This window comes from Micromonospora sp. NPDC004704 (assembly GCF_053601675.1).
The window spans coordinates 1-57,671 of the sequence record NZ_JBSGCD010000029.1 but is presented as its reverse complement, the minus strand read 5'-3'; the positions used below and the strand labels follow the sequence as shown (position 1 = coordinate 57,671).

Genomic DNA, 57,671 nt, shown 5'->3' with positions numbered 1-57,671 from the left:
CGCGGGGTCGACGGCGGCTACCTGCTGGCCCGTCCGGCCGCCCAGATCAGCGTCGGTGACGTCCTGCGTGCGCTGAGCGGCTCGCTCACCACCGTACGCGGACTGCCGACCGAAGCCGCCGCCTACCACGGGGTGGCGACCGAACTCGGCAACGTCTGGCTCGCCGTACACAGCGCGATCGAGGACGTGGTGGACCGGACCAGCCTGGCCGACCTGCTCGCACCCCACCTGCACGCGCCCGAACCCGGTGCCGTCCACTGACCGGGTGGGAGGTGAGCGGTTGGGAACTGGCCCTCGCCGTTGTCCTCGGTACGCTCGCCGCCGCCATCGGTACGCCGACCGGAGTCTCCGGCGGCCTGCTCCTGCTACCGCTGCTGCTGACCGTCTTCGGGTTGGGCGGCACGGTCGCCAGCGCCACCAACCTGCTGTTCAACATCGTGTCCACACCGGTCGGGATCGCCCGCCAGCGGCGGTTCGACGCCCAGCTCACCCTGCTGCTGGTCGGATCGGCCGCCCCGGCCGCGGTCGTCGGTGCGCTGGTGAACGTCTTCCTGCTCGGTGACTCGGCGGCCTTCCGGGCGCTGGTGGCGGCCCTGCTCGGCGTGGTCGGGGTCAGCATCCTGGTGCCCCGCCCACGGTCGTCCGGCACGGCTCCGCTGACCGGGCGGGGTCGCTCGGTGATGCTGGTCGTGGGCGCCGCCAGCGGGCTGCTCGGCGGGTTCTACGGCCTGGGCGGAGCGGTCCTCGCCGCCCCCGCGACGCTGCTGCTCACCGGCTGGCCGGTGGTCCGGATCTCGGGTGCCGCACTGGTCGCCACGTTTGTCGTCTCGGTCACCGGACTGGCCACGTACGCCGGCCTGAGCCTCGCCGGACACACGGCGGTACAGACTCCACACTGGCCGCTCGGTCTCGCCCTCGGGGCCGGCGGTGTCATCGGCGGCTACTGGGCGTCCAGGTACGCCACCCGGGTGCCCGACCGGCTGCTCCGGACCGTACTCGCCGCCATGGTCGGGTTGGGTGCGCTCCGCCTCGTTCTGAGCTGAGGTTCCCGTACCGGTGACGTCCGGGACGGGCGTCCGGCGGTACCGGCGACGGTCGATGGGACGAGGATCGGGCGGATGGTGAATTGGGGCTTGCTATTCCTATCGATCAGATAGGAATATGGGCGCGTGCTCATCGAGGTTCATCTCACCTCCCGCCGGGTGGTCGACCTGATGCGGGTCGCCTCCGGGCTCTGTCGCCGCCGCGACCCGGTCACCTCCTGACCGACGTCCGGTCCCGACCGCGACGTCGCCCCGAGACCGTCGCAGGTGGTGCATCGCACCACTGATCCGACCAGCCGGCGTCCGATCGAGGTACGCCGGGTCGCGATCCCGCCCGGCAACAGCGCCGGCCAGGCGCGCACTGCCACTCGAACCAACCATTGCGGCTCCGTGGTGGAGCCGCCGTACCCCGAGGAAGACGATGAGCGACGAATCGCCACCCCGTCCGGCCCCGTCAACGTCCCCACCGACCGCACCCGAGAGCAGGCTCGCCCTGAACGAGGACTGGGCCGCGACCATCCTGGGGCTGGTGCTGCTGGTCCTGGTCCTGGTCGGCGTGATCCCCACCGGGCTGGTGCCCTGATGACCGCCGACGCGACCCGGGCCCCGAGCGGGGCCCCCGACACCGACGCCGTGACGGCGACGGAAACCACGAGCACGCCACCCCCCACCTCGGCGGCGCCTGCGCAGCCGAGCGAGCCGACCGACGGTGGCACCACGTCGGTCCGGTCCGGCACGTTCTGGGCGTGGACCGCACTGGGATTGCTCGTGGTCCTCGGGCTGGCCGCGCTGACCCGGTATCTCGAGCAGAACGTGCCGGTCTTCTTCGAGGACACCGCGCTGGAGGACATCGCCGGTGCGATCGAGTACCCGGTGTACGCGATCCTGCTCGGCCTGCTCGGCAACGTACTGCTCACGCTGCTCGGGTTGCGGGACCGGATCGCCGCCGCGTTCCGTACCGAGTTCTTCATCAAGACCGGGCTGGTGCTGCTCGGCGCCTCGATCAACCTCTCCGTCATCGCCAGCGCAGCCGGCCCCGCGATCGCGCAGGCGATCCTGCTGATCAGCGGCGTCTTCCTGTTCACCTGGTGGTTGGCAGGCAGGTTCGGGCTGGACGACAAGCTGCGTGCGCTGCTCGCCGCTGCGGTGTCGATCTGCGGGGTCAGCGCGGCCATCGCCGCCGCCGGCGCGGTCCGGGCCCGGCGGGAGCAACTGGCGTACACCGCGAGCCTGGTCATCCTCTTCGCACTGCCGTCGATCTTCATCCTGCCGTGGCTCGCCGACGTGCTCGGACTCGAGGACGCGGTTGCCGGAGCCTGGATCGGTGGCAACATCGACACCACCGCGGCGGTCACCGCCGCCGGCGCGCTCGCGGGTGAGGAGGCGTTGCAGATCGCCTCCATCGTCAAGGTCACCCAGAACGCGCTGATGGGCGTCGTCGCCGTGGCACTCACCGCCTACTTCACCCTCCGGGTCGAGCGTCAGCCGGGGGCGTCCCGCCCCGGGCTCGGTGAGCTCTGGCGGCGGTTCCCCAAGTTCGTACTCGGGTTCGTCGCCGCGTCGGTCATCGCCACCTGGTACCTCGACGGTGCCGGCGCGGACGGCAAGGCGGTCATCGGTGTCGTCAACGACCTGCGGGTCTGGTTCCTGATCCTGGCATTCGTCAGCATCGGCCTGGAGTTCCGGGTCGCGACGCTGCGGGAGGCCGGTTGGCGGCCGATCGCCGTGTTCGCCAGCGCCACCGTGTTCAACCTGCTGCTGGCGCTGGGACTGGCGTCCCTGCTGTTTCGGGGCTTCAACGGCTGAGTGGGCACGGGGCCCGTCGGCCCACCTACGGGCCCGGCGATCGGAGTGGGCCGATCGCCGGGCCGCGCCGTACCCGATGGGACGGGTGACCGACGACGGCGGCCTCAGTCGGCGGCGCGGTCCAGGGCGAGTTGCTGGTCACGGTCGGGGATGCCGGCGTCCGGGTCGTCGCCGGGTTGCTCTGGCTGGGCGGCCGGATCCGGGACCAGGTCGAGCGGGTGGGCCAGTTCGTCGCGGGGCATCCTCGCCAGGACGATCGCCAGTACGGCGATCACTGCGGGCAGCAGGCCGGCGATGGCGAAGGTGCTGCGCAGGCCGAGAGCGGCGCTCACCGGCCCGGCGATCGCCATGGAGAGTGGCATGAAGATCAGCGAGACGAAGAAGTCCAGGCTGGAGACCCGACCGAGCATGTGCGGTGGCACCCGACGCTGCAGCAGGGTGCCCCAGATGACCATCGGTGCGGAGAAGCAGATGCCCACCACGAACAGGGCCACCGCGATCAGCCACGCGTCGGTGGCGAAGCCGACCAGGGCCAGGGGCAGGCAGCCCAGCCCCCAGAACAGGTTCATGATGGTCAGGTAGCGCCGGGGCATCCGCAACGCGGCCATCCCCAGCGCCCCGATCGCTCCACCGACCCCGAACGCACCCAGGACCAGGGCGTGCGCGCCGGGGCCGCCACCGGCCCGGTCCTTGATGGCGAACGGGACCAGGACCTCGATCGGACCCATGATCAGCAGGATCAGCACCGACGCGTACAGCAGGGTGGCGAGCAGCCACGGTGTCCGTGCCATGTAGACCAAGCCGTCGCGCAGGTCGACCAGGGTGCCCCGGACCGGATGCTCGGTGCCGGTCCCGCGATCGCCGCGCAGCGGCACCGGTCGCAGGGCCAGGAGGAACGCGACACCGACCGCCTCCAGCAGGGTCACCACCAGCAGTGCGGCGCCGGGGGACCAGGCGGCGATCAACGTGCTGGCCACCGCCGGTCCGGCCGCCTGCATGATCGTCGGCCGGAGCATGCCCTCGACGCCGTTGGCCGCCATCAGGTCGCCGGTCGGCAGGATCGAGGGAAGCAGCGCGGAGTACGCCGGATAGGTGAAGCCGTTTCCGGCGCCGATCAGCAGCGACACGGCAGCCAGGTGCCACAGGTCCAGAAGTTCGGTGAGGGCCAGCGCGGTGACCAGCGCGACGGCCAGCGTACGGGTGGCGGCCACGGCGAGCAGGATCCGGCGCTGCGGGATCCGGTCGGCCAGTACGCCGCCCAGCAGCGCGGTGACCAGCATGCCACCGGCCATCGCGGCGGAGACGAAGGACAGCTCCGAGGGGCCGCCACCCATCGCGATCACCTGCCACACGATGGCGATGATCCAGACCCCGGAGGCGAAGAGCGACATCGTCAGTGAGCCGGCCAGCAAACGGTACTGGCTGCTGCGGAACGGGCGCAGGGGGCCGCGTAGTAAGCCAGGTCCGGTCGTCCCGGTGCTAACGGTCACCACTCTTCCCTCCGTACGCGCGGTCGTCTGTCGCCATCGTGCCGGAAGGGGCCGACCAAACCGTGCTCATTGCGCATGCGGAGAGCGTGCAACCTCAATCGTCGTTGAGGTCAAGGGCGGTCAGCTGTCATGCCGGCGCGGCCCCCGCCCAGACAGGCAGAGGCCGCGCATTCGACAATATGGGGGACTATCAGCCCCTTTGGGGCAGGTTGTACGGATTGCGTCGCTCGGGGTGCTGTGGTCCTCGGGGGCGCCGCCGAACTAGGCCTGGCGGCTCTTCCACCGCGGGTTGGCCCGATTGAGCACGATGACCCGGCCACGACGGCGAACCACCACCGAGCCCGGCCGCTGCTTCAGGGACCGTAGCGAACTGCGAACCTTCATGACTGCCTCCATCCGGTTCCGGAACCGACCGGTTCGGCCGGTCCGCCTTCAACAACGCCCCCGGCACTGTCAGGATTCCCTGGTGAGCAAGGGTGGACCGGGCGTGGGAGCGATGGGGCGGGTGGGTGATTTGTCGGATTCTGGCGCACCGGTGCCGGGCACGGCGGGACGGGACGACCGATGACCGACACCCCGTCGTCACGGATGCGTGGGCGGACCGTACGCACCCGTGAGATCACCGCGCCGCTGCGGATCTTCATCCGTACCGAGGCGGGCAGCGCCGGTGTGCTCGTCGCGGCCATCATCGCGGCACTGGTCTGGGCGAACGTGGGTCCGCACTCGTACGAGGCGGTCTGGGGCACCCAGTTCGAGATCCGGCTCGGCGAATTCGGCACCGTCCACGAGCTGCGTACCTGGGTGAACAGCGGACTGATGACGCTGTTCTTCCTGGTCGTGGGGCTGGAGGCACGCCGGGAGTTCGACCTCGGCGACCTGCGCGACCGGCGGCGGTTCGTCCTGCCGTTCACCGCCGGTGTGGCGGGCATGCTGCTCCCGGTGCTGATCTTCCTGCTCGTCAACCGGGGCGGCTCCGGCGCGCACGGCTGGGGAGTGGCGATGTCGACCGACACCGCGCTCGCCCTCGGACTGCTCGCGCTGCTCGGACGGGGCGTACCGGACCAGGCGCGGGTCTTCCTGCTCACCGTCCTGGTGGTGGACGACCTGGTCGCGCTGGTGGTGATCGCGGTCGTGTACAGCGACGACATCAAGCTGATGCCGATCATCATCGCGATCGCGATCTTCGGCGTACTGCTCGGTCTGCGTGCGCTGGGCCTGCGGCGCGGTGTCGTCTACGCGCCCTTCTGCATCGCCCTGTGGGCCGCGCTGCTGGCCAGCGGCGTGGATCCGGTGGTGGCCGGGCTCGCCATCGGCCTGACCGCGACCGCGTACGTGCCGCCACGCGGCGCCCTGGAACGGGCCACCGGGCTGTTCAAGCTCTTCCGGGAACAGCCGACCGCGGAACTCGCCCGCTCCGCCACCCTCGGGCTGACCCAGACGCTCTCCCCGAACGACCGGCTGCAACGCATGTACCACCCGTGGACGAGCTACCTCATCGTCCCGCTGTTCGGGCTGGTGAACGCGGGCATCGCCATCGACGGCGACTTTCTCGCCCGCGCCTTCACCTCCCCGGTGACGCTCGGCATCCTGCTCGGGTACGTCATCGGCAAGCCGGTCGCCATCCTCGGCGTCTCCTGGCTGCTGACCCGGCTGACCGGCGGCCGGGTCCGTCCCACGGTCGGCTGGGCGGCGGTCCTCGGCACCGGCACCATCGCCGGCATCGGCTTCACCGTCTCGCTGCTGATCGCCACCCTGGCCTTCGAAGAACCGCAACTCGCCGAGGCGAAGATCGGCGTACTGGCCACAGCGGTCGTCGGGTCGGTCCTCACCTGGGCCGTGTACCGGGTCACCAACTCGCTGCCGAAGCCCCGCCGGGCCCGTGCGCTGCTCGGCGACACCGAACAACTCGTCGACCTCATCCCGCCCGTCGACCCGGAGCGGGACCACGTACGCGGGCCGGCGGACGCCTCGGTCACCGTGGTCGAGTACGGCGACTTCCAGTGCCCGTACTGCGGGCAGGCCGAACCGGTGGTACGCGAACTGCTCACCGACGCCGATCTCCGCTACGTCTGGCGCCACCTGCCGCTGACCGACGTACACCCGCAGGCGCAACTGGCGGCGGAGGCAGCCGAGGCGGCGGCGGCCCAGGGCGCCTTCTGGCAGATGCACGACCTGCTCCTCGACCACCAGGACAAGCTTCAGATGAACGACCTGCTCGGGTACGCCGACCAACTCGGCCTCGACCGGGAGCGGTTCCGCAGCGACCTGGTGGAGCACGAGCACGCCGGCCGGGTGGCCCGGCACCTCGAGTCGGCCGACCTCAGCGACGTCTCGGGCACGCCCACCTTCTTCATCAACGAACAGCGCCACTACGGGGCGTACGACATCTCGACCCTGACCACGGCGATCAGGACCGCCCGTGCCCGCGCCCGGATCGGTGCCCGCCCGAACTGAGCCCGCGGGGTGTCCGGGTCTTCTCCCGCGATGGTTGTCCTCGTGGAGCGGCCCGGGTCACGGCCCGGTGTGGATCAACGGTGCCCACAGTTCGGGCCGGTCGGGCTGCTCCTCCCGGACCCGTGCCACCGCCCGGTCGAGCGCGTACGCGGCGCCGCTCGCGTCCGGTTCACCCCCGGCCGTGAGGTGGCCGTACACCGCCTCGGCGACCTGGGCCGCCACCCGGTCCGAGACCGCCCACTGGCTGCCGATCACATGCCGGTACCCGGCGAGTTGCAGCGCGGCCGTCAGGTGGATCGCCTCGTCGGGCAGGTCCCGGCCGCCGGCGGCGGTCCGGCAGGCCGACAGGTAGGCCAGGTCCGCGCCGGTCGTCGCCCCCGCACCGGAACGCCCGGCCAGGGCGGGGCTGGACGACAGGTCCAACACGCTGAGCCGACCGTCGCTCAGGTGCAGCGCGCTGGCACTGGGATGGTCGAAGTCCTGCCGGGCATGACAGGCGAAGTGTGCCCAACTGTGCTGGCCGAGCGCGGCGAGGACCGCCGAGGTGGTCGCCCCCGGCCCACTGAGCAGCCGTACGCCGGGCAGGTTTGCGCCGACTGCGCGGAGTTCGTCGGCGACCGCCGGCAGCGGCGCCTGACCCGGCGTCTGGGCCAGGCCGACCGCGAACACCCGGGGTGGTCGGGCCGGTGCAGGCCCGGACCGGGCCCGCAGCAACGCACCCAGACCCGACGTGTACGAGGAGACCACCCGCCCCGTCACCGTCGGCCGGCGCCGATCGCGCAGTGCCCTGCCCGCGCCGTACCGCCCTGCGGCGTGCAGGGGCAGCATGGTCAACGGTCCGGTCGGGCACCACCACACCCGGCGCCGACCGGTGGACCCGTCCACCCGGGCCGGGCCGATCCCGGTGGACCCCGTCGGCACCGGGCCGAGGATCTCGTCCAGCGCCGCGCAGATCGGCTCGGCCATCGTGTCCCACAGCCACCGCTGGATCGAGATCAGGGTCTGCCGCAGGTGCGTGCGCGCCAACGCCCCGCCGCCGGACTCGGCCTCCCGCTGCGCCGCCAGGAGCGCGCCGGCCCGGCTCTGGGCGGTGTCGTGGTCCAGCCACGGCAACGGGACCGGGTACACCTCGGTGGGCGTGACCACCAGCGCGTCGCTGCGCCACCGGCTGGTGCTGACCATGATCACGGGCCCGTGGTCGGCGGCCCGCCGCAGCGAGTCGAACCTCGGCGCGGCAAGGAACTCCTCGAAGCCCGGCTGGCCGCGGGCCTCGGCGAGCAACCGCTCCCAGCGTTCGGCCAACCGGCGCACACGGTCGGCCTCGGCGACAGCCGGTGCACCGGCACCGCCACCGGCCGCCATCGTCAGAAACTCGAACCTGGTCGCCGGATCGCCGGCCCCCGGCATGCCGGTCGACCAGTCCGCGCCCTCGCCGTCCAGTGCCCGGCGGGTCTCGTCGAGCCGCGCGGCGAGTTCCGGCGCCGCCGCCGCCAGCGCGGACAGGTCGCTGCGGGTCTGTACCGCCTGGGACCAGAGCACCTGACGCCCGTGCTCCAGCAACTCCACCGCCCGGCGCGGCTGACCGGCGGTGAGCGCCCACGCCGCCGCGTCCGCACCCAGCCCGGCCGTCTTCGCGAGCCGCTGCTCCTGCACGGAGCGGTCCAGCCCGCGCCAGGCGAGCACCGGCAGCAGTCCCACCGCGACCGAGTACGCCTCCAGTGCCAGCTCGGCGTTACCGACCTCGGTGGCGGCGGCTGCCCAGGCGGTCGCGGCGCCCATCTTCACCTCGATCGGCCCGATTCTCGACCCGACCGCCGCCCGCCACAGACCGACCGCGGAGTCCAGGTCCTCCGCCGCCCCGGTGAACATGCTCCGGACCCGGTACGCCGTGGCCAGTACGCCCAGCGCCCGGGCCCGGTCCGGGTTGCCCGGAGACAGTCCGGACAGTGCGACCCGTCCGATCCGGACCGCCTCCTCCACACCGGCCGGGTCCCGGCTGAGCCGGGCCTGGACCAGCACCATGTTCGCCAGGTTGGAACGGTGGATGGCGAGCCTCGGGTCGTCGTGGGAGGACCCCTCGACCGCCTGCCGGGCGGCCTGCACCGCCGCATCGGCATGGGCTCCGGAGTCACCCTGGAGGAGGTGCCCGAACAGCACCACCGCGTGGTTGGCCAGGAACTGCGACCTCAGCTGCGGGTACGTCGGCAGCATCGTGATCACCTCACGGCTGGTCCGGGTGGCCTCCTCCAGATCGGCCAACGGACCACCCCGCATGTGCCGCTGCCAGAGGGCGTACGAGAGGTTGGCCTTGACGAGCATCCGCTCGACGTGGTCGGCGGGCATCCCGGACAGGACGAGCCGGCACAGGTCGACCGCCTCGTCGACGTCCGCCATCCGCCCCAGTGCGACGAACCTGGCGATCAGGCAGAGCGTCAGCATGCTCTGGCTGACGAACAGACCGATCGGCTCGTCGACCGTGGAAACCGCCTCCCTGATCAGCCGTACCGCCGTGTCCAGGTCGGCGAGCTGGCCGAACCGGCCGTACCGCAGGCGATGCGCGTACCCGAGGTTCCGCAGTGCTCCAGCCCGGTCCGGGTGGTCCGGCCCGGTGTTGGTGAGGGCCGTCGTCGCGGCAACGATCGCCTCCTCCAGGTCCGTGCGCTGTCCGGTCGCCTCGTACCGCTGGCACAGCGTCCAGCAGAGCTGGGACAGGGTCAGCGGGGCGAGCGGGCTGTCCGGCGACACCAGGTCGACGGCAGCCCGTGCCAGTTCGACGGCCTGGTCCAGGGAGGCCCCGGGGGCGGACTCCCGGACTTGCAGCACGATCACCTCGCAGAGCGTCACCAGCGCGTACGGACGCTCGGGGGCGTTGCCGGGCACCTGCCGCAGCAGTTCCTCGGCCCGTGCGATGGCGGTGAGGTCCCGCTGCTCCCGGTAGCGGTCGAGCAACTCGATCGCCCGGGTGACGGGATCGTCGCGTTCCTCGGACACGGGCACCCGACCAGTAGATTGAACGGTGCGTGTTACCGTCAAGACCCTTCGTCGAGGGAGTCTCTACAGTGGATCGTTCGCTCGCGTCTTCCGAGCGGCTGGCCCTGGCCTACCTCTGCACCCAGCTTCCGGCCATCCGGGACCTCGCCGAGGCGGGCTCGTGGTCCGAAGATCTCGAGTGGTCGATCGACAAGGTGCGCGACGGCGGATCCGCGCTCGCCGCCTGCCGCGAACTCCGTCTGCCCCACGGTGGACCGGACCCTACCGAGGAAACCCGCCGTTCGGGGGCGGCCGGACCGCCCGGCAGTACGGGTGCCCGGCTCGTCGGGCTCCCCGACGTGGTCCTGACCGGGCAGTACCGCTGCCCCTCCGGCCGCTGCGCCCGCCGCGGCCAACGCGACGACCGGGGCCGCACACCGGTCTGTGAACTGTCCGGCGTCACCATGCTGTTCCACGCCGACCCGTGATCGAGATCCTGCTGGGCGAGGTCGGCCGCCGCCTGTCCGACCGGTGGCTGATCCGGGCGGTCGGCCCGGGGCTGCTCTGGTGTGCGGTGGCGGCACTCGGCCTGTTCCTCGGCCACCGCCACCCGTTCGGGTTCGACGACGCGCTCTACCGGGCCGAGTCCGGCATCGACGAGCTGCTCGATCGCCCGACCCTGGCCGTGCTGAGCGCGGTGCTGGCCGTACTCGTCGCGACCGTGGTCGGTCTGGTCGCGCGGGCCGTCGGCGCGCTGGTCCGGGCCGGCTGGCTCGGGCAGTGGCGCGGGCCCCTGCGCGGCGCTGCGGCCAGGCTGGCCGCGCGCCGCCGGCAACGCGTCCTGACCCGGCTCGGCGCGGACCGGACCACCCTGCCGGCCGCGTACCTGCCGGAGCGGCCCACCTGGATCGGGGACCGGGTACGGCTGGCCGACGTCCGGGTGGGTGCGCAGTACGGCTTGCGTCTGGGACTGATCTGGCCCCGGCTGTGGGTGCTGCTCGACACCGAGGCCCGTGCCCTGGTCCACGACGCGCGGGACCGGTTCGAGCAGGCCGGCACGCTCGTCGGCTGGGCGGTGCTGTACGCCGCGCTGGCGACCGTGTGGTGGCCCGCGCTCCCGGTCGCCGTCGTCGTCGCCACCTACGGCTGGTGGCGGGGTAGGCAGGGCGCCGGGCTGTTCGCGGACACCGTGGAGTCGATGGTGGATCTGCACCACCGGCGGCTGGCCGAGGCGCTGGGGCACCCCACCGAGCCCGGCCGGCCGCTCGCGTTCGCCACCGCCGATGTCATCAACGACCAGTTGCACAAGGGCGCCAGCCCCTACCCGCAGCGCCAGGACTCCGGTGCGGTGAGCGAGACCACGCCCAACTCGGATTCGACCGGGGCGAGCGTGAGCCGGGAACGCCAGCACGTCGCCCGACCGCCGCTGTCCGGGACGGTGTGAAACACGACGTTCGCCTCCGGCCTGCCGCCCGCGCCCGTCCGGAGCCCGATGAGGGTCGCCCTGGGATAGGGACCGCGTCGCACCAGCTCGACGAACCTGTTCCGCTGCGTCGCGTCGGGCGCAGCCCCGGCCCGCCCGGCGAAGGCCTGCTCCTGGTCGTCGGCGCTGATCGCGCAGAGAAGATCGGACACGGCGAGGGCGGCCGCACCCACCCGTGGGCTGTCCTTGGACAGGCCGGGTCCGATCTCCGTCTCGAATATGCAGATCAGCGGCAGCGGCAACCTGAAGGGCGTCGGTCCCAGTCTCGACAGATCCGGTATCCCCGGCAGGCCCGGTGCGGTCGGCAGCCAGCGGGGGAGTCCGGTCCCCTCCGGCACCCCGGCCGGGTTCTGCAGCAACGACCGGTACGGTGCCCCGGTCGGCAGCCGGCTCACCGAGGTGCCGCCGTCACCGCCGTCACCGCTGTTCACCACTCCGGCGATCACCGCGACGAGGATCGCGAAGAGCGGGACGATCCACTCCCAGGCGGGTCGTCCGATGGCGAGGGTGGACGCCCGCCTGGCGGTTGTCGCGCCGGCCCCCTGACCCGGTCGGTAGCCGGTGGCCCCCGGTGCCCGGCCCGCCGGCCCGGCGCCCGCCCGGCCTGCGGCTCGGGCCGTTCCCGCTCGGGCCGCACCCGGCCGGTCTCCGGCCGGGTTCCGCCGCAGTCCCGTCAGCCGGATCCGGCGCCGCAACGGCGGTCGCCGAGGTCCGTCGGGGATGCGGTTGATGACCGAGTCCAGCTCGGCGATCCACTGCGCGGGTGGTACCCGCCGGTCCGGGTCGGGGTCCAGGCTGCGCGCGGCCAGTACGCGCAGCGTACGGGGCAGGTACGGTGCCGCGGCGGCCGGATCCCGCAGGTGCTGGTGCCCGGCGAACAGGCGGACGGCAAACAGGCCGAGCTTGTACGCGTCACTGGCCGGAGTGGCCAACTCCTCCGACGGCACTGCCGGCCGTAGCGCGGGCCCGTCCGAACCACCGCCGGTGTCCCCGCTGCGGCGGCTCGGGCCGGGGTCCCCGGTCCCGTCCGTGGCCGGTCGGTCCGCGGAGCGGCCGACCGGATCGTCGCCCGTACGGCTCGGCACCTGCCACTCCGGCGTCTCCGCCTGAGCCAGGACGGAGTCGCCGTCCAGTCGCATGGCGTCGCAGTCGATGAAGTAGCACCGGGGCCGGACGGTCGCGCTGAACAGAAGGTTGTTCGGGGAGAAGTCGCCGACGGCGATCCCGAACCGGTGGAACAGGGCCAGCGCCTCGGCGGTGTCCCGGAGCAGTTCCATCCGGAACCGGTCGCCGATGTCGAGCCCGCGGGCGTGCAGGTATTCCTCGCTGTTGAGCAGATACTGCGCCTGTGCGAGCACGGTCGCCGGCCCGCTCGGCAGGTCCAGCGTGATCCGGTAGTCGTCCGGCACCCGGGGCATCAGGAAGCCCCGGACCACCCCACCCTTGCGTACGATCGCCACCGGCCAGGCGGCGAGTCGCCGCAGGACACCGGCATCCGACTCGTCGACCCGGTCGGCCAGTTGGACGAACCGGACCAGGGAGGCGACGTCGACGTCGTCGACGAACTGTGGTGCGTACTCCTTGAAGACCAGGTCCGGGGTCTGCGCCGGGGCGTAGACGGTGCCCTGACCGCCGACGCCGATCCTGGTCAGCGGGCCGAGCCGGGCCAGGTCGACCTCGGGCACGGATGGTTCCGCCATGACCGCCCCTCGCTACGGCTCGATGGTCGGGGAGTCGGCGGTCGCCGGCCAGACCGCGAGCACGGTCCGGTCGTCGTCGTGTGCCTCCCAGGTGAAGTCGAGCAACCAGGCGAGTCCCGGCAGCGCCGGTGGGTGGGCGAGGTGCGTGGCGAACAGCTCGCCGACCGTACCGGTTCCATCCCCCAACGGGTCCGCGAATCCGTCGGTGCCCAGCACCAGCACGTCGCCGACGGTCAGCTCGACCTCCACCGGCACGATCGCCGTCGGCACCCGGGGCAACGCGGACACGCCGTCCGGCAGCAGTTCGGAAGGGGGGCCGACCGTCGGGAACAGCGGCGTCCACCGCGCCCCGCGCACCGTCCAGGCGGTGGAGTCGCCGACCCGGGCGAGCCAGCCTCTCGCGCGACCCGGCCCGTCCGGTCGGACGTACGCGACCACCACCGTGCTGGCTAGCAGGCGTTCGGCCGCCTGCGGATCCGGCTCGCCGGTGCCGAGTTGGCGGGCCGCGTACTCCACCAGGGACCAGCCGGCGCAGCGCATCAGGTCCGGCCAGTCGAACTCGGTCACGCCGTCGTCCAGCGCCCGCGACAGGTAGTCGACCACCGTCCGGCAGACCATCGTCGCGCCGAGGTGGGACAGGGGAGCCCCGGAGACACCGTCGGCGACGACGGCGATCACCGCACCACCGGGATGCGGCACGACGGCGCATTCGTCCTGCCGGGGTTCGCCCAGGTAACGGTGACTCGCACCGCGCACCGAGGCGCAGCGTACGTCGAAGTGGTCCGACGACCAGCCGTCGGCAACCAGGTCGGGCCGGTACGGCCCGGCCGACGGGCCACGGGCGGGAAAGGGCTCGGTGGGTCGTCCGATCACCAGCGGTGCCCAGGGCGCCCCGGTGTCCACGTAGGTCGCACGCGGATCGTCGGCGTCGCTTCCGTAGGTCATGCGTACATCGTCGGCGTCATTTCCGCCGGAAGGTACCGACCGCACATCCGTACCGCCCATGATCTCCCCCGCACCCGCCTATACGACGTCCAGCGCCATCCGGAAGTTGTCGGGTCGTTCGACCACGAGTTCGGCGTCGGCGCCACCGAGCGCCTGCCCGGACTTGATCACGCTCTTGGTGAGCGCGGCGCAGAACTCGGCGATCGCCAGACCCACCTCGACGCCGGGGGTGGCGACGAACGCGAACTCCGGTCGGGTGGCCACCCGGAGGATGGTCGCCGCCCGGGCGTCGCCGATGCCGCAGGCGATGATGTTCGGCGCCGTCGGCGTCCGTTCCCGGTCGACCAGCGTGCGGTACGGCTCCTCCCACTGCCCGGGGTCGGTGGGCTGCCCGTCGCTGAGGAAGAACACCGCGGGGCGGTGCACCGAGAATCCCTCCCGCTTGAGTGCCCGGACGTCGGCGGGGATCCGGTCCAGCAGGACCGAGAAGGCCGCGCCGTAGCTCGTACCGTCCCTCACGGAGAGTTGCGGCAGTGGCCCCTCCGCGCGCAGGTCGGCGAGGGCGACGTGCACGATCACGTCGTTGGAGAAGCCCAGTACGGAAAAGCGCACCTTCGCCGCCGCCATCGGCTCGCGCAGCAGGGCGTCGTGCAGCGAGGTGAGCCCCGCGTTCAGCTCGTCCACCACCGGCGACATCGATCGCGACTCGTCGGCCACAAGGTAGACCGGCAGCACCCGCCCGGACGTCTCGGACATCAACCCTCACCGATTGCTCGTAGGGAACCCGACGCACGTGGCGATCGTCCACCAACGTGCCCGGCCGGAGGAGTCACCGACTGTATCATGACGATCACAACGGTCTATGCTCCGCGCGCGACGGCTGTCGGGACCCCGATCGACCCCCGTACCGCGTCGATCACCTCCTCCACCTCGCGGCGCGGAGTCGGCCAGCCGGGCTGGCCGTAACCGATCCGCAGGACCATCTGCGCCACCCCCGCCCGGCCCAGCGCCAGCCGCAGTTGCTCCCGCGCGGCGGGCACCTCGATCGGTTGGGACAGCATCGACACGGCCAGACCGTCGGCGGCGGCGGTGAGCAGCACCCGTTGCAGGGCCTGCCCGGCGGCCACCTGGTCACGGGGATGGTCACCGACGCAGCCGAGCACCGCGACCAGTGGCTCGGGCTCGAAGTCCCGGCCGGGAGCCCGGGTCCGTACGCCGAACGCCCGCTGCGGCAGCAGGTCCTGGGGTTCACCGGCCGGCCCGCCCGCGGTTGCCGGCACGCCGTCCAACGCGGCGTCGAGGCGGATCCACCGCGCCAGTTCCGCCTGGTAGTCGCGGTCGCGTTCGAGCACCCGGTGCGCACCGCGGACGACCTCGGCCAGCGCGTGCACCGGTGCCGAACCGATGACCAGGTCGAGCCAGCCGTCCTCCGCCCGCGCGGCCTCGATCAGCCGCCACCGCGCGTCCGGCGGCACCGGCGTCGGCCAGAACGGCATCCGGTTGCTGTGCCGTCGGGTGATGACGGCATGCAGTTCCCGCTCGCTCGGGGTCGCGGGCCGGGGGCGGTCGGGGACCAGCCGCGCCACCACGTCCGGATCCTCCGGGTACGGACGCAGCCGTACCCGCGGCGGGGTGCCGGCCGAGGCCAGGGCCAGTCGGAGGTTGAACACGGCCGCCCCGCAGCCGATCCGGGCGGCCCAGCCGGAAGGGTCGCAGGCCGGAAGCCGCCGGTCCGGGTCGACCCGGACCTCGATGCCGCCGTGCCGTAGCTGGAAGCGCCACGGCTGGCTGTTGTGCAGGGACGGGGCCCGGATCGCCGCGGCCACCGCCGGGCGCAGGTCGCTGAGGGTGTACGGGGCGAGCGTCATCGCATCCTCCCGGTGGTGGGTCCCGGTGTGCCGACCGGTGTGTCGGGTGTCCGTGCCCCCACCCTCCGTCCGGGGACCCGGTCGCGGGCAGGGGCGTCGGTCCCGACCCACCGGGCCGAGTGGCCCGACCCGTACCGCCCGCACTCTCCCCGCCGACCTGCACCGACTGCCCGCCCGCCCCGGCGACCCCGTGACCGATGGCGGGACCTTCGGCCCTGTGCACGAGCCGTCCGGGACGGGTAGAAACGAGGGATGATCCGAGTTTTCCTGCTCGACGACCACGAGGTCGTCCGCCGTGGCCTGGCCGACCTGTTGCAGACCGCCGGTGACATCGAGGTGGTCGGCGAGTCCGGGTCGGCGCGGGAGGCGACGGTGCGGATCCCCGCGCTCCGGCCGGACGTGGCGATCCTCGACGCCCGGCTGCCGGACGGCAACGGTATCGACGTGTGTCGGGACGTGCGCTCGGTCGACTCGTCGATCCGGGGCCTGATCCTCACCTCGTACGAGGACGACGAGGCGCTCTTCGCCGCGATCATGGCCGGCGCCGCCGGTTACGTGCTGAAGCAGATCCGCGGGACCGACCTGGTCGACGGGGTGCGCCGGGTGGCGGCGGGGCAGTCGCTGCTCGACCCGGCGGTGACCCAGCGGGTGCTGGAACGGGTCCGCAACGGGGTCGAGGCACCGCGCGAGCTGAAGGCCCTCACCGAGCAGGAGCGCCGGATCCTGGAGTACGTGGCCGAGGGGATGACCAACCGGGAGATCGCGGCGAAGATGTTCCTCGCCGAGAAGACGATCAAGAATTACGTGTCGAGTCTGCTGGCCAAGCTCGGACTGGAGCGCCGTACGCAGGCGGCGGTGCTGGCCACCCGGCTACTGGGCCAGCGCCCCTGACCGGTCCGGCGGATCCGGGCGGTCAGTCCAGCGGGACCCGCCAGCGCACGCTGGTGCCGTACGGCTCCGCCGGTCCGACGGTGAACTCGCCGCCCAGCCGCTCCGCCCGCTCCCGCATGTTGACCAGGCCGCCCCGCGCTCGGTTCGGGTCCGGGGGGCCACCGCCGCCGTTGTCGTCGACGGTCAGCGTCAGCCACCCCGCGTCGACCTTCACCCGCACCGTGAGTCGGGACGCGGCGGCGTGCCGTACCGCGTTCGACAGCGCCTCGCGCAGGACCGCGAGCAACTCGGGACGGGTCGCGTCGGGTACCGCGCTGTCGACCGGCCCGACGATCTCCAGGGCCGGCCGGAATCCGATCGCCCCGGCCGCGGAGTCGACCTCGGCCCGGATGTCCGTACGCAGAGTCGCGCTCATCGGCGTACGCAGCTCGAAGATCGCCCGACGGATGTCCCGGATGGTGGAGTCGAGTTCGTCGACCGCCGCGTTGATCCGCTGCCCGATCTCCGGCCGGGCGGCCAGCGGCACGGTGCTCTGCAACTGCAGCCCGGTGGCGAACAGTCGCTGGATCACCACGTCGTGCAGGTCGCGGGCGATCCGTTCCCGGTCCTCCAGCACCACGAGCAGTTCGCGCTCCTCCTGCGCCCGGGCCCGTTCCATCGCCAGGGCCGCCTGGGCGGCGAAACTGGCCAGCAGCGGCACCTCGTCGTCGCCGCGCTGCGCCGAACCCACCGGATACGCCACCACCAGTACGCCGTGCAGCGTGCCGGCCGCAGAGAGCGGGGAGACCATGGCGGGGCCGTCGGTGACCCGTACCGGCCAGGTCGCGGCTATGGCCAGGCTCTCGACCACGGTGTGCCGGTGGTCGGTGACCGAGGTGGCGAACGTCGCGTCGGCGGCCGGCAGGATCATGCCGACCGGTGGCGCCTCGTCGGCCTCGGCCGCGTCGACCACCTCGACCACAAACTGTTCCGCCTCCTCGTCGTAGAGCAGCACGAGGACCAGTTCGGCCTCGGCGAGCTCCCGGGCCCGGCGGGCGACCAGGGCCAGCGCGTCGGTCCGCCGCACCTCGCCCAGGAGCACCGAGGTGATCTCGGCGGTGGCGGCCAGCCACCGTTCCCGGCGGTGGGCGACCGCGTAGAGGCGCGCGTTCTCGATCGCCACACCCGCGGCGGCCCGCCAGCGCGACCGCGATCTCCTCGTCGTCCTGCGTGAACTCGCGCGCGGACCGCTTCTCCGCCAGGTAGAGGTTGCCGTAGACCTGGTCCCGAATCCGCACCGGTACGCCGAGGAAGCTGTGCATCGGCGGGTGGTTCGGCGGGAAGCCGTACGACTGGGCGTGCTCGGTGATGTCCGGCATCCGTACCGAGCGGGGGTCGGCGATCAGCAGCCCGAGCACACCCCTACCGCTCGGCAGGTCGCCGATGCGCGCATGCAGCTCGGGGTCGATGCCGTGGGTGATGAACTCGGTCAGCAACCGGTCGGGGCCGATCACACCCAGTGCGCCGTACCGGGCGCCGAGCAGTTCGCACGCCGCCTCGACGATCCGTCGCAGGGTGCTGCGCAGGTCGAGGTCCGACCCGATCGCCACCACCGCGTCCAGCAGCGCCCGCAACCGTTCCCGGCTGGTGACGACCTCACCGACCCGGTCGAGCATCTCCTGGAGCAACTCGTCCAGCCGGACCCGGGACAGCGGACTCAGCCCGAGCGAGGGAGTGTCGCGCCGGTCAGCGTCCGGAGGTTCTGACGCGTGCATCCGCCGATGCTATCGGTGCGGTCGACGATCTTACGATTCTCCGACGTACAGGTTCGGTCGGTGGTGGTCACAGCGTCGCGATCTCGACCAGGCCGGCCGGGGATGTCCGTGGCGTCTGCGGCGGTCCGGGCTGGTCCGGGTCGGCGATGCCCAGGCGGAGGACCAGGTAGGGGTGACCGAGCCCGGACAGCAACCGGCGCAGGATCTGCCGGGTGCCGGCCACCTCGATCGCCGCACTCAGCGGCAGCACCGACACCCCGAGCGCCTCCGCGGTCAGCCAGGCCGAGGAGAGGGCCTCACCGGCCCGCAACCAGCCGGCAGGCTCGTCGTCGTCGCCGTACAGCAGCAGGTAGGTCGCCGCCCGGTCGTGGCCGGGGCCGACCAGGAGCGTCCCGGCCCGGCCGAAGTCGCGGTCCGGCACCGTCGTCTGCGGCGCCCGTGCCGGCAGTACGCCGACCGGCAGGCCGACGCCGGCCCGTTCCGAACGGCCGGTCCAGTACGCCATCTCGGCGCGGATGGCGGGATCGGTCGACTCGACGGTGGCCGCGGCATCCGCCGCCGCGGCCAGGTCGAGGACCTGCTCGCGGGTGAGCACCTGAAGGCGGGCCCGGCCGGTGACCGCCTCCTGGATGGCGGCCAGGGCCGGGGCGGGCACCGGCTGGTCGCTGACCGGCCGGCGGTCGGTACGCCGGGTGGACGAGGCGTCGAAGAGTTGCTTCGCCCGGGGCGTCACCGGAGTCCGGGTCTCCGCCGTCAGCGTGGCGAGCAGGTCCGGTCGGTCCGGGTCGGCGGTCCGGTCCACCTCGGCGGCCCAGCCCTGGGCCCGCAGCGCCACCAGCGCGTGGTGCAGCGCCGCACCGCAGCTGATCGCCAGCAGTCGACCCTGCGGGTCGGTGGCGGACAGTTGCCGGTCGCGTTCGGCGAACAGTTCCAGCCGGTCGGGGTGGGCCGACCACCGCCACGGCTGGGTGTTGTGGATCGAGGGTGCGTATCCCGCGGCCACCGCCGCCCGGGCGAGCACTGCCGCGGGTGCACGGTCCGGTACCGAAGCCGGGTCGACCATAGCGATTTCTCCTGTCGTCACATGTACGTGTCGGGTGTCCGGCGGGGGCCCGGCCCGCCTGGTCGGCGGGGCGGGCCGGGCGTGCGTGGCTACCTGAGCCAGGGCAGCCGTTGCACGATCGGTAGCCGGGCCCAGGGCCGGCCGAGTCCGGCGGTGTCGCCGGCGGCGGTGAGCGCGAGTCCGGCCAGGACGGCGGCGTTGATGAGGTGGTCGTCCATGAAGATGTTGTTCTCCGGTGGCAGGACGACGGTCCACATCATCACGAAGAGCAGGCCACCGGCGACCGCGGCGACCCGCAGGCCGATGCCGAGCAGGAGCGCCACCGCGAGACCGGCGAGACCGGTCATGAACAGCCAGTCGGCCCATCCGCTGCCGGCGATCGAGTTGTAGAAGCCCTTGAACGGTCCGGCGGCGCCGAAGTTCAGGAAGCCCTCGGTCGGGCTGCCGCCGTTGATCCAGGCCGACTTCGACTCGGTCTCGTGGCCGAGCCCGAAGGTCTTGTCGAGGAAGGCCCACAGGAAGGTCCATCCCAGGGCGATCCGGACGCCGGCCCAGACGTAGCGGGCCGCCCGCTGCCGGCCGCTCTCCGCGCGCTGCTGGGTCGGGATCGCAGTGGTTCCGGGCCCCGTATGCCGCTCGGCCATCGCGGTCATTGTCGCCACGTCCCTTCTCCGTATCCGGCCAGGCGCTCTGGCTACCTCCATTCGACGCCGGCGCGGGGTTGAAGATCAGAGGCCGTGGTCCCGTTGCGGGACGGGACTTTCGGCCCGTCCCCACGGGACTTCCGCCGACCGGACGTCGTGCCGATCAACAGGCGGTCGATCCGCTGACCTGCCGGCGTGACCGAGCATGTCGACACCACCGGTGTCCGCCGTCCCTGGTTCCGTAGTCCGAAGGTGATCGGGGCGGTGGCGGCCGTCGTCGTCGTCATCGGAGTCGGTGCCTGGGTGGGCATCGCGGTGTTCGGCGGGGTTCGTGAGATCCGGATGGAGGTCACGTCCAACTCGGGCGAGGTGGCCGGCGTCAACTGGCGCGGCCCGCATCCTGAACGGGTTCTGCCGCGCGGGGGAGCGGTGCGGCGGCTCAGCGCTGTTGTGACCAGGCCTGCCAGAGAGTGGCGTAGTGGCCGGACTCCCGGGCGATCAGTTCCTCGTGCGTGCCGGAGTCGAGCACCCGACCGGCCTCCAGCACCACGATCCGGTCCGCAGTGACCGCCTGGGTCAGGCGGTGGGCGACCACCAGCGCCGTACGCCCGTGCAGCGCGCGTTCGGCCGCCCGTTCCAGCACCCGTGCCCCGGCGCTGCCGGCGTCGGCGGTGGCCTCGTCGAGGATCACCACCCGAGGGTCGGCCAGGATCACCCGGGCCAGCGCCAACTGCTGCGCCTGCGTCACGGAGAGCTGGTGCCCGCCGTCGCCGACCACCGTGTCCAGGCCCTCGGGCAGCGCCACCGCCCAGTCCAGCGCCTCGACCTCGGCCAGGGCGGTGCGCAGTTGCTCGTCGGTCGCGTCCGGCCGGGCCAGCCGCAGGTCGTCGGCGAGGGGCCCGGCGAACACGTGCACCTCCTGGGTGACCACCGCGACCATCCGGCGTCGCTGCTCCGGCGGCAACTCGCCGAGCTCCACCCCGCCGAGCATGATCGTGCCCGCCGTCGGCCGGTGTACGCCCGCGACGAGCTGGGCCAGCGTGGTCTTGCCCGCGCCACTCGCACCGACCAGCGCCACCCGCTGACCCGGTGCGATGTCGAGGCTCACCCCCGACAGCACCCGTTGGCCGGGCAGGTAGGCGTACTCGACGTCGACCGCCTTCACCGAGGTGTCCACCGCGGTCGGGTGGTCCGGTGCGGTGGCCGGGGTGTCGAGTTGGGTCACCCCGACCAGCCGGGCCAGGCTCGCCGTCGCCACCTGGGCGTCGTCCACCAGCCGCAGCGCCGAGTTGATCGGGCCGAAGAGGTTGTGGAAGTAGAGCGTGGCGGCGGCGGTCGTACCGATGGTGACCACACCTGCGTCGGTGAGCAGGAAACCGACCACGAGTACGGCGGAGAGCCCCACGAACTCGGCCAGGTTGAGCCGGCCGTAGAACCGCGTGATCAGGCGTACGGCGCGCAGGGCGAGGTCGACCGCGCCCCGGGAACGGTCGGTCACCTGCGCCAGGTGGCGTTCGTCGAGCCGCAGCGCCCGTACGGTCGGGGCGCCGCCGATGCTCTCCAGCAACTGCTGCTGCTGGGCGCCGACGGCCACCCGGTGTGCGGCGTACAGGGCCGGGCTGCGGCGCAGGTACCAGCGGACGGTGTGCCACTGGATCGGAACGGCGAGCAGGGCGGCCAGGAGGAAGCGGTAGTCGAGCACGGCGAGGCCGACCAGGGTCAGCCCGATGACCAGCACCGAGCGGGCCAGTTCGGGCAGCGCGCCGCGTACCGCCTCGGCGATGGCGGTGACGTCGTTGGTGACCCGTGAGGTGAGGTCGCCGGAGCCGGCCTGTTCCAGCCGCCCCAACGGCAGGTGCAGTGCCCGGTCGACGAACTGTTCCCGCAGGTCGGCGAGCATTCCCTCGCCCAGCCGGGCGATCATGCCGATGCCGATCGCGGTGGCCACCGCCTGGGTGAGCGCGATGGCGATCAGCAGCACCGCCGGTACGGTGAGCGCGCCGACCGTCCCGCCGTCGGTGACCAGGTCGACGATGTGTCCCAGCAGCGGCGGCGTGAGCAGTCCGATCGCGGTGGCGGCGGCGAGTACGCCGAGCGACCCCACGGCCAGTGCCCGGCGGCCACGCAGCAGGTGCCGTACCGCCGCGGTGGTCTGGGCCGGGCTGGCGATCGGTAGCACGTGCGGGGTCACTGGTCTCCCTTGTCAGGCGTTCGACATCGATCGGGTGTGCGGGCGCCGGCCGGGCGGCGGTGGACATCGGACGGCGGCGGTCGGAGGGTCAGGCGAGGACCGTCGTGCGGTAGCGCTCGTGGTCGCGTACCAGGTCGGCGTGGCGCCCGACGACCGGTTCGCGGTCACCGTCGAGCAGGACCACCCGGTCGGTGACGGCGAGCAGGGCCGGGCTGCCGGTGACCAGGATCGTCGTACGTCCGGCCCGCAGCTGCCGCAGTCGTACGGCGATCCGGGCCTCGGTCGCGGCGTCGACGGCGGTGGTGGGTTCGTGTACGACGAGCACCGCCGCCCCGGCGTTCAGCGCGCGGGCCAGGGCGACCCGCTGACGCTGCCCACCGGAGAGCGACCGCCCGCGTTCGCCGACCATCGTGTGCATCCCCTCGGGAAGCACCCCGGCGACCTGGTCGACGGCGGTGGCGGCGAGCACCCGGTCGAGTGCGTCCGTCGCGCCGCCGGCCGCGGTGACGTTGTCCAGGACACTGCCCTCGAAGAGCACCGCGTCGTGGGTGGCGGTGAGCATCGCCGCGCGGACCAGCGCCGGATCCAGGTCGGTCAGCGCGATCCCGTCGAGGGTCACCGTGCCTCGTTCGGGGTCCGCCTCGCGGGCCAGGTAACGGACCAGCGCGGCGGCCGCAGCCGGGTCGGGGGCGACCACGCCGAGCATCTCTCCGGGCGCCACCCGGAGGTCGTCGACGTGCAGCGGACCGTCCGCGATCCCGTGCAACCGCAGTTCGCCCCGGACCGGGGTGGCCGGGCCGGTACCGCCGGGCCGGACCGCCGGGGTGGCCGCGTGCACCGCGGCGACCCGGGCGGCCGACGCCCGCGCCTGGGCGAGTTCGGCGTTCACCCAACTGACCAACGACAGCGGGTTGAGCAGGAACAGCGCCAGTCCGACCGCGGCGATCAGCTCACCGATGGTGATGTCGCCGTGGATCGCGAGGCGGGCGCCCCAGAGGGCGACCGCGGTGATGAACACACCGGTGACGGCGATCAGCGCGCCGTCATGCCAGGCCTGTGCCTGCGCCGCGCGCAGGGTGGCGGCCAGCGACCGGCGGTTGATCAGGCGGTAGCGGGCCCAGGCGGCCTGTTCGGCGCCGATTCCCTTGAGGATCCGCAGGCCGGCGACGAGGTCGGCGGCGACCCCGGAGGCGTGCGCGGCGTTCTCCTGCTCGGCCGCGCTGCGCCGCTGGAGCAGACCGCCGAGCAGGTGCGCGACCCAGAGCACCGGCGGCGCGCCGAGCAGGATCAGTAGCCCCAGTGACACCGACATGCTCAACAGTGCGACGGCGGTGGTGGCCAGCGCCGCCAACGCCGCCGCCCCGGCGGTCAGGGCCATGTTCACCGCGCCGACCCGGCTCGCGTCGCTGGTGGCGATGTTGACCAGCGCCCCGGACAGGTGCCCGCGCTCCACCCCGCCGTACGGGGCGAGGACCCGCCCGGTCAACTCGCGGCGGATCTGGTGGGCCGCCTGTTCGGCTGCCCGTTCACCGGCCCGCGCGGCGAACCGGTAGCACGTCGACAGGGCCGCGAAGACCACCGCCAGTACGGCGAGCCACTGCACCAGCGCCGACGTGGACCCGGTGGCCACCGCCCGGTCCACGACCACGCCGATGATCACCGGCACCAGTGCCTCGCCGGCCTGGTGCCCGATCGCGAGCAGGGCGCCGAGGGTGACGTACCGGCCCTGTCCGGTGACCGCCCGGCGCAGGATCCGGCGTGCGGTCAGGTCCCCCGCCGTCGGCGTCACAGACGGCTCGGCCGGGCCGGACGCGGCCGGTGCGGGCGCCTCGGCCACCCGGCTCACGCCACGGCCAGGGGAGTGGTGTCGGCCCGGTGGTGCCGCCCGATCGGGATGATCATCGGGGTGCCGGTGACCGGGTCGACGGTGATCCGGCAGTCGAGGTCGAAGACCTGCTCCACCAGCTCCGTGGTGATCACCTCGGCGGGGGCACCCTGCGCGACGATCCGTCCCGCCTTCATCGCGATCAGGTGGTCGGCGTACCGGCTGGCCTGGTTGAGGTCGTGCAGCACCATCACGATCGTGCGGTTCTCCTGCCGGTTGAGGTCGACGACCAGGTCGAGTACGTCGATCTGGTGGGCCAGGTCGAGGAACGTGGTCGGCTCGTCGAGCAGCAGCACCGGTGTGCCCTGGGCGATGGACATCGCGATCCAGGCCCGTTGCCGTTGGCCGCCGGAGAGTTCGTCGACCGGACGGTGCGCGAGGTCGAGCATGTCGGTGGCGGTCAGCGCGTCGTGCACCGCCCGCTCGTCCGTTGTGGACCACTGCCGCCACCAGGTCTGGTGCGGCGCGCGTCCCCGGGTGACCAGGTCGATCACGGTGAGTCCGGCCGGTGCGACCGGTGACTGCGGCAGGATCCCGATCCGACGGGCCACCTGCCGGGTCGGCATGGACTGGATCGACCTGCCGTCCAGTTCGACCGCGCCGGCGCGCGGCGGGAGCAGCCGGGCGAGCGCCTGGAGCAGGGTCGACTTGCCGCAGGCGTTGGCGCCGACGATCACCGTGATTCGGCCGGGCGGGATGGCGATCTCGAGGTCGTCGACGACGATCATCTTGTCGTAGCCCAGACGCAGGCCGGTCGCGCGCAGGTCGGGGGGTTCGACCGTGGGGTCTGGCGTGGCTCGGCCGAGGGGTTCAGCGGTCACGGGTCATCCTCCGGAGCCGGTTCGGTTGGCGCGGGCGAGGAGCCAGAGCAGGACCGGGGCGCCGAGCACACCGGTCACCACCCCGACGGGCAGGTGGTCGTCCGGCAGCACGTGCCGGGCGATCAGGTCACCGGTCAGCACGATCAGGGCACCGGTCAGCGCGGAGACCAGCAGCGGAGGTGCGGCCATGGCGGCCAGCCGCTGGGCGATCTGCGGTGCGATCAGCGCGACGAACAGGATCGGTCCGGCGGCAGCGGTGCCGAAGGCGGCCAGGCCGACGGCGGTCACCAGGAGCGCCAACTGGGCGCGGGCGACGTGCGTACCGAGGCCGGTGGCGACCGCCTCGCCGAGTTGCAGCGTACGCAGCCAGCGGCTGAGCAGCAGGGTGGCGGGTACGAGCACCGCCAGCGCCAGCCCGATCGGGCGTACGTGGTGCCAGCCGCGCTCGTTGAGGCTGCCGACCAGCCAGCCGACCGCCTTCTGCGCCTCGAACGGCAACGCCTTGGCGATCAGGTAGTCGGTGGCGCTGGTGCACATCCAGGCCACCCCGATGCCGACCAGGACGATCCGGTATCCGGTCGCCCCGCGCCCCCACGCGAGCACGTACACCGCCAGGGCGGCGACCAGGGCCCCGAGCAGGCCGAGGGCCTGGGTGCCGAGCCCGGCGCCGAAGCCGAGCACGATGCCGGCGACCACCGCGGTCTGCGCCCCGGCGATCACCCCGATCATGTCCGGGCTGGCCAGCGGGTTGCGGGTCATGGTCTGGAACACCGCACCGGAGATGCCGAAGGCGGCTCCGACGAGCAGGCCGACCAGCACCCGGGGCAGGCGGAGCTCGTTCACCACGAGCAGGGTGCCGGGGTCGCCGACGCCGAACAGGGCGGGGACCACGTCGGTCACCGTTATCGGGTAGTCACCGGTGGCGACGCCGAGGCAGAACACCCCGAGGGTGGCGACCGCGAGCACGGTCGTGACCACCAGGACGCGTACGGACACGACGCCGGACACGGCGCCCCGGCCCAGCCGGTAGGTGGCCCGTCCGGCCTGGGTGGTGAGTTCGAGCAGGGCCATCAGAGTTCCGCCAGCCGACGCCGGCGGACCAGGGCGATGAAGAACGGCGCACCGAGGAAGGCGACGATGACGCCTACCTGGATCTCCCCGGGCCGGGCCACCACCCGGCCGGCGATGTCCGCCGTCAGCAACAGGATCGGTGCCAGAACCAGGGTGTACGGCAGCAGCCAGCGATAGTCCGGCCCGGTGATCATCCGCACCAGGTGCGGTACGACGAGCCCGACGAAGACGATCGGTCCGGTGACCGCGACCGTGGCGGCGGCCAGCACGGTGACGGCGGCGGCTCCGCCCAGCCGGATCAGGCCGACCCGACGGCCGAGCGCCGTGGCCACCTGGTCGCCGAGGGCGAGGCTGTTCAGCGCGGGCGCGAGGGCGAGCGCGGCGAGGATGCCGACGGCGAGGAACGGCAGCACCCGCAGCAGGGTGCCGCTGGTCTGCCCGGCGATCGAGCCCGCGGTCCAGAACCGGTACCGATCCAGGGCCAGCGGGCTGGCCAGCACGATGGCGCTGGTCAGGGAGCCGAGCAGCAGGGTCACCCCGACTCCGGCCAGGGCGAGTTTCACCGGTGTCGCCCCACCCCGTCCCACCCCACCGAGCAGGTAGACGACGGCGCTGGCGAGCAGTGCACCGAGGATGGCGAACCAGATGTAGCCGTACAGGCCGGTGAGATGCAGCACAGCGCTCGCGGTGACGATGCCGAAGGCCGCACCGGCGCTGACCCCGAGCAGTCCGGGGTCGGCCAGCGGGTTGCGGGTCAGTCCCTGCATGACGGCACCGGCCAGGCCGATCGCGGCACCGGCCAGCAGGCCGAGCGCGGTACGCGGCAGCCGCAGGCCCCGTACGATCGCGAGGATGTCCTCGGGTGCCTGGCCGGGGTCCATCAGGGACCGTACGACCTGGGTGAGCGGGATCTGCCGGGCTCCGATCGCGATGGAGAGCAGACAGACCAGACCGAGTACGAGCAACCCGGCGGTGAGCGCGACCACGTGGTGTCGGGTCCGCCCGCGCACCGTGGGTGGCCTGATCGGTGCGCTCACATGGTCTCCCCTCACAGGTTGTGCCTCGGCGGCGCTGATCGTCGCTCGACACGGGTGTGAGCATCCTACGGCTTGAGGTTAGGTAAGCCGACCCTTACTATATGGCAACCTCTCCTCGGCGGGTGCCGAGGCTCAGTGCGACGCGATTCCCGAAGGGGACCCATGCTTAGCCCGTCGAAGATAGTCAATCGCCGGTCCGGCCTGCTGGCGCGGACGCTGCTGGCGGTGGCACTGACCGCCACGGTGGCCGCCTGCGGTGGCGACTCCGCCGAGCCCGACGCCGCCGCGCCATCGGCGACCTCCGGGGCGTTCCCGGTCATGATCGAGCACAAGTACGGTTCCACCACCGTCACCAAGGCGGCCACCCGTGTGGTCACCCTCGGGCTCAGTGACCAGGACACGGTGCTGGCGTTGGGCATCAAGCCGGTCGGCGCGGTCGACTGGTTCGGCGAGCGCCCGTTCGGCAACTGGGCCTGGGTGAAGGACAAGTGGGGGACCACCCCGCCGGAGATTGTCGGCGAGCGGGACGAGTACCAGGTCGAGAAGATCGTCGCGCTGAAGCCGGACCTGATCGTCGCGCAGTACTCGGGCATGACGCAGGAGCAGTACACGACCCTGTCGAAGATCGCCCCGGTGGTTGCCCAGTCCAAGAAGTACGACGACTACTCCACCCCGTGGGACGAGATGGCCCGGGTGATCGGGCAGGCCCTCGGCCAGCAGCCGAAGGTCGACGAGCTGCTCGCCGCGATCGACCAGCGCCTGGCCGACATCCGCAAGCAGCACCCGGAGTTCGCCACCCAGACCGCCGTGGTGGCGGACCCGAGCGAGCCGGGCACGTACGCCGCGTTCGCCAAGAGCGACCCCAAGGCGCAACTGCTGGGCGAGATGGGCTTCAAGCTATCCGACCAGGTCGAACAGGTCGCCGGCAAGGACACCGCCGCGGTGATCAGCTCGGAGCGGCTGGACCTGCTCGACGTGGACCGGCTGGTGCTGCTGACCACCGACGAGTCGGTGGAGCCGCGGGTCAAGGCCGATCCGGTCTACGCGGCACTGAAGGTGGCCAAGGAGCAGCGAGCCGTGTTCGTGCCCTACATGGAGCCGCCGGTCGGTGCCGCACTGTCCTTCGTCACCGTTCTCAGCGTCCCGTACGCGATCGACCAGCTCCTGCCGATGCTCGTCGCGCCCGGTCGGTAAACGTGGCGGCCTACCTGCCGTTCGCCGTACGGGTGCTCCGGGTCCAGCGCCTGAGCCCGACCTTCGTACGCGTGACCGTGGCCGGCGAATCCCTCGCGGGGTTCGCCGGTCACGGCTTCGACCAGCGGATCAACCTGCTGTTCCCGCCCAACGGCGATCCCGACGAACTGCCCATCGGCCCGGACTGGGTGCAGCAGTGGCAGTCGGTGCCCGTCGCCCGGCGCCCGCCGCTACGGACGTACACGGTGCGGGCGTTCCGGCCGGATCGCCGCGAACTCGACCTGGACTTCGTGCTGCACGGTGACATCGGCCCGGCGTCCCGCTGGGCGGGCGCCGCCCGCCCCGGTGACCCGATCACCATCATCGGCCCGGTCGCCGGACATCCCGGCCCGGTCGGCGATGTGGCCTGGGCACCGCCGCCGCACCCGAGGCGGCTGCTGCTGGCCGCGGACGAGGCCGCCCTCCCGGCGGCGTCGGCCATCGCCGAGGCACTCGGGCCCGAGGACCGGGCGACGGTCGTACTGGAGGTGGCGGAACCCGCCGACGCCGTCGAGTTCGACGCGCCGGCCGGCGTGACGGTGATCTGGCTGTCCCGCAGCCGGGGCGAACGCCTCGGTCCGGTGGTACGCGACCTGCTCACGGACCTGGTCCCGGTGCCGGTGGGCACGACCTCGTCCGTCCGATCAGGACAGCCGGGGCTTGTCGTGGCGGCGGGGGGCGGCGAATCCGACCTGGCGGACGACGTCGAGGACCCGTGGGACGTACCCGAGCCGGGCGAGACGGACGGCTCGGCCGGCTTCTACGCCTGGCTCGCCGGGGAGGCGGGCGCGGTCGTGGCGATGCGTCGCCACCTGGTGGGGGAGCGGGGTGTCGACCGGCGTTCGGTGGCGTTCATGGGGTACTGGCGCCGGGGCAGGTCCCAGGAGAACTGACAACTCGGGCGGGTCCGGACCCGGCGCGTCGTGCTCCGGGGCGGGACCCGCCCGAGTTCGCCGTCAGGGCTGGTTGGTGAGGTAGCCGCCCATGGTGTGGAAGTACTCGGTCGCCGGGTACTCGGTGCCGTCGTCGGTGCGTACCCGTTTGATCACCAGGCCGTGGCTGCGGCCGTGCCGGGCCTCGCTGCCCGCGACGATGACGATCCCGTCGCCTTCCTTGATGAAGACCCGGCCGGGGGTACCGCCGTAGTAGCCGCGCGACAACCCGGCCTCGATGATCCGGACCCGCTCGCCCTTGTGGTGGGTGAACGCGTTCGGGTACGGATCCGCCAGGGCCCGGACCAGCCGCTCCAGGTCCTCCGCCGGCCAGGTCCAGTCGATCAGGCTGTCCTGGATGGACCGCTTGTGGAAGAAGCTGCCCTGACTCGGGTCCTGCTTGGTCCAGTCGGTCCGACCGGATTCGATCAGTGCCAGGCCGTCCAGTGTGATCGGACCGAACAGGGCAAGGGTGCGGTGGAACAGGTCCGCCGTGGTGTCGGTGGGCCCGACCGGCACGGCGCGCTGCAGCACGATGTCGCCGCCGTCCAGGGTGTCGTCCATCAGGTGCGCGGTGACCCCGACCTCCGGCTCGCCGTTGATCAGCGCCCAGATCAGCGGGGAGAACCCGGCGTATTTGGGCAGCAGTGAGTCGTGCACGTTGAGGGTGCCGTGACGAGGGATGTTGAAGATCGCCGGGGGCAGCCAGGTGCGCCAGTTGGTGGCCACGATCACGTCCGCGTCGGCCTGCTTGACCTGGTCGGCCAGCTCGTCGTCCGGGCGCTGGCGCAACAGCACCGGTACGTTGTGCTCGCGGGCCAGGTCCGCCACCGAGTCGTCCCACATCTGCTCGTACGCGTGGTCGCTCTTGGGGTGCGTCACCACCATGACGACCTCATGTTCCGAGTCCAGCAGCGCCTGCAGGGTCCGATGACCCCAGGTCTGGTAACCGAACATGATCACTCGCATGTGGAGGCCTCCTGGCGATGGGGGATACTAGTCAGGCAAGGCTTACCTAGCTAGCGTGTGGGGTGTTGCTGTCGACTCATTGACCGAGATTTGAAGCAAGGGTAGCCTACCCTAAATCGACGATCTAGGGGTGTGGTCCATGGCGCACGTACCGCCGCATGACGAGGTGCCTGTTCACGACATCGTCGGAGTGGGGTTCGGGCCGTCCAACCTGGCCCTGGCCATCGCCCTGACCGAACAGGCCGGAACAACCGGACCGGACCAGGCGAAACGGCCGGTGAGCGCGGTCTTCCTCGAACGACAACAGACCTTCGGCTGGCACCGGGGCATGCTGCTGGACGACGCGACCATGCAGGTCTCGTTCCTCAAGGACCTGGTGACGCTGCGCAACCCCACCAGCCGGTTCAGCTTCCTGGCCTACCTGCACGCCAAGGGCCGGCTGGTCGACTTCATCAACCACAAGACGCTCTACCCGCTGCGGATCGAGTACCACGACTACCTCGAATGGGCCGCGGCCCAGGTGGACGACCTGGTCCGGTACGGCCACGAGGTGATCGGCGTACGCCCGGTGACCACCGAGGACGGCATCGAGCTGGTCGACGTGTTGGTCGACACCGGCGAGGGCACCACCGTGCATCGGGCCCGCAACCTCGTACTCGCCACCGGTCTCACGCCCCGGCTGCCGGCCGGTGTCATCGCCGACGACCGGATCTGGCACAGCCGCGATCTGCTGTTCAACCTCGCCCGTCGTACCGGCCCGGCACCGTCGCGGTTCGTGGTCGTCGGCGCCGGACAGAGCGCCGCCGAGGTCACCGCGCACCTGCACGAGCGGTTCCCCGACGCCGAAATCTGCGCGGTTTTCTCCCGCTACGGCTACAGCCCGGCCGACGACAGCTCGTTCGCCAACCGGATCTTCGACCCGGGCGCCGTCGACGACTACTTCGACGCGCCGGCCGACGTGAAAACCCAGCTCATGGACTACCACGGCAACACCAACTACTCCGTGGTGGACGGCGACCTGATCGCCGAGCTGTACCGGCGCAGCTACCGGGAACAGGTGCTCGGCCAGTCCCGGCTGCGGCTGCTCAACACCTCCCGGCTGCGTTCCGCCGTGTCGCACGCGGACGGCGTCAAGGTCACCATCGAGACGCTGATCACCGGGCAGCCCGCCGTACTCGACGCGGACGTGCTGATCTGCGCCACCGGCTACGACCCGGTCGACCCGGCGACCATGCTTGGTGAGCTGAGCCGCTACTGCCACCGCGACGAACTCGGCCGGCTGCGGCTGGACCGCGACTACCGGGTGTCCACCGGCGACCAGCTCCGCTGCGGCATCTACCTGCAGGGCGGCACCGAGCACAGTCACGGGATCAGCTCCTCCCTGCTGTCCAACGGCTCCGTACGCGCCGCCGAGATCCTGGAGTCGATCGTGGCCCACCGCGACCTGCCCAGCTCGGTGCCGGCGTACCCGGCCGGGGCACTGCGGGCCTGACCGTCACCGGTGCTCCGCCCGGCCGCCCCCATGGCCGGTCGGACACCGTGCCCCGCACGGCCTGCCCGACGCGGGACCGGCCGCGCCCGTCGCCGTCCCGCGCACTTCCCGCGCAACCCTGTCGAAGAGGTGTGAGTCTTCTTGTCCGCCAGCGAACTGACCACCGTGGACGACGCGCTCCGGTATTGGCGCGACCGGCTGACCCCGGCCGCGCCGGAGATCGCACTACCCTCCGACGGGCCGGAACGGGAACTCACCGAGGACATCGACCCGGACCTCGGCGGCCACCGGCGGGCACTGCCCGCCACCCTGGCCGTGTTGGTGACCGAACACGCGCGGCGGGCCGGCGCGAGCGTGGACGACGTGGTACTCGCCGGGTTCGCGGCCCTGCTCGCCCGCTACAACAACGGGACCGACCTGGTGCTGACCGCCGGCGACCTGCCGCTGCGGCTCGACCTGCACGGCGACCCCGGCCTCGGGGACCTGGTCGCCCGGGTCACCGCCGCCCGGGTCGAGGCGTCGGCGTACGCGCTGCCGCTGCCGGCGATCGCCGCGCACCTGGACCCGGAGCGGAACACCCCGCTCACCAACGTCGGGTACGCCAGCACCCCGGACCCCGGTTTCGACCTGTGGCTCGGTCTCACCGAGTCAGCGGGCACGTTCACGCTGGACCTGCGGCACTCCGGCCGGGCGCTGACCGGGGCGGGTGCCGAACGGCTGCTCGGCCACCTGGAGCGACTGCTCACCGACGGGCTGAGCCGGCCGGGCCACCCGTTCGGCCGCCTCGACCTGCTCGACCGGGACGAACGTGACCTGATGGTCGAGCAGTGGAACGACACCGCGATCGAGGGTCCGTCGGCACCGCTGCCGGAGCTGTTCGAGGCGTGGGTCCGGCGCACCCCGGACGCGGTGGCGCTGGTGCTGGACCGGACCGAGCTGACGTACCGGGAACTGAACGTTGCGGCCAACCGGCTCGCCCACCGGCTGATCGCCGCCGGGGTCGGTCCGGAGCGCCTGGTCGCGCTGGCGCTGCCCCGTTCGGTCGACCTGTTCGTGGCCGAACTTGCCGTACTCAAGGCAGGCGGGGCGTACCTGCCGCTCGACGTCGACTACCCGTCCGAGCGGATCGGGTACATGCTCGCCGACGCCGCGCCGATCTGCCTGCTGACCACGGTCGAGCTGGCCGGGGACGTACCCGAGCGCCCCGGCACCGCCCGGCTGCTGGTCGACGAGCCGGATCTCGCCGACCAGATCGCCGCCTGCCCCGACACCGACCCGACCGACCGGGACCGGACCGCGCCGCTGAGCGTGCTGAACACCGCGTACGTCATCTACACCTCCGGCTCCACCGGTCGTCCGAAGGGCGTGGTCCTCTCCCACACCGGCGTGGCGAAGCTGCTCGCCACCCAGACGCAACGCTTCGGCATCGGCCCGCACAGCCGGATCCTCCAGTTCGCGTCGCCCAGCTTCGACGTGGCGTTCTGGGACCTGTGCCTGGCCCTGCTCTCCGGTGGCCGGCTGGTGGTCGTCCCCAGCGAGCTGCGGCTGCCCACCGCCGAACTCGCCGACTACGCCCACGAGCACGGCGTCACCTTCATGATCCTGCCGCCGGCCCTGCTGGCCGCCCTGCCGCCGCAGGTCGAGCTGCCCGAGGGTGCGACCCTGCTCGCCGGCACCGAACGCGTCTCCGCCGAACTCGTCGCCCGGTACGCCGGACGGCAGCGGATGTTCAACGCGTACGGGCCGACCGAGGCGACCGTCAACTCCACCCTGGGCCGCTGCACCCCGACCACCCGCCCCGGTTCCTCGGTCCCGATCGGCCGACCCGATCCCGGCACCCGTGCGTACGTCCTCGACCCGTTCCTGCGCCCGGCTCCGGTCGGGGTGATCGGTGAGCTGTACCTCGGCGGTTCCGGACTCGCCCGGGGTTACCTCGGCCGGCCGGCGCTGACCGCCCAGCGGTTCGTCGCCGACCCGTACGGCGAGCCGGGGCAGCGGCTCTACCGGACCGGTGACCTGGTCCGGTGGCGCGCCGACGGTCAACTGGACTTCGTCGGCCGCGCCGACGACCAGGTGAAGATCCGGGGTTACCGGATCGAGCTCGGCGAGGTCGAGTCGGCGCTGGCCCGCGATCCGGACGTGACCCAGGTGGTCGCCACCGTCCGCGAGGACCAACCGGGCGAGCGCCGCCTGGTCGCGTACGTCGTGCCGGCCAGCGGTGACCAGCCCGCACAGGGCAGTGGTGAACACCAGGTCGCCCAGTGGAAGGACCTGCACGAACTGCTCTACACCGCCGGTACGACCGAACCGGCGGCGGAGAACTTCACCGGCTGGAACAGCAGCTACGACGGCCAGCCCATCCCGCTGCCGCAGATGCGGGCCTGGCGGGACGCCACCGTCGCCCGGATCGCCGCGCTGCGCCCGGAGCGGATCCTCGAGATCGGCGTCGGCAGCGGACTGCTCCTGTCCGGCCTCGCTCCCGGCTGCGCGGACTACTGGGGCACCGACCTGTCCGAGCAGGCGATCGACTCGCTGCGCCGGCAGGTCGACCGGGACCCCGACCTCGCCGCCCGGGTCACCCTCCGGGCACAGCCGGCGCACCGCTTCGACGGGCTGCCGACCGGCTACTTCGACACTGTCGTCGTCAACTCGGTGGCGCAGTACTTCCCCGACGCCGACTACCTCGCCGACGTACTGCGTCGCGCGGTGGACCTCGTCGTACCCGGCGGCCGGGTCTTCGTCGGCGACGTCCGCAACCTGCGCCTGCTGCCCTGCTTCCGGGCCGCGATCCAGGTCGGACGCCGACCCGCCGGGCTCGACACCACCGGTCTCGACGAGGCCCGGACCGCGATGGAGCAGGACCTCGCCTGGGAGGGCGAACTCCTGCTCGACCCGGAGTTCTTCCCCGCGCTCGCCCGCGAACTACCCCAGGTCGACGGCACCGACCTGTGGGTCAAGCGCGGCGACGACCACAACGAACTGACCCGCTACCGGTACGACGTGGTCCTCCGCCGCCGCGCCGACAGCCCCGCCGCGCCGGCGTCCGGCGGGAGCGAGCCACCGGCGTACCCGTGGGGGACCGGGATCGCGGACCTCGACGCGCTCGCGGACCTGCTGGCTCGCGAGCGTCCGGCGTCGCTGCGGCTCACCGCCGTCCCGAACGCGCGACTGACCGTGGACCTCGCCGCCGCCCACACCCTGGCCGGCGACCCGGCACCGGTGCCCGATCCGGTGGACCCGGAGGCCCTGTACCGCCTCGGCGACCGGCTCGGGTACGCGGTCGCGGTCACCTGGACCCCGGACGCCACCGACGGCAGCCTCGACGTCCTGTTCACCGCCGACTCCGGGGCCACCGCCCCCGTCGTGGCCTACCGCGCCACCTCGTCCGGTCCCCGAAGCCCCGAGCACGGCAACCACCCGGTCCGCTTCCGGGACATCCCGACCCTGCTGCGGCGGCTGCGCGAACAGGCCCGCGCCTGGCTGCCGGAGTACATGGTGCCGGCCGCCATCGTGCCGCTGCACCGCCTCCCGGTCACCGGCAGCGGCAAGCTCGACCGGGCCGCGCTGCCCGTCCCCGACCGGGGCGCGCTCAGCACCGGCGTACGGCCGCGCAGCGCCCGCGAGGAACTGCTCTGCACCCTCTACGCCGAGGTGCTGGACCTGCCCACGGTCGGCATCGACGACGACTTCTTCGCCCTCGGCGGGGACAGCATCGTCGCCATCCAACTGGTCATCCGCGCCCGGCAGGCCGGTCTGGCGGTCACTCTCCGGCAGGTGTTCGTCAGCCGTACGGTCGCCGAACTCGCCCCGCTCGCCGTGCCCGCCACCGACGCACCCGCGACCGCACCGCTCCCGCCGGTGCTCGACCCGGACGCCACCGCCCAACTCGCCGCCGACCTGCCCGGGCTGGTCGAGGCGCTGCCGGTGACCCCGATGCAGGAAGGTTTCTACTTCCACGCCCTCGCCGACGGCACCGGCACCGACGCGTACCTCGTGCAGCTCATCGTCGACCTCGACGGACCGCTCGACCCGGCCGCGCTGCGCCGAGCCGGACAGCGGATGCTCGACCGGCACGCGCCCCTGCGGGCCGGGTTCCGGCTCGCCCCCGACGGCCGGCTGATCCAGGCCGTGGTGACCGGTGTCGACCTCCCCTGGCGGACCGTCGACCTGTCGGGGCTCGACGAGTCCGGGCAGCGCGACCGGCTCGCCGCCGAAACCGACAGCGAGCGGGCCCGCCCGTTCGACCTGGGCCGACCACCGCTGCTGCGGGCGTTGCTGCTGCGTCGCGACGACACCCGGCACTGGCTGGTGCTCCAGTTCCCGCACATCGTCGCCGACGGCTGGTCGGTGCCGGTCCTCCTGCGCGACCTGCTCGCCCTCTACGGGCCCGCCGACACCGCACCGCAACTGCCGGCGGTCACGCCGTACCGGGACCACCTCGCCTGGCTCGCCCGGCAGGACCGGGACGCCGCCCGGACCGCCTGGGCGCAGGCACTGTCCGGGGTGGACGAGCCGACCCGGCTGGTCCCGGCGGCCGGCAGCGACGAGCCGGCCCGCCCCGGCGAGGTACGCATCGCGCTGCCCGCTCCGACCACCGCCGGCCTCGGCGCCCGCGCCCGGGAGCAGGGCATCACCCTCGGGGTCCTGCTCCAGGGCGCCTGGGGCATCCTGCTCGGCCACCTCACCGGACGCCGTGACGTGCTGTTCGGCACCACCGTCAGCGGCCGGGCGGCCGACCTCGACGGCATCGGCGACCTGGTCGGGCTGCTCATCAACACCCTGCCGATCCGGGCCCGCTGGCGGCCGGAGGAGCCGCTGGCCGACGTGTTCGCCCGGCTGCACGGCGAACAGTCGGACCTGCTCGACCACCAGCACCTCGGGCTGGCCGAACTGCACCGGATCGCCGGCCTGGACGAACTGTTCGACACCCTGGTCGTGCTGGAGAACTATCCCGACCCGGCGGACCTGCGCGACCCGAGCGGCGACCTCGCCGTCGCCGGGACCGACTACCGGGACGCGGGACACTATCCGCTCGCCCTGATCGTCGTTCCCGGCGACCGGCTGGAGCTGCGGTTCAAGCACGACGCGGCACGGCTGGACCGGGCCGCTGTACACCGGATCGCGGGCTGGTTGACCCGGCTGCTGGAACAGGTCGTCGACGATCCGTACCGTCCCGTCGGACGGGTCGACCTGCTCTCCGCCACCGAGCGGCAGGACCTCCTGGCCCGCCTCGCCGGCCCCGACCACGTCGGTGCGCTGACCGGCCCCGACCACGTCGGTGCTGCCACCACGCTTGTCGACGCGGTCGAGGCGCAGGTGGCGCGGACGCCGTACGCGCCCGCCCTGGTGTCCGACGACGGCACCCTGAGCTACGCCGAACTCGACGCCCGTGCCGCGGCGCTCGCGGCCCAACTGGTGGCCCGGGGTGCCGGACCGGAGCGGGTCGTCGCCGTCGCCGTGCCCCGCTCGGCCGAACTGGTGGTGGCCCTGCTCGGTGTGCTCAAGGCCGGTGCCGCGTACCTGCCGCTGGACGTGGACCACCCGGCGGACCGGTTGGCGTACCTGCTCGCCGACTCCGGCGTACGCACAATGGTCACCACCGCCTCCGCCGCACCCCTGCTGCCCGCCGCCGGCCTCGACCTCCTCGTCCTGGACGACGTCGCCGGCAGTGGCCTCGCGGCAGACGACAACAAGGCGTCCTTCGTCGACCCGCGGCATCCGGCCTACCTGCTCTACACCTCCGGGTCCACCGGGCAGCCGAAGGGTGTGCTGGTACCGCACTCGGCGATCGCCAGCCAGCTCGCCTGGGTCCAGGAGCGGTTCCGGCTCACGGCCGACGATCGGGTGCTGCACCACCTGTCGGCGAGCTTCGACCCGGCGGCGCTGGAGATCTTCTGGCCGCTGACCGCCGGCGCCGCCGTGGTGCTCACCGCACCGGACGCCACCGGCGACCCGGCCCGGCTGGCCGAGGCGGTCCGCCGGCACCAGGTCAGCACGCTGGTTGTCGTCTCCTCGATGCTGGCCGCGTTCGCCGACGCGGTCGAGGTCGGCGGCGACGACCGGGCGGTCGGCACGCTGCGCCGCGTACTTGCCGGCGGCGACGCGCTCGGCGACGCCGTCGCACGCCGCTGGCAGGACCTGACCGGGGTGCCGGTGCACAACGTGTACGGCCCGACCGAGGCGACGATCCAGGTCACCTGCGCCGACCCGGTCGACGGGCACACCGGTCCGGGTACCGGGGGAACCGTGCCGATCGGCCGCGCGGTGGCCGGCACCCGGCTCTACGTACTCGACGAGGGACTGCGTCCGGTGCCGTCGGGTGTGCCCGGTGAGCTCTACGTCGCCGGGGTGCAACTCGCCCGTGGTTACCTCGGCCGGGCGGCCCTGACCGCACACCGGTTCGTCGCCGACCCGTACGGCCCGGCGGGGAAGCGGATGTACCGCACCGGCGACCTGGTCCGGTCCGCCGCCGACGGCACCCTCGAGTACCTCGGGCGGACCGACCGGCAGGTGAAGATCCGGGGCCACCGGGTGGAACTGGGCGAGATCGAGGCACGGCTCGCCGGGCTGCCCGAGGTGGCGGCCTCGGCGGTGGTCGCCCGGACCGGAGCCGCCGGGACGACCCGCCTGCTCGGTTACGTGGTGGCCCGGCCGGGCACCACGATCGACCCGGACCTTCTGTTGGCCGGGCTCGCCGCGACCCTGCCCGCACCGCTGGTGCCGGCCTCGGTGCTGGTGCTGGACACCCTGCCGCGTACGCCGAGCGGCAAGCTCGATCTCGACGCGCTGCCGGAGCCGCAACCCGTACGGGTCGCCGGCCGGGCGCCTCGTACCGCACGGGAGCGGCTGTTCTGCGAGATCTTCGCGTCCGTACTCGGGCTGCCCGAGGTTGGTCCGGACGACGACTTCTTCGTGCTCGGCGGGGACAGCATCCAGTCCATCGGGGTGTCGAACCGGGCCCACGTGCATGACATCCCGATCAGCCCCCGCGCCGTGTTCACCCACCGCACACCGGCCCACCTGGCGGAACTGGCCGGACCGGAACCCGTTGTCCCGGCCCCGGCTCCAGCGCCGGCTAGCCCGGAGCCGGAGCAGGTCTCGGACCGGTACGGGGACCTGCCGCCCACCCCGGCGGTACACCGCCTGCGGGAGAGCGGACTGCCCGTCACCGGGGCGGGAACGGCGGTGCTCGCCCGTACCCCCGCCGGGACGACCACGACGCAGGTCCGCGCCGCCCTCGCGGCCCTGCTGGACCGGCACGACGGGCTGCGCCAGCGGCTGACCCGGATCGGCTCGCTGCTCTGGACGCTGCAGATCGCCCCGACCGGCGGGCCCACGACGGACGACGTCGCGCTGACCGTCATGACCGCAACGACGACTTCCGAGCCGGCGCAGTTGGACGAACGGGCGCGGGTGGATGCGGCGGTACGGGCGGCGCTCGGGCGACTCGACCCGGAGGTCGGCGCCGTGTTCGACGTCGTCTGGTTCGACGACGGTCCGGACCGGCCGGGCCGGCTCCTGCTGGCCGCGCACCGGTTGGCGGTGGACGAGGCGTCCTGGCCGATCCTCCTGGCCGACCTCTCCGAACTGCTGGACGCGGCCCGGCTCGACCCCGCGACGGCGGCCCGCGCGCTCGACACGGCTCCGGTGCACACCTCCCTGCGCGGACACGTCCGTTCCCTGGGCGAGCAGGCCCAGCACCCGGACCGGCTGACCGAGCTGACGCACTGGGCGCAGACCCTCGCACCCGGCGCGGACCCGCTGGCCCGGCCACTGCCGGCGGGCGCGGACCCGGCGGCCCGGTCCACCATCGACCTCGACCTCGACCTCGACCTCGGCGTCATCGCCGACGACAACCCGGTCGACGTGCTGCTCGCCGCCCTGCGGGTCGCGGTGACCCGGTGGCGGCAGCGCCACGGTCGGGACACGGGTGACCTGCTGGTCGACGTCGTGACCCCCGGCCGTACCGTGACCGGTCACGACCTCTCCCGTACGGTCGGACCGCTCGGCCGGGTGTATCCCGTACGCCTGCCCGCCTCGACCGATCCCGCCGACGCGCTCGCCGAGGTGGCCCGCCGACGTGACGCCGTACCGGACCACGGATCCGGGTACGACCTGCTGCGTCACCTCAACCCGCAGGCCGCCCCGATCCTCGCCCAGGTGGCCCGCCCGCCGGTGCTCGTCGACTACGCGGACGCCCTGCCCGGCGCGGGGTGGCTGACCGCTCCGACCGCCCACCCGCACCCGTTGCAGATCACCGTCCGGGGCGGGGCCACCACCCCGACCGCCACCTGGACCTGGGCCACGGCCGTCTGGGACGAGTCGGACGTACGCGAACTCACCGACGACTGGCTCGCCGCGCTGGCCGAACTGACCGCACCCACGGCCGACCCGGACTCCCTGCCCACCATCGACCCGGCGGAGCTGGACCTGGTCCGGGAACGGAGCCCGTGGCCGGTTTCCGAGGTGTGGCCGCTGTCGCCGTTGCAGGAGGGGCTGTTCTTCCACGCCAGCTACGACCAGGGTGAGATCGACGTCTACACCGCGCAGGTCGCGTTCGACGTGGCTTACCGGATGGACGCCGACCGGCTGCGAGCCGCCTGCGTGACCCTGCTGTCCCGCAACCCCGGCCTACGGGCCGGTTTCACCGGCGACGGGTTGACCGCCCCGGTCCAGTTCGTCACCACCGACCCGCCACCGCCACTGACCGTGGTCGACCTCTCCACGGTGTCCGGTCCAGACCGGGCGGCGCGGATCGAGGCACTGCTCGCCGACGACCGGACCCGACGGTTCGACCTGGCCCGGCCGCCGCTGTTCCGGCTGCTCCTGCTCCGCCTCGCCGACGGCACCGACCGGCTGGTCATCACCCACCACGTGCTGCTCTGGGACGGCTGGTCGGCCGCGATCGTGCTCGACCAGCTCCTCGCCCTGTACGCCACCGGTGGCGACGACACCGACCTGCCGCCGGCCGGCTCGTACCGGGACTACCTGGTCTGGTTGACCGAACAGGACCGGGACGCCGGCCTGGCCGCCTGGCAGGCCGAGTTCGCCGACCTGGCCGAGCCGACCCTGGTCGCGCCGGTCGACCGGGCCCGCCGGCCGGTCCTGCCCCAGCGTCGCCGGGCCGAGCTGTCCGAGGTGGTGACCGACCGGATCCGCGTTGCCGCCAGGGAGCAGGGGGTCACCCTCAACACGGTCCTCAACGCCGCGTGGGCACTGGCACTGTCGAACGCGGTCGGGCGTACCGACGTCGTGTTCGGCGCCACCGTCGCCGGGCGGCCCGCGGAGATCCCGCACGTCGCGAACGCGGTCGGCCTGTTCCTCAACACCGTGCCGGTACGGGTCGCCCTCGACCCGACCGAGCGGGTCGGTGACCTGCTGCGCCGGATCCAGGCGTCCCGGACCGCGCTGATGGCCCACGAGTACCTGGGGCTCGGCGAGGTGCAGCGCGGCAGCGGGCACGCCCAGCTCTTCGACACCCTCTTCGCGCTGCAACAGGTCGGCGGTGGGAAGGAGAGCACACACCGGCACGGGTTGACCGAGGTCGGCAGCGTGGACGCCACCCACTACCCGCTGACCCTGGTGGTCGCACCGGGCCGGACCGTACGGGCGACGCTGGCGTACCGGGACGACGCGATCGCCGCCTCCACCGCGGCGACCCTGCTGGACCGGTTCACCACCGCGCTGGAGCGGCTCGCCGGTGACCCGGACCGGCCGGTCGGCCGGCTGGACGTTCTTCCGGCGGCGCAACGGGCGGCGGTCGCGGTCCGGGCCCGGGCGACGGGGCGACCGTTGCCGAACGAGACGGTCGCCGACCTGCTCGGGGCGCAGGCCCGGCGTACGCCGGACGAGACCGCACTGGTCTTCGGCGAGTCCCGGCTGACCTACGCCGAACTGGACGCGCGGGTGAACCGGCTGGCCCGGCTGCTGCTGGCCCGGGGCGCCGGCCCGGAGCGGGTGGTGGCGCTCGCCCTGCCCCGCTCGGCGGACATGGTGGCCGCACTGTTCGCGGTGCTCCGTACGGGGGCCGCGTACCTGCCGTTGGAACTGGACCACCCGGCCGAGCGGCTGGCGCACATGGTCACCGACGCGTCCCCGGTCTGCGTGCTCACCACGACCGCCGTGGCGACCCGACTGCCGGTCCCCGGCATCGTCGCCCTCGACGATCCGGCGGTCGCCGCAGAACTCGACGCGCTGCCGCCGACTTCGATCACCGACACGGAGCACCCCGAGTTCGCCAGCACCCGTGCCGACCGGCTCGAACACCCCGCGTACGTCATCTACACCTCCGGCTCCACCGGCCGCCCCAAGGGTGTTGTCACGCCCTACCGGGGGCTGACCAACATGCAGCTCAACCACCAGGAGGCCATCTTCGGCCCGACGGTGGCGGCGGCCGGCGGGCGGCGACTGCGGATCGCGCACACCGTCTCGTTCGCCTTCGACATGTCCTGGGAGGAACTGCTCTGGCTGGTCGAGGGGCACGAGGTGCACGTCTGCGACGAGGACCTGCGCCGCGACGCGGAGGCGCTGGTGGCGTACTGCGACCGGCACCGGATCGACGTGGTCAACGTGACCCCGACGTACGCCGACCACCTGATCTCCGAGGGGCTGCTCCGGCACGACCCGGCGGCCGGACGGCACCGCCCGGTGCTGGTCCTGCTCGGCGGTGAGGCCGTCTCCGAGCAGGTGTGGAGCAGTCTGCGCGACACCGAGGGCACCCTCGGCTACAACCTGTACGGCCCGACCGAGTACACCATCAACACCCTCGGCGGCGGCACCGAGGACAGTGCCACCCCGACGGTCGGGCGGGAGATCTGGAACACGCACGCCCACCTGCTCGACCCCTGGCTGCGTCCGGTGCCCGACGGCTGCCCCGGCGAGCTGTACATCGGCGGCGCCGGTCTGGCCCGGGGTTACCTGGGTGCGCCGGGGCTGACCGCGTCGCGGTTCGTCGCGGACCCGTTCGGTGCCCCCGGTGACCGGCTCTACCGCACCGGTGACCTGGCCCGCCGCCGCCCCGACGGCAACCTCGACTTCCTCGGCCGGACCGACGACCAGGTCAAGATCCGGGGCTACCGGGTGGAACTCGGCGAGATCGAGTCGGTGCTGGCCGAGCATCCCGAGGTGGCCCGCGCCGCGGTGATCGCCAGGGAGGGCGCGTCCGGCGCCGGCCGGCGCCTGATCGGGTACGTCGTACCGGTCGCCGGCGTCGACGCCGGCAACGAGCGCGAGCACCTGGCCGAGTGGCAGCAGATCTACCACGACGAGTACAACACGATCGGCACCGCCGTGGCCGACGAGGACTTCGCCGGCTGGGACAGCAGCTACGACGGCCAGCCGATCCCGCTCGACGACATGCGGGAGTGGCGGGAGGCGACGGTCGCCCGGATCCGGGAGCTGCGTCCCCGCCGGGTACTGGAGATCGGGGTCGGCACCGGGCTGCTGCTGTCCCGGCTCGCCCCGGAGTGCGAGACGTACTGGGGTACCGACTTCGCCGGTCCGGTGATCGAGAAACTGCGGGCCGACATCGCCGACCTGCGGGAACTCGCGGGCCGGGTCGAGCTGCGCCACCAGCCCGCGGACGTGCTCGACGGGCTGCCCCGCGACTACTTCGACACCATCGTGATCAATTCGGTGGTGCAGTACTTCCCCAGCGTCGAGTACCTGGTCGAGGTGCTGGCCGGGGCGGTCGACCTGCTGGTACCCGGCGGTTCGCTGTTCGTCGGCGACGTACGCAACCTGCGCCTGGCCCGGACGTTCCACGCGGCCGTGCAGGCGACCAGGTCCGGGGCCGGGACCGACCCGGACCGGCTGCGCCGGGCGGTCGAGCGCAGCGTCCTGCTGGAGAAGGAACTGCTGGTCGACCCGGACCTGTTCGCGTCCCTGCCGGCGACCTGGGCGCAGACCACCCCGGTCGCGGTGACCGTACGGACGAAGCGGGGCCACCGGCACAACGAGCTGACCCGGCACCGGTACGACGCCGTCCTGCGCCGCCTCGACACCCCGTCCACCGCCGACCTGCTCTCCCTGGCGGAGGTGCCCACCATCCGCTGGGGCGACGACACCGCCGACCTGGCCGCACTGGGCGACCACCTGACGCGACGCCGACCGGACCGGTTGCGGGTGGAACGCGTACCCAATGCCCGGCTCGCCGCCGAACAGGCGGTGCTGCGGGGGCTCGACCCGGACCGGGCCGACGCCGCCGGCACACCGACGGCGGCCCCGGTGGAACCGGAGGACCTGCACGAACTGGGGGAGCGGCTCGGTTACCGGGTCTTCACCACCTGGTCGCCGGTCTCCGACGGCAGCCTCGACGCGCTGTTCGTGGCACCGGACCTGCTCACCACCGGTGAGCTGCCGGTCGACCTGTGCCGGCCGCTGCGGGCGGCGGCGACACCGGCCGACTGCGCCAACCGGCCGGCCGTCGCCCGGGGCGTGGCCGCGCTCACCGCCAGGTTGCGCGAACACCTCAAGCTCCGGTTGCCCGACTACATGGTGCCGGCCGCCCTGGTCACCCTCTCCGCGCTGCCGCTGACCGTGAACGGCAAGCTCAACGTACGGGCGCTGCCGGACGCCGAGCCGACCGGTTCCGTCGGTGGCGACCAGGCCCCGGTCACCGAGCAGGAGAAGCAGCTCTGCCAGCTCTTCGCCGACGTGCTGGGCCTGCCCGCCGTCGGGGTCCGGGACAGCTTCTTCGACCTCGGCGGGCACTCCCTGCTCGCCACCCGGCTGATCGGCCGGGCCCGCAGCGTGCTCGGCGCGGAACTGTCCATCCGGGACCTGTTCGAGGCACCCACCGTGGCCGAGCTGACCGCTCGGCTCGCCCCGGAGACCGCTGTCGCCGCCCGCCCGGCCCTGGTCCCGGTGGACCGGCCGGACCCGCTGCCGGCCGCGTACGCCCAGCAGCGGCTCTGGGTCATCCAGCAGCTCGACCCGGACTCCCCGGCGTACAACTTCCCGCTGGTGGCGAGGTTGCGCGGGGCACTGGACGAGGTCGCCTTCACCGCCGCGATCCGCGACGTCATGCTCCGCCACGAGGCCCTGCGTACGCTCGTCGTCGAGCACGACGGGCTGCCGACGCAGCGGGTCGTCGCCGCCGCTGACGCGCACCCCGTGGTGCGTACGGTGGCCGTCGACCGGGCCGATCTCGCCGAGGTCATCCGGGCCGCCGCGTCCCGCCCGTTCGACCTGGCCACCGAGCTGCCGTTGCGGGTCACCCTCGCCCGGCTCACCCCGGACGAGCACGTCGTGGTGTTCCTGCTGCACCACATCACCACCGACGAGTGGTCCGACGGTCCGTTCCTGCGTGACCTCGGCGTCGCGTACGCGGCCCGCACCGGCGGCGCCGCACCGGACTGGGCGCCGCTGCCGGTGCAGTACGCCGACTACACGCTCTGGCAGCGGGAACTCCTCGGCGACCCGGACGCGCCGGACAGTCTCGCCGCCCGCCAGCTCGACTTCTGGCGGGAGACCCTGCGCGACGTACCGCAGCGGATCGAGTTGCCGACCGACCGGGCACCCCGACCGGGGCAGCCGCGCCGGGCCGGCGGTGAGACGACCGTCGAGCTGGACCCGGCGGCCGTACGCGCCCTGCGCCGGCTCGCCCAGGCCAGCGGTGCCAGCATGTTCATGGTCGGGCAGGCCGCGGTGGCGGCGCTCCTGCACCGGCTCGGGGCGGGGACCGACATCCCGCTCGGCGCCCCGATCGCCGGCCGCACCGACGAGGCGCTCGACGACCTGATCGGGTTCTTCGTCAACACGCTGGTGCTGCGTACCGACGTGGCCGGTGACCCGAGCTTCACCGAGTTGCTGGGTCGGGTCCGGACCGCCGACCTGGCCGCGTTCTCGAACCAGGACGTGCCGTTCGAGGCCGTGGTCCGGGCGTTGAACCCGGATCGGTCGGTCACCGACAACCCGCTGTTCCAGGTGATGGTGGTCTACCGCAACCGGACCTCGGACCGGCTGGAACTCGGCGGGCTGGAGGCCACACCGGAGCCGTACGCGGCCGGCGCCGCCCGGTTCGACCTGGTGTTCGCCTTCGGTGAGCGGGCCGACGAGGACTCGATCGAGGTGCTGCTCGAATACCGGGCCGACCTGTTCGACGCCGACACGGTCCGGGCCATCGGCCGGCGGCTGAGCCGGTTGATCGAGGCTGTCGCCGCCGACCCGGAGGCTCCGGTGAGCCGGGTCGACCTGCTCGACGACACCGAGCGACGCCGGGTGCTGCACGAGTTCAACCACACCGACCGGCCGGTGGACGAGGGCACGGTGCCGGAACTGTTCGCCGCCCGGGTGGCGCAGCGGCCGGAGGCGGTCGCCGTGGTCGACGCGGCCGGCGAGCTGACGTACGCCCAACTGGACGCCCGGTCGAACCGGATCGCCCGGCTGCTGGCGGGACGCGGTGTCCGGGCCGGGGACGTGGTCGGACTGGCCGTGCCCCGGTCGCGGGAGATGGTCGCGGCGATCCTCGGGGTGCTCAAGCTCGGCGCGGCGTACCTGCCGCTGGAGCTGACCCTGCCGGCTGACCGGCTCGACTACCTGCTCACCGACAGCGGCACCCGGCTGGTGCTGGTCACCGCCGAGGCGGGGGACCGATTGCCGGAACGCGCCGGGGTGGACCGGATCGGCCTGGACACCCCGGAAACCGTCGCCGAGCTGGCCGGACTGGCCGACGACGCGCTGGATCCCGGCCAGACCCGGATCCCGGCGGGGCTGGACCACGCCGCGTACGTCATCTACACGTCGGGTTCGACCGGCCGGCCGAAGGGCGTGGTGGTCAGCCACGAGGGCATCGGCAGCCTGATCGCCACCGCAGTGGACCGGATGGGTGTCACCGCCGACAGCAGGGTGTCGCAGTTCGCCTCCGTCGGCTTCGACGTGGCCGTGTTCGACCTGGTCATGTCGTTGTGCGTGGGTGGGCGACTGGTGCTCATCCCGGACGAGGCGCGGGTCGCCGACCACCCGCTGACCGACTTCCTGCACCACCACGGCGTCACCCACATGATCCTGCCGCCGTCGCTGCTGTCGGCACTGCCCGCCGAGTGCGCGCTGCCCGACGGCGGCACCGTCCTGGTCGGTACGGAGACCGTGCCACCGGACCTGATCCGGCGGCTCGCCAGGCGGCAGCGGGTCTTCGGCGCGTACGGGCTGACCGAGGCGACCGTCAACTCCACCCTCTGGGCGGCGCAGCCGGACTGGGACGCGGCCGTACCGATCGGCCGCCCCGACCCGAACACCCGGACGTACGTGCTGGACGCGAACCTGCGCCCGGTTCCGCCCGGCGTGGTCGGCGAGCTGTACGTCGCCGGCCGTGGCCTGGCCCGCGGTTACCTGGGCCGGTCCGCGCTCACCGCCGAGCGGTTCGTCGCCTCTCCGTTCGGCCCGCCCGGGGCCAGGATGTACCGCACCGGTGACCGGGCCCGCTGGCGCGCCGACGGCAACCTCGACTTCCTCGGTCGGGTCGACGACCAGGTGAAGATCCGGGGCTTCCGGATCGAGCTGGGCGAGATCGAGGCGGCGTTGGCGGGTCACCCGGACCTGACCCAGGCGGCGGTGGTCGCCGACCGGGCCGGCAGTGTGGTGCGGCTGGTCGCGTACGCGGTGCCCGATTCGGCACGCTCGACCGTCCCGGACCCGGCGGTGCTCCGGGCGTACGTGGGAGACCTGCTGCCGGAGTACATGGTGCCGGCGGCGGTGGTGGTGCTCGACGGCCCGTTGCCGCTGACCGCGAACGGCAAGCTCGACCGGCGGGCCCTGCCCGCACCGGACTTCGCCGCGACCGGCGGCGGACGCGCGCCGGCGACCGCCCGCGAGGAGGTGTTCTGCCGGCTCGTCGCCGAGCTGCTGCACCTACCCCGGGTCGGCGCCGACGACGATTTCTTCGCCCTCGGCGGGGACAGCATCGTTGCGATCCAACTCGTCAGCCGGGCCCGCCGCGAGGGGTTCGGCATCCGGCCGGCGGCGGTGTTCCAGGCCCGTACCCCGGCGGGTCTGGCCCGGGCCGCCCACGACCTGGCCCCGGCCGCGGTGCTGGCACCCAGTGCGCTGCTCAACCTGGATCCGGCCGAGCGGGCCGAGGTCGCCGCGCTCGACCCGGCCCCGGTGGAGCTGCTGCCGCTGACCCCGTTGCAGGCGGGGCTGCTCTTCCACGCCTCGCTGGACGTCGACGGGCCGGACGTCTACACCGTGCAGACCTGGTTCGACCTGGACGGCCCGGTAGACCCGGACCGGCTGCGGCGCGCCGGGCAGGCACTGCTGGATCGGCACCCGAACCTGCGCGCCGGCTTCCGCTACCTGGGGTCGGGCCGACCGGTGGCCGTGGTGCCGGCGAACGCCCCGGTCCCGTGGACCGAACGTGACCTGACCGGCTCGGACGAGGTGGCCGCCGAGGACGCCTGGCAGCAACTGCTCGGCAAGCAGGCGGCCAGGTTCGACCCGGCCCGGCCGCCGCTGCTGCGGCTGCTGCTGGCCCGGTTCGCCCCCGACCGGCACCGGCTCCTCCTCACCCACCAGCACCTGCTCCTAGACGGGTGGTCCGGGCCGCCGCTGGTCGAGGAACTGTCCACCCTGTACGCCGCCGACGCCGACCCGAGCGCCCTCGCCCGGGCGGTACCGTTCCGGGACTACCTGGGCTGGCTCGCCGGCCAGGACCGGGACGCCGCCCGTACGGCCTGGGCGGCGGAACTCGCCGGGCTGACCGAGCCGACCCTGCTCGCCCCGGCGGAGCCGACCCGGCTGCCGATCGCCCCCCGCCTGCACGAGGTGGTCCTGCCGGAACCGGTGACCACGGCGCTGACCGTGCTCGCCCGGCGCCGGGGCCTGACCCTCGGTGCCGTGGTCCACGCCGCCTGGGGCGTCGCCCTCGGCCAACTCACCGGTCGGCACGACGTCGTCTTCGGCGCCACCGTGTCCGGACGCCCGGCCGACCTGCCCGGCATGGAGTCGATGATCGGACTGTTCATCACCACCGTCCCGGTACGGGTGCACTGCGCCCCGGCCGACCCGCTCGGTACGGTGCTCGACCGGGTCTGGGCGGCCCAGTCCCGGCTGGTCGAACACGAACACCTGGGGCTGGCAGAGATCCAGCGGTCGGCCGGCATCGGTGAACTCTTCGACACCCTGGTGGTGTTCGAGAACTTCCCCGCCGTACCGGACCTGCCGGAGGCTTCCGGGGACGGGCTGGTGATCCGGCCGACCGGTGGGCGGGACGCCACCCACTACCCGCTGACCTGGGCGGTCGCGCCCGGTGCGGAGCTGTCCCTGGTCGCCGAGTACCGCCCCGACCTCTTCGACGAGCAGGCGGTACGCCGGTTCGCCGACGTGTTCGTCCGGGTGCTCACCGCGCTCGCCGACGAACCGGACGTTCCGGTCGGGACCATCGACCTGCTGTCCGGTTCCGTACGGCACCGGGTGCTGACCGAGTGGAACGACACGACCCTGCCCGTGCCGGCGGTCACCATGCCGGCGCTGCTCGCCGCGCAGGTGACCGGGTCACCGGACGCGGTGGCGGTGGTCGCTGACGACACCGGTGCCGGCGGGTGGACCTTCGCCGAACTCGACAACCGGGTCAACCGGCTCGCCCGGCTGCTGGTGAGCCGGGGCGCCGGCCCGGAGCGGGTGGTCGCGCTGGCGCTGCCCCGGGGCGCTCGGATGATCACGGCGATCCTCGCCACCCAGCAGGCCGGTGCCGCCTACCTGCCGATCGACGCGGACCTGCCCGCCGACCGGGTCACCATGATGGTCGACGACGCCGACCCCGTGCTGCTGCTCACCACGACCGCGCTCGCCGGGGACCTGCCCCCGACCGGCCGCCCCCACCTGCTGCTCGACACCGACGAGACGGCCGACCTGCTCGCCGGGCAGGCGGGGCACGGGCTCGACGACACCGACCGGCTCGCGCCGCTGCGTCCGGACCACCCGGCGTACGTCATCTACACCTCCGGTTCGACCGGTCGACCCAAGGGCGTGGTGGTCACCCACCGCAACCTGGTCAACCTGTTCCACAGTCACCGGAGCACGCTGCACCGGCCGGCGGTCGCCGCCACCGGACGGCGGCACCTGAGGGTCGGCCACGCCTGGTCGTTCTCCTTCGACGCCTCCTGGCAGCCGCAGCTCTGGCTCTTCGACGGGCACGCCCTGCACGTCGTGGACGACGAGACCCGGCGCGACCCCGGACGGCTCGCAGCCCGGGTGCGTACGGACGCGCTCGACTTCATCGAGGTCACCCCGGCGCACTTCGCCGCGATGGCGGACGCCGGACTGGTCACCGACGGCCGGTGCGGGCTCGCGGTGGTCGGCGTCGGCGGGGAGGCGGTGCCGCCGGCCCTGTGGCAGACACTGCGGGAGCTGACCGGCACCGAGAGCTACAACCTGTACGGGCCGACCGAGTGCACGGTGGACGCGCTGGTCGGCCGGCTCCGGGACAGCGACGTACCGGTGGTCGGCCGTCCGGTGCACAACACCCGCGCGTACGTGCTCGACACAGCGCTGCGGCCGGTCGCGCCCGGGGTGACCGGTGAGCTGTACCTGGCCGGTGCCGGCCTGGCCCGGGGTTACCTGGGCCGCCCCGGACTGACCGCGGAACGGTTCGTCGCCGACCCGTTCGGGGCGCTCGGCAGCCGGATGTACCGGACCGGGGACCTGGCCCGGTGGACCCCGGACGGTCAGCTCGACTACGCCGGGCGGGCCGACGACCAGGTGAAGATCCGGGGGTTCCGGGTCGAGCCGGGTGAGGTCGAGGCCGCCCTGGCCCAACACCCCGCGATCGCCCAGGCAACCGTCGTCGTACGCGAGGACCGGGCCCGGGGCCGGCACCTGGTCGCGTACCTGGTCACCGTGGCCGGAGTGGCGGTGGACCGGGCCGAGATGCGCGGCCACCTCAACGGGCTCCTGCCCGAGTACATGACCCCGGCCGCGTTTGTCGCACTGCCCCGGCTGCCGGTGCTGCCGAACGGGAAACTCGACCGCTCCGCCCTGCCGGTGCCGGAATACCCGGCCACCGAGGGCAGGGCGCCCCGTACGCCGGTGGAGGAGGCACTGCTCGCGGTCGCCGTACGGGCGTTGGCCCGCCCCGAACTCGGGGTCGAGGACGACTTCTTCGCCCTGGGCGGGGACAGCGCCGCCTCGATCCAGTTGGTGGTCCTGGCCCGGCGGGCCGGGCTGGAGGTGCGTCCCCGCGACGTGTTCCGGCTGCGGACCGTCGCGGCGCTGGCCGAGGTCGCGGTCCCGGTGGAGACCGTGGTGCCGCTGACCCCGGTCATTCACTGGCTGCGTGAGCTGACCGGCCCGATCGCCGGGTTCAACCAGTCGGTGGTGCTGCGGGTGCCGGCCGGCCTCGGCACCGAGCGGCTCGGCCGGGCGCTGGGTACCCTGCTGGACCGGCACGACCTGCTCCGGGCCCGGCTCGACCGGGGGGAGTCCGACGGCGACGAGTGGACCCTGCGGATTCCGTCACCGGGCACGGTCGACGCCCGACCACTGATCTCGCGGGTCGACGTGGCGACGTTGGACGACAACGGTCTTCGGGACCTGGTGGACGAGCAGGCCGGGTTGGCCCGGCAGCGGCTCGACCCGGACCGGGGGGTGCTGGTCCAGGCGGTCTGGTTCGACGCGGGGGACCGGCCGGGCCGGTTGCTGCTGATGATCCACCACCTCGCGGTCGACGGTGTCTCCTGGCGGATCCTGGTGCCCGAACTCGCCACCGCCTGCACCGCCGAACCTCCGGTGTTCGCCGTCGCCGACGAACCGGAGCCGACGACCACACCGTTCGCCCGGTGGGCGGACGTGCTCGCCGAGGCGGCGGTCGACCCCGAGCGGGAGGCGGAGCTGGCGTACTGGGTCGAGGTGATGGCCGGCGCCGCGCCGCTGCTGGCACCGGTCGACCCGGCCCGGGACACCGCGACGACCACCCGCGAGGTCCGGGTCACGCTCGAACCGGCGGAGGTGTCGCCGCTGCTGACCCGGTTGCCGACCGCCCTCGACGTCACCGTCAACGAGGTGCTGATGACCGGGTTCGCCCTGGCCGTCAACGAGACCTGGCCCGGTGCCGGCGACGGAGACACCGCCGTCCGGTTCTCGCTCGAGGGACACGGGCGGGAGGAGTCGGCCGTCAACGACCATCTCGACCTGTCCCGGACCGTCGGCTGGTTCACCACCGTCTACCCGGTACGCCTGGACCCCGGACCGGTACGCCTGACCGACCCGGCCGCTACGCACGAGAGCCCTGCGCCGGCCACCGCCGTCACCCGGGTACGCGACCAGTTGCGGGCCCTGCCCGACAACGGGCTCGGGTACGGCCTGCTGCGTTACCTCAACCCGAGGACCGCCCCGACGCTCGCCGCGCTCGGCCTGCCCGACATCCAGGTGAACTACCTGGGCCGGTTCGGGCTGCCGGAGGCGACGGACTGGTCCTTCGCCCCGGAGATGGCGGTCGCGGCGGCCCACTCCTCGGATCCGGGCATGCCGCAGGCGTACGGTCTCAGTGTCACCGTGCACATCGAGGACCGCACCGATGGGCCGTACCTGATCGCGAGCTGGACCTGGCCCGACGCGGTGCTGACCGGACACGCGGTCCGGGACCTGGCCGATACCTGGATCCGGGCGCTGCGGGTGCTCGTCGCGTCCACCGACCCCAACCCGAGGAGAGATCGATGACCAACCCCTTCGAAGACCCGGACGGCACCTACCTGGTGCTGGTGAACGCCGAGAACCAGCACAGCCTCTGGCCGTCGTTCGTGGACGTACCGGCCGGGTGGACCACGGTGCACGGGCCCGGACCCCGGCAGGAGTGCCTGGACTACGTGGAGGCGCACTGGACGGACCTGCGTCCGCAGAGCCTGATCGACGCCATGGGCGCCGACCGGTAGCTCGCGGTCGCCGAAGGGTTGCCCGATCGCGCCGGACGCGTCGGGCAACCCTTTCCCGTCCGGGCGGGCTTCCGGATCGCCACGGTTCACCGGTCGAGCAGGAAGGCCCGTCGTTCGTCCGGGGTGAAGGACCGCGCCCGCCTGGTCGCGGCGGCGGCGAGGACCCGGTCGACCGGACCGCAGACGTCACAGTCCCAGGTGCGGACCGATCCGTCCGAGTGGACCGTCGCCGCGCGCCCACCGTCGGGGCTGAACGCGAAACCGAGCGGTCCCGGTCCGAGCGGGTGCAGGGTGACCGGCTCGGTGGCGCCGGGATCCGCGGCCCAGAGCTGAATCCCGGTCAGCTCACCGCCGCCGAGCAGCGCCAGGTGGCGGCCGTCCGGGGTGTAGGTCAGCCGGGTGGTGGCCGCACCCTGCCCGGCGGCGGCCAGCAGGGTCGCCGCGCCGCCGTCCACCGGCCAGATCCGGATGGTGCTGTCCAGGCCGAGACTGGCGGCACTGCCACCGCCCGGGCGGTACGACACCGAGGTCACCGCCCCGTCGTGCCGGCCGAGGGCCACCGCCCCGGTGGTGCCGGCGCTCGCCGGTCGGATCGACACGGTCCCGTCCTCGGCCCCGGTCACCACGTGCCGTCCGTCCGGGGCGAACGCGGCAACGGAGCCGGCGGGGGCCAGCGGTACCGCGTTCGGCGTACCGCTCTCGATCCCGTCCCAGACCCGTACGCCGCCCGGTCCGCTGGTCAGCAGCCGGTGGCTGTCCGGGCCGAAGACCAGCCGGCTGGATCCGGCGGCGTCGAAGGTGGCGGTCGGCGTACCGGTCGGCCAGGCCCAGATCCGTACGGTCCCGGCCGAGTCGAGGGTGGCCAGGCGGGTGCCGTCGGGGGCGAACGCCACCTCCAGCACCATCCCGGAGTGTCCGGGCAGGGTTGTCGTCGAGGCGGGCTCGGCCGCGATCGTGGTGTCGCCGGTCAGGGGCGACGCGACGGTGGTGATCCGGACCAGTCCGTCGTCGATCCCGCCGGTGGCGAGGTGCCGGCCGTCGGGGCTGAACCGCGCCACGTGCACCAGGTCCCCGTGCGGGTGGGTGACGTCCGGGTGGAACGGCCCGTCGATGTCCCAGGAGCGGACCGTGCCGTCCTCGCCGACGCTGACCAGGTGTCCGTCCGACCCGACGGTGGCGGCCCGGACCGCGCCGGCGTGGCCGCGCAGCGGGAGCGGGTCACCGGGCACGGTGGTGTCCCAGAACCCGAGCACGCCGTACCCGTTGGTGGTGATCAGCCGCTGCCCGTCCGGGCTGAACGTCGCCGGGGTCACCCCGCGCAGCCGCCCCAGCACGGTCGGCTCCCCGTCGCCGGATGCCGCCCAGATCCGCAGCGTGCCGGCCTGGCCACCGGCCACCCGGGTCCCGTCCGGGCTGAACAGCAACTCGTCGGTGTCGACGGAGTCGACCAACTCGACCGGGGGCCGGCCGGGCTCGGTGAGGTCCCAGATCCGGGCCGGTGACAACCCGGTGCCGGCGGCCAGCCGGCGCCCGTCGGCGGACCAGGCCAGCGTGAAGACGCCACCACGACCGCCGTACGGCATCACCCGGGGCACGGCGGGAGTGCCGGACAGGTCCCACAGCCGTACGGTCCCGTCGGCGTCCCCGCTGGCCAGGTACCGGGCGTCGGGGCTGAACCGGACGTCGCGTACCGGGCCGGTGTGGCCGGGCAGCAGGACCGGTCCCCGGTCGGGCGCCGAACTGTCCCAGATCCGGACCACCGGTTCGTTGTACGAGGCGGCCACCCACCGGCCGTCTCCGCTGATCGCCACCGTACGCAGGTCCGTGCCGGGATCGGGCAGCGCCGGGGCGAGACCGGGGGAGGAGTCGGTGGCGTGCCAGACCCGTACGGTGCCGTCGGGGGTGCCGGCGACCGCGTGGCGGCCGTCCCGGGTCAGCGCCGCGGCCCGGTTGCGCGGCCCGAACACCGACCGGACCGACAGCTCCCGCCAGTTCAGGGTGGCCTGCCGGAGTACGGTCTCGGCCCGGACGTCCGGCCGGAACCGGTACGCCTCCCGCGCCAGCAGGAAGGCCAGTTGCGGGTCGCGTTCCATCTGTGCCCTGGCTCCGGCGACCAGTTGTCCGTGCAGGGCGTTGTCCCGCTGGTCGGCCGCGCGTCCGGCCTGGACGACCGCCAGCGACGCGAGCACGGTGACCACCGCGGCCACCCCGGCGAGGGTGCCGAGCGCCACCCGTGACCGCCGACGCCTCCTGGTGAGTCGTAACTCGTCGGCCCGCTGGCTGCCGGCGAGGAACTCCCGTTCGGCGCGGGTCAGGCTGCCCGGCTGGGCGTCCGCCCAGATCCGGGTCCGGGACAGGGCCAGCCCGCGCAGCAGGGCCCCCGGATCGTGGTCCAGCGACTGCCACACCGCCGCGGCCTGGGTGAGCTGGCGGTGGGTGCGTACGCCCTCGCGGTCCTCGTCGAGCCAGTCCCGCAGCCGGGGCCACGCGTCGAGCAGCGCCTCGTGGGCCACCCGGACCGACTGCCCGTCCACGGTGACCAACCGGGCGCCCGCGAGCCGCTCCAGTACGGACGCGGTGACCGCGTCGGCGTCGTCGAGTTCGTCGCGCGCCAACCGGCGGCTGGTCACCGGCTCGTCCCCGGTGCCGACCTCCACCATCCGCAGCAGCACCTGCCGGGCCGCCCGACGCTGGTCGGTGTCGAACTCCTGCCAGACCCGCTCGGCGGTCTGTGCGACGGCGCCGTCCATCCCGCCGGCCGCCTCGTACCCTGCCAGGGTCACGGCGTTGCCCCGGCGTCGCCACCACGCCTCCAGCAGGGCGTGCGACGCCATCGGCAGGGCACCGGCCCGCCCGGCCACCTGCGCGACGATGGTCGAGACCAGGGCGCCCTCGACCATCGCACCGGCCCGCTCGGCCGGTCGGACCACCGCGTCGCGGACCTGCGGCGGCGTCATCGGCCCGAGCAGGACCTGCGCCTGTGTCAGGGCCGCCGGCAGGTCCGGCAACTCGGCGCACCGGCCGTAGAAGTCGGCCCGGACGCCGAGGACCACCCGCAGCCGGCTGTCCGGTGCCCGTGTCGCGGCCAGCAGGGCGGCCACGAAGTGCTCCCGTGCCGCGCCGTCCCGGCACAACGTGAAGACCTCTTCGAACTGGTCCACGACCAGCCACAACTCCGGGTCGGCCGGCTCCCCGCCGACGGCCTGCCGGATCGCCAGGTGCAGGTGCGCCGGTTCGGTGGCCAGGTCCGTACGCAGCGCACCCGCCGGCACGCCGGTCATCCGGGCCAGCCGGACCGCCAACTCGCCCACCGGGTCCGCCCCGGGGGTCAGGACCAGCACCACCGGCGGGGTCGGTCCGCTGGGCGGTTCCGGACCCGCCGCCGGTTCCGGCTTCGGGGTACGTCCACCGAGGGCTGCCGGTACCAGCCCCGCCCGCAGCAGGGACGACTTCCCGCTGCCCGAGGCCCCGAACACCGCCACCAGCCGCGCCCGGGTCAACCGCCGAAGCAGGTCGTCGACCAGGTCCTCGCGCCCGAAGAACCACTCGGCGCGCTCCGGCCCGTACGCCGCCAGTCCCTGGTACGGCACCTCCTGCTCGATCCCGTCCGGGTCGGGTGACACGCGACCGGCGACGGTTCCGGGTGCTGCCGACCTGGCGGCTCGGCGCCACCGCTCCTCCCACTCCGGACCGTTCCCGCCGCACCCCGCCACGTACGCCAGGGTGACCGCGAGCGTCGGCAGCCGCCTGCCCCCGGCGGCCTCCGACAGGGTGGTGGCGGAGAAGTGCGCCCGCCGGGCCAGTTCCCGGTAGCCCGGCCGGCCGGCCTTCTCCCGCAGCAGGCGCAGCCCGGCCGCGAATTCCATGATCTCCGGGTCGCCCGGACCCAGCTCACCCTCCGGCCGTGGCACCCAGCCCTCCAAGGTCCATTTCGGTCCAGCTTGTCCGCAGTTGATTGTCCGGCCCGCCGACCCGAAGCCGGACAACGAGTCGGCGACTAGACATCGATGCAGCGGGTTCCGAACGGTGCCCGCCGTAACAATCAACGAGGGGGAATCCGGGATGTCCAAGATCTTTACCAGGGGCAGGGTCAGTGCCCTGACCAGCACGATCGGCGTACTCATGGGCCTGACCGCCGTTGTCGCGGTGGCCGCGGGCCCGGCGGCGGCCCGACCGGCACCGGCGGACCGGGCGGCGGTCGCCGCGTCCGTGGTGCGATTCAACGCCATCTGGGAGCCGGGCGGCGACGGCCGGCCCACGGCACACACCCACACCGCAGGCCAGCTCCTCCAGCGCAACTCGGAACTGTTCGACCAGGGCTACCGGATCGACTCGCTGACCCAGGTGAAGCTGGACAACGGCGAACTGCGCTACGACGCGATCTGGAAGCCCGGCACCGGACTCAGCCCGTTCGTGGTCGGCTGGACCGAGGCCCAGTTCTTCGAGCAGAACTCGGTCTACTGGGCGCAGGGCCTGCGGGCCTGGCGGATCAACCGTTACCCGGCCAACGGGACGTTCCTCTACGACGCGATCTGGAAGCCGGGCACCGACGGCCGCCGGTTCGTGGTCGACTGGACGCCGGAGGGGTTCCGGGCCGAGGACACCCGGATGCGGGCCCAGGGCTACCGGTTGATCCAGGCGAGCGGTGTGAGGCAGCCCGGCGCGTTCGTCAACGACATCCGCTACATCGGCATCTGGATGCCGGGTACGGACCTCCGGCCGACGATCCTCGGCGCGACCTGGGACGAGATGATCCAGGCGAACTCCAACAACTGGGCGATCGGCTACCGGATCAAGTACCTGAACGTCTACCGGACCATCGGTGGCGCCCTGCGCTACGACGCGATCTGGGAGCCGGGCGGCGACGGGCGGCCGTTCGTCACCGCCTGGACCTTCCCGGAACTGATGGCGAAGAACGGGGAGATGTGGGCGGCCGGCTACCGGATGACGGTGGTCCAGCCGTACCTGAACTTCAACTGAGTCGACCGGTGCGGCGGGCGGCAGGTTGGAGCCACCACCGAGCAGGCCCGGTATCGCTGCCCGCCCACTGGAGGACATGGGTGTG

The 57,671-nt window shown here is 73.1% G+C and carries 29 protein-coding genes and 1 pseudogene (1 of these 30 running past the window's edge); 13 read left to right on the top strand and 17 right to left on the bottom strand.

Annotated features, from left to right (window positions below):
• The 4 genes from ACWEFB_RS29410 to ACWEFB_RS29395 all read left to right on the top strand — a co-directional run.
• Positions 1-261, top strand: partial view of an RrF2 family transcriptional regulator gene (locus ACWEFB_RS29410; RefSeq protein ID WP_452290605.1) — the 3' portion only. Its footprint begins 243 nt before the window's first position; the window shows 261 of its 504 coding nt (coding positions 244-504); its start codon lies off the left edge, out of view; its stop codon occupies positions 259-261.
• An 11-nt stretch (positions 262-272) separates the two neighbouring features.
• Positions 273-1,043, top strand: coding sequence for a sulfite exporter TauE/SafE family protein (locus ACWEFB_RS29405; RefSeq protein WP_452290603.1), 771 nt, complete (start codon positions 273-275; stop codon positions 1,041-1,043).
• Between the two features lie 421 nt (positions 1,044-1,464).
• Positions 1,465-1,626 (top strand): hypothetical protein, encoded by a 162-nt coding sequence (locus ACWEFB_RS29400; RefSeq protein ID WP_326558166.1) that lies wholly within the window; start codon positions 1,465-1,467, stop codon positions 1,624-1,626.
• Positions 1,626-2,849: a YeiH family protein gene (locus tag ACWEFB_RS29395; RefSeq protein WP_452290600.1), complete on the top strand. Its 1,224-nt coding sequence runs from the start codon at positions 1,626-1,628 to the stop codon at positions 2,847-2,849. The genes ACWEFB_RS29400 and ACWEFB_RS29395 overlap by 1 nt, the downstream gene beginning before the upstream one ends.
• Before the next feature lie 104 nt (positions 2,850-2,953).
• Here the strand turns inward: ACWEFB_RS29395 and ACWEFB_RS29390 are convergent, their stop codons facing one another.
• Together ACWEFB_RS29390 and ACWEFB_RS29385 are read right to left on the bottom strand one after the other, a co-directional pair.
• On the bottom strand, positions 2,954-4,339 hold the full coding sequence (locus ACWEFB_RS29390; protein WP_452290598.1) for an MFS transporter: 1,386 nt from the start codon (positions 4,337-4,339) through the stop codon (positions 2,954-2,956).
• Positions 4,340-4,600: 261 nt separating this feature from the next.
• Positions 4,601-4,723 carry a 50S ribosomal protein L36 gene (locus ACWEFB_RS29385; RefSeq protein WP_326558172.1) on the bottom strand — a complete coding sequence of 41 codons (123 nt, stop codon included), beginning with the start codon at positions 4,721-4,723 and terminating at the stop codon, positions 4,601-4,603.
• A gap of 180 nt (positions 4,724-4,903) precedes the next feature.
• Here ACWEFB_RS29385 and nhaA point away from each other — a divergent pair, with 180 nt between their 5' ends.
• Positions 4,904-6,793, top strand: a complete 1,890-nt coding sequence (gene nhaA / locus ACWEFB_RS29380) for a Na+/H+ antiporter NhaA (RefSeq protein ID WP_452290595.1) — start codon at positions 4,904-4,906, stop codon at positions 6,791-6,793.
• A gap of 57 nt (positions 6,794-6,850) precedes the next feature.
• Here nhaA and ACWEFB_RS29375 read toward each other — a convergent pair whose 3' ends face one another.
• Entirely contained in the window at positions 6,851-9,790 is a 2,940-nt protein-coding gene (locus ACWEFB_RS29375; RefSeq protein WP_452290593.1) for a CHAT domain-containing protein, read from the bottom strand.
• Positions 9,791-9,852: 62 nt separating this feature from the next.
• On the opposite strand from ACWEFB_RS29375, the gene ACWEFB_RS29370 reads away from it, so the two are divergent.
• Complete coding sequence (locus tag ACWEFB_RS29370) at positions 9,853-10,251, top strand: hypothetical protein (RefSeq protein ID WP_452290591.1); 399 nt, start codon at positions 9,853-9,855, stop codon at positions 10,249-10,251.
• An 832-nt stretch (positions 10,252-11,083) separates the two neighbouring features.
• Here ACWEFB_RS29370 and ACWEFB_RS29365 read toward each other — a convergent pair.
• The 4 genes from ACWEFB_RS29365 to ACWEFB_RS29350 form a co-directional block, all read right to left on the bottom strand.
• Positions 11,084-12,946, bottom strand: coding sequence for a hypothetical protein (locus ACWEFB_RS29365; RefSeq protein WP_452290589.1), 1,863 nt, complete (start codon positions 12,944-12,946; stop codon positions 11,084-11,086).
• Between the two features lie 12 nt (positions 12,947-12,958).
• Positions 12,959-13,891, bottom strand: coding sequence for a protein phosphatase 2C domain-containing protein (locus ACWEFB_RS29360; RefSeq protein WP_452290587.1), 933 nt, complete (start codon positions 13,889-13,891; stop codon positions 12,959-12,961).
• Between the two features lie 78 nt (positions 13,892-13,969).
• Positions 13,970-14,647: a vWA domain-containing protein gene (locus tag ACWEFB_RS29355; RefSeq protein WP_452290585.1), complete on the bottom strand. Its 678-nt coding sequence runs from the start codon at positions 14,645-14,647 to the stop codon at positions 13,970-13,972.
• Between the two features lie 104 nt (positions 14,648-14,751).
• A complete protein-coding gene (locus ACWEFB_RS29350) occupies positions 14,752-15,759 on the bottom strand; it encodes an Acg family FMN-binding oxidoreductase (RefSeq protein WP_452290583.1) in 1,008 nt (335 codons plus the stop codon).
• A 252-nt stretch (positions 15,760-16,011) separates the two neighbouring features.
• On the opposite strand from ACWEFB_RS29350, the gene ACWEFB_RS29345 reads away from it, so the two are divergent.
• Positions 16,012-16,650: a response regulator transcription factor gene (locus tag ACWEFB_RS29345; protein WP_326558180.1), complete on the top strand. Its 639-nt coding sequence runs from the start codon at positions 16,012-16,014 to the stop codon at positions 16,648-16,650.
• A 22-nt stretch (positions 16,651-16,672) separates the two neighbouring features.
• Here ACWEFB_RS29345 and ACWEFB_RS29340 read toward each other — a convergent pair.
• From ACWEFB_RS29340 to ACWEFB_RS29305, 8 genes and pseudogenes are all read right to left on the bottom strand, one after another.
• Positions 16,673-18,404: pseudogene (locus ACWEFB_RS29340) on the bottom strand (GAF domain-containing protein).
• Between the two features lie 67 nt (positions 18,405-18,471).
• A complete protein-coding gene (locus ACWEFB_RS29335; protein ID WP_452290581.1) occupies positions 18,472-19,467 on the bottom strand; it encodes an Acg family FMN-binding oxidoreductase in 996 nt (331 codons plus the stop codon).
• Between the two features lie 89 nt (positions 19,468-19,556).
• Positions 19,557-20,129: a hypothetical protein gene (locus ACWEFB_RS29330; protein ID WP_452290579.1), complete on the bottom strand. Its 573-nt coding sequence runs from the start codon at positions 20,127-20,129 to the stop codon at positions 19,557-19,559.
• A 421-nt stretch (positions 20,130-20,550) separates the two neighbouring features.
• Positions 20,551-22,302: an ABC transporter ATP-binding protein gene (locus tag ACWEFB_RS29325; protein WP_452290577.1), complete on the bottom strand. Its 1,752-nt coding sequence runs from the start codon at positions 22,300-22,302 to the stop codon at positions 20,551-20,553.
• A gap of 88 nt (positions 22,303-22,390) precedes the next feature.
• The gene (locus tag ACWEFB_RS29320; RefSeq protein ID WP_452290575.1) at positions 22,391-24,148 is read right to left on the bottom strand and encodes an ABC transporter ATP-binding protein; all 1,758 of its coding nucleotides are present in this window, start codon (positions 24,146-24,148) and stop codon (positions 22,391-22,393) included.
• Positions 24,145-25,008 (bottom strand): ABC transporter ATP-binding protein, encoded by an 864-nt coding sequence (locus ACWEFB_RS29315; protein ID WP_452290572.1) that lies wholly within the window; start codon positions 25,006-25,008, stop codon positions 24,145-24,147. Before ACWEFB_RS29315 ends, ACWEFB_RS29320 begins: the two co-directional genes overlap by 4 nt.
• 3 nt (positions 25,009-25,011) lie before the next feature.
• Positions 25,012-26,079: a FecCD family ABC transporter permease gene (locus tag ACWEFB_RS29310; protein ID WP_452290570.1), complete on the bottom strand. Its 1,068-nt coding sequence runs from the start codon at positions 26,077-26,079 to the stop codon at positions 25,012-25,014.
• Positions 26,079-27,116, bottom strand: a complete 1,038-nt coding sequence (locus ACWEFB_RS29305) for a FecCD family ABC transporter permease (RefSeq protein ID WP_452290568.1) — start codon at positions 27,114-27,116, stop codon at positions 26,079-26,081. The genes ACWEFB_RS29310 and ACWEFB_RS29305 overlap by 1 nt, the downstream gene beginning before the upstream one ends.
• 162 nt (positions 27,117-27,278) lie before the next feature.
• Here ACWEFB_RS29305 and ACWEFB_RS29300 point away from each other — a divergent pair, with 162 nt between their 5' ends.
• Both ACWEFB_RS29300 and ACWEFB_RS29295 read left to right on the top strand, forming a co-directional pair.
• Positions 27,279-28,310 carry an iron-siderophore ABC transporter substrate-binding protein gene (locus ACWEFB_RS29300; RefSeq protein WP_452290566.1) on the top strand — a complete coding sequence of 344 codons (1,032 nt, stop codon included), beginning with the start codon at positions 27,279-27,281 and terminating at the stop codon, positions 28,308-28,310.
• Positions 28,311-28,312: 2 nt separating this feature from the next.
• Positions 28,313-29,242 (top strand): siderophore-interacting protein, encoded by a 930-nt coding sequence (locus ACWEFB_RS29295; RefSeq protein ID WP_452290564.1) that lies wholly within the window; start codon positions 28,313-28,315, stop codon positions 29,240-29,242.
• Positions 29,243-29,305: 63 nt separating this feature from the next.
• Here the strand turns inward: ACWEFB_RS29295 and ACWEFB_RS29290 are convergent, their stop codons facing one another.
• A complete protein-coding gene (locus tag ACWEFB_RS29290) occupies positions 29,306-30,250 on the bottom strand; it encodes a methionyl-tRNA formyltransferase (RefSeq protein ID WP_452290562.1) in 945 nt (314 codons plus the stop codon).
• Positions 30,251-30,389: 139 nt separating this feature from the next.
• Between ACWEFB_RS29290 and ACWEFB_RS29285 the strand changes: the two genes are divergently transcribed.
• From ACWEFB_RS29285 to ACWEFB_RS29275, 3 genes are all read left to right on the top strand, one after another.
• Complete coding sequence (locus tag ACWEFB_RS29285) at positions 30,390-31,742, top strand: lysine N(6)-hydroxylase/L-ornithine N(5)-oxygenase family protein (protein ID WP_452290560.1); 1,353 nt, start codon at positions 30,390-30,392, stop codon at positions 31,740-31,742.
• A gap of 141 nt (positions 31,743-31,883) precedes the next feature.
• Positions 31,884-52,394 carry an amino acid adenylation domain-containing protein gene (locus ACWEFB_RS29280; protein ID WP_452290558.1) on the top strand — a complete coding sequence of 6,837 codons (20,511 nt, stop codon included), beginning with the start codon at positions 31,884-31,886 and terminating at the stop codon, positions 52,392-52,394.
• The gene (locus tag ACWEFB_RS29275) at positions 52,391-52,606 is read left to right on the top strand and encodes an MbtH family protein (RefSeq protein WP_326558193.1); all 216 of its coding nucleotides are present in this window, start codon (positions 52,391-52,393) and stop codon (positions 52,604-52,606) included. The genes ACWEFB_RS29280 and ACWEFB_RS29275 overlap by 4 nt, the downstream gene beginning before the upstream one ends.
• A gap of 86 nt (positions 52,607-52,692) precedes the next feature.
• On the opposite strand, the gene ACWEFB_RS29270 is transcribed toward ACWEFB_RS29275, so the two are convergent.
• Positions 52,693-56,517 carry an nSTAND1 domain-containing NTPase gene (locus tag ACWEFB_RS29270; RefSeq protein WP_452290556.1) on the bottom strand — a complete coding sequence of 1,275 codons (3,825 nt, stop codon included), beginning with the start codon at positions 56,515-56,517 and terminating at the stop codon, positions 52,693-52,695.
• Positions 56,518-56,668: 151 nt separating this feature from the next.
• On the opposite strand from ACWEFB_RS29270, the gene ACWEFB_RS29265 reads away from it, so the two are divergent.
• On the top strand, positions 56,669-57,586 hold the full coding sequence (locus tag ACWEFB_RS29265) for a hypothetical protein (RefSeq protein ID WP_452290554.1): 918 nt from the start codon (positions 56,669-56,671) through the stop codon (positions 57,584-57,586).
• The last annotated feature ends 85 nt before the right edge of the window (positions 57,587-57,671 follow it).

Coding starts and splice junctions, on each gene's coding strand:
- ACWEFB_RS29400 (WP_326558166.1), top strand. CDS start 1,465: ATGAGCGACGAATCGCCACCCCGTCCGGCCCCGTCAACGTCCCCACCG.
- ACWEFB_RS29395 (WP_452290600.1), top strand. CDS start 1,626: ATGACCGCCGACGCGACCCGGGCCCCGAGCGGGGCCCCCGACACCGAC.
- ACWEFB_RS29385 (WP_326558172.1), bottom strand. CDS start 4,723: ATGAAGGTTCGCAGTTCGCTACGGTCCCTGAAGCAGCGGCCGGGCTCG.
- nhaA (WP_452290595.1), top strand. CDS start 4,904: ATGACCGACACCCCGTCGTCACGGATGCGTGGGCGGACCGTACGCACC.
- ACWEFB_RS29365 (WP_452290589.1), bottom strand. CDS start 12,946: ATGGCGGAACCATCCGTGCCCGAGGTCGACCTGGCCCGGCTCGGCCCG.
- ACWEFB_RS29360 (WP_452290587.1), bottom strand. CDS start 13,891: ATGACCTACGGAAGCGACGCCGACGATCCGCGTGCGACCTACGTGGAC.
- ACWEFB_RS29355 (WP_452290585.1), bottom strand. CDS start 14,647: ATGTCCGAGACGTCCGGGCGGGTGCTGCCGGTCTACCTTGTGGCCGAC.
- ACWEFB_RS29350 (WP_452290583.1), bottom strand. CDS start 15,759: ATGACGCTCGCCCCGTACACCCTCAGCGACCTGCGCCCGGCGGTGGCC.
- ACWEFB_RS29345 (WP_326558180.1), top strand. CDS start 16,012: ATGATCCGAGTTTTCCTGCTCGACGACCACGAGGTCGTCCGCCGTGGC.
- ACWEFB_RS29335 (WP_452290581.1), bottom strand. CDS start 19,467: ATGGTCGACCCGGCTTCGGTACCGGACCGTGCACCCGCGGCAGTGCTC.
- ACWEFB_RS29310 (WP_452290570.1), bottom strand. CDS start 26,079: ATGGCCCTGCTCGAACTCACCACCCAGGCCGGACGGGCCACCTACCGG.
- ACWEFB_RS29300 (WP_452290566.1), top strand. CDS start 27,279: ATGCTTAGCCCGTCGAAGATAGTCAATCGCCGGTCCGGCCTGCTGGCG.
- ACWEFB_RS29290 (WP_452290562.1), bottom strand. CDS start 30,250: ATGCGAGTGATCATGTTCGGTTACCAGACCTGGGGTCATCGGACCCTG.
- ACWEFB_RS29285 (WP_452290560.1), top strand. CDS start 30,390: ATGGCGCACGTACCGCCGCATGACGAGGTGCCTGTTCACGACATCGTC.
- ACWEFB_RS29275 (WP_326558193.1), top strand. CDS start 52,391: ATGACCAACCCCTTCGAAGACCCGGACGGCACCTACCTGGTGCTGGTG.
- ACWEFB_RS29265 (WP_452290554.1), top strand. CDS start 56,669: ATGTCCAAGATCTTTACCAGGGGCAGGGTCAGTGCCCTGACCAGCACG.